Raw genomic sequence first — 56710 nt, 5'->3', positions numbered from 1 at the left:
CGATCTCCTTGCCGACGTACGGCTGGAGGTCGCGCACCCGGCGCATCTCGACGAGCGACGCCGGCAGGAAGCCACGCAGGCCGATGTCGAGGATCAGGCCACCCTTGACCACCTCGATGACGGTGCCGGTGACGACGCCGTCCTCCTCCTTGATCTTCTCGATCGTGCCCCAGGCGCGCTCGTACTGTGCGCGCTTCTTGGACAGGATCAGACGACCCTCCTTGTCCTCCTTCTGGAGGACAAGGGCCTCGACCTCGTCGCCGACCTTGACGACCTCACCGGGGTCCACGTCGTGCTTGATGGACAGCTCGCGGGAGGGGATGACGCCCTCGGTCTTGTAGCCGATGTCGAGAAGGACCTCGTCACGGTCGACCTTGACGATCACGCCTTCGACGATGTCGCCGTCGTTGAAGTACTTGATGGTGGCGTCGATCGCCGCCATGAAGTCCTCGGCCGTGCCGATGTCGTTGACCGCGACCTGCTGCGAGGTGGGCTTCGCGGGGGTGGAGATGCTCATGTAGGGGTGGGCTCCGATGCGGACAGGGAGTAGTTCGGACAGAAGGATGGTGATGTGGTGGTAACCGCCGAACGCCACCGAACCTTCCCCCGCACCGGCTGAGCCGGTCGGAGGGCACGTGGGCGCGCGGCACCGCCGTCCACCTTATCGGTGCACGGCGGTGCGGGCCAAGTCGCGGTCGGTGCCGCGGGACGCCGCTCGGCCGTTCAGGCGAGCGCCCGCGCCACCGCCAGCATCTGGTCCGGCACGTACTTCACCTTGCCGGCGACGTCGGCGATCGGCACCAGGTCCACGCGCTCGCCGTGGATGGCCGTCATCACGTCGGACCGTCCCTCGGTTGCGGCGTCGATCGCCGCCACGCCGAAGCGGGACGCGAGGATCCGGTCGAACGCCGTCGGGATGCCCCCGCGCTGCACGTGCCCGAGCACCGTCACGCGCGTGTCGAAGCCCGTGCGCGTCTCGATCTCGGACTTCAGCCGCTCGCCGATGGCTCCCGCGACGATCTCGCCGAACTTCCCCACCTCGGTCTCGTAGTGCATCGCCGTGCCGGGTGCGGGGACCGCACCCTCGGCCGCGACGACGATGGAGAAGCTGGCGTGCGCCCGGTGCCGGTGCTTGAGGAAGCGGGTCACCTTCTCGATGTCGAACGGCTCCTCCGGCGCCAGCACCAGCTCGGCGCCGCCGGCGATGCCCGAGGTCACGGCGATCCACCCGGCGTGCCGACCCATCACCTCGACGATCATCACGCGGTTGTGGCTCTCGGCCGTGGTGTGGATCCGGTCGACCGCCTCGGTGGCGATCGTCACGGCGGTGTCGAAGCCGATCGAGTAGTCGGTCCCCCAGACGTCGTTGTCGATCGTCTTGGGGATGCCGATCACGTTGATGCCGGCCTCGGAGATCTTGCTCGCGGCGTCCAGCGTGCCGTCGCCACCGATGCAGATCAGCGCGTCGATGCGCTCCGCCTCGAGCGTCGTGAGCACTGCCTCGACGCCGCCCTCGTTGCGGTGCGGGTGGAAGCGCGCGGTGCCGAGGAGCGTGCCGCCCGTCGCCAGCACGTTCCTGATGTCCTGGCGACCGAGCGGCTGCACGTCGCCGTCCGCGACACCCTTCCAGCCGTTGCGGAAGCCCACGATCGTGTGGCCGTGCTCCCCCTCGCCGCGCTTGACGACCGCGCGGATCGCGGCGTTCAGGCCCGGGACGTCGCCGCCCCCGGTCAGCAGTCCGACTCGCACCTGACGTACTCCTTCGTTGTCCGGTCCACCCCAGCTGGTCTGCGGGGCACGCCGTCGGGCTCGCCGCGCGTCCAGCGTAGTCAGAGGTGGAACGGCACCCGCCGGACCGTCGTCCCAGACGCGCCCGGCAGGATGGGGCCATGGCGGAGACCGAGGACGACGAGCTCGCGGAGGCCGGGTACCGGGACGTCCCGGACGACGAGGGCGGCCGCGCGTCGCGCCGCTGGTGGGACGAGAACGCCGGCGACTACCTCCGGGAGCACGGCGACTTCTTGGGCGCCGCGGATTTCGTCTGGTGCCCGGAGGGCCTGCGAGAGGCCGACCGCCACCTGCTGGGCGAGCTCGAGCCGGCGTCGTCCCGCGTGCTCGAGGTCGGTGCCGGCGCGGCGCAGTGCTCCCGGTGGCTGGCGAGCCAGGGACTCGACGTGGTGGCGACCGACGTGTCGGCCGGGATGCTGCGGGCCGCAGCGGCGCTGGACCGCGCGTGCGGAATCCGCGTCCCCACCGCCCAGGCGGACGCCCGGGCGCTGCCCTTCCCCGACGCGAGCTTCGACGTCGTGTTCACCTCGTTCGGAGCGCTGCCGTTCCTCCCCGACCCGGGCAGGGTGCACGCCGAGGTGGCGCGCGTCCTGCGACCGGGCGGGCGGTGGGTGTTCAGCACGACCCACCCGCTGCGGTGGCCGTTCCCCGACGACCCCGGCGTCGGCGGGCTCACCGCCACGCGGTCCTACTTCGACCGGAGGCCCTACGTCGAGACGGCGTCCAGCGGCCGGGTGCTCTACGCCGAGTACCACCGGACGTTGGGCGAGCTGGTCGCCGACGTGCTGACCGCAGGGCTGGTGCTCGACGGATTGCTCGAACCGGAGTGGCCGGCCGGGCACACCCGCACGTGGGGCGGCTGGGGGCCGGTACGGGGCGCCCAGCTGCCCGGGACCCTGATCGTCAGCGCCCACCGACCGGACTGACCGGTCTCGACGCGTCCTGCGGCCGAGCGGCCCTGGCACCGCGCGCCCGCGCCGCGAGCTGCCGACGGGTCAGTGACCAGCCTCGTGCCAGCTGGAGCCCGTACCGACCGAGACGTCGAGCGGCACCTGGAGAGGCCCGCCCGGCACCCGGTCCCCCGCGGCGCCCATCTGCTCGCGGACCAGCGACTCCAGCTCCTGCTGCTCGCCGTCCGCCACCTCCAGCACCAGCTCGTCGTGCACCTGGAGCAGCAGACGGGACCCCAGGCCGCGTCGGGTGAGCTCACGGTCCACACCGAGCATCGCGATCTTGATCAGGTCGGCCGCGCTGCCCTGGATCGGCGCGTTCAGGGCCATCCGTTCCGCGGCGTCCCGCCGGGCTCGGTTGTCGCTCGACAGGTCGGGCAGGTACCGGCGTCGCCCGAGGATCGTGGCGGTGTACCCGGTCGCGCGAGCCTCGTCGACCACACCGGTCAGGTAGTCACGGACCCCGCCGAACCGGGAGAAGTAGTCGGCCATCAGCGCCGACGCCTCCGAGACGTCGATCGACAGCTGCTGCGAGAGGCCGTACGAGGAGAGGCCGTACGCCAGGCCGTAGCTCATCGCCTTGATCTTGGACCGCATCGCCGGCGTCACCTGGTCGGTAGGGACCGAGAACACGTGCGAGGCGACGTAGCTGTGCAGGTCCTCGCCGCTGCGGAACGCCTCGATGAGGCCGTCGTCGCCGGACAGGTGCGCCATGATGCGCATCTCGATCTGCGAGTAGTCCGCCGTCAGGAGCGTGGCGAACGGGTCCGTCACCACGAAGGCGCGGCGGATCTGCCGTCCGGCCTCGGTGCGGATGGGGATGTTCTGCAGGTTCGGGTCCGCGGAGGACAGCCGGCCGGTCGCGGCGATCGTCTGCTGGAACGTCGTGTGGATGCGCGAGTCGGGTGCGACCGAGCGCAGCAGGCCCTCGACCGTCTGGCGCAGCCGGATGGCGTCCCGGTGCGCCAGCAGGTGCTCGAGGAACGGGTGCTGCGTGCGCGCGAACAGATCCGTCAGAGCCGCCGCGTCGGTGGTGTAGCCGGTCTTGATCTTCTTGGTCCGGGGCATGCCGAGCTGGTCGAACAGCACCTCCTGCAGCTGCTTCGGCGAGCCGAGGTTCACCTCGCGGCCGATCACCGCGTAGGCGTCCGCAGCCGCAGCCTGCACCTGGCGGTCGAACTCGCGCTCGAGGCCGGACAGGTACTCGCCGTCCACTCCGATGCCGGTCCGTTCCATCCGGCCGAGCACCACCTGAAGCGGCAGCTCCACGTCGTCGAGCAGCCGACGCGCACCGCGGTCCACCAGCTCGGCTCCGAGCACGTCGGTCAGGTCGCGGACGGCGGCGGCCCGCACGGCCGCCCGTCGGCCCTCGCCTGCGCCGTCGAGAGCCAGGTCCAGCGACCCCTGAGCGCCGGACGCGCCGTCGTCGGAACCCAGCTCGCGGCGCAGGTAGCCGATCGCGAGGTCGGGGAGGTCGTAGGCGCGCCGGTCCGGCTGGCACAGGTACGCCGCAAGCTCGGTGTCGAACACGACCCCCGCCAGGGGCAGACCCCGACCCATCAGCGCGTGCCACGACTCCTTGGCGCCGTGCAGGGACTTGGGCGCCTCCGGATCCGCCAGCCAGGTCGCCAGCGCGGCCTCGTCGGCGGGGTCGATCTCCGCGAGGTCGAACGCGACCGCCTCCCCCGCCGCGTCGGCCAGCGCGACGCCCCAGGCGTCCCCGCCGGACGGTGCACCGGAGCCGCGGACGTCGACCCCGAGCACCTGCCCGGCGCGGTCCGTCAGCCAGGTCCCCAGACCGCCCGCTCCGACCGAGACGAGGTCCAGCGCTCCACCGGCGACCGGCGCCTGCTCCGCGTGCTCGTCCGGGAGCATCGCGAACAGGCGGTCCCGCAGCGTCCGGAACTCGAGCTCGTCGAGGATGGTGTGGAGCGCCTGGCGGTCCCAGGGCCGTACGGCGAGGTCCTCGGGGCCGAGCGGGAGGTCGAGATCGTCCACCAGCCGGTTCAGGCGCCGGTTCAGCTGCACCTGCTCCAGGTTCGCGCGCAGCGACTCACCGGCCTTGCCCGGGATGGTGTCCGCGGCGGTCACGACACCGTCCAGACCGCCGTAGCCCAGCACCCACTTGGCGGCCGTCTTTGGGCCCACCCCCGGCACGCCGGGCAGGTTGTCGCTCGTCTCCCCCACCAGCGCCGCCAGGTCCGGGTACAGGTGCGGCGGCAGGCCGTACCGCTCCTCCACGGCCTCCGGCGTCATGCGGCTCAGCTCGGAGACGCCGCGCACCGGGTACAGCACCGTGACGTGCGGGCCGACCAGCTGGAAGGAGTCCCGGTCGCCGGAGCAGATCAGCACGTCCATGTCCTGGTCACGGCCCTGGGACGCCAGGGTCGCCAGCACGTCGTCCGCCTCGAAGCCGGCCTTCTCCAGCACCTGGATGTGCAGCGTGTCGAGCAGCCTGCGGATGATGTCCACCTGACCGCGGAACGGCTCGGGGCTGGCGTCCCGGTTCGCCTTGTACTGCTCGTACGTCTCGGAGCGGAACGTCGTCCGACCGACGTCGAACGCGACCGCCACGTGCGTGGGGACCTCGTCGCGCAGCAGGTTGGCCAGCATCGAGGTGAACCCGAACACCGCGTTGGTCGGCTGCCCGGTCGACGTGGCGAACTTGTCCACGGGGAGCGCGAAGAAGGCCCGGTAGGCCATCGAGTGACCGTCGATCAGCAGGAGCCGCGGACGAGGCCCGGAGCCGGGGGTGGTCACGGTCGGTGGCTGCGTCTGGCTCACGGGTGCCAACCTATCTGCCATGTCCGACACCGCCTCGACCGCCGGATCCCTGCTGGAGCGCATGGGGATCGAGCTGACCCTCGTGACCGCCGAGCGCGCCGAGGGCCGCATGCCGGTCGCCGGCAACACCCAGCCTCTCGGCCTCCTGCACGGGGGAGCATCGGCCACGCTCGCCGAGACGTTGGGGTCGTTCGCGGCGCAGCGTCACGCCGGGGAAGGTCGCGCAGCCGTCGGGATCGAGCTCAACGCCACGCACCATCGCTCGGCCCGTGAGGGCTGGGTGCACGCGGTGGCGACCGCCGTGCACCTGGGTCGTTCGCTGGCGACCTACGAGGTGACGGTGGACGACGACGGCGGCCGGCGGCTCTGCACCGCCCGGCTGACCTGCATGCTGATCGACATCCGCGCCTGACGGGCGCCGTGGGTGCCGGTCGCCGCGACCGGGGCGAGCGGGTCCTCCTCCCGCGCACGGGCCTGGCGGCGACGGGCGATCAGGTCCTCGAGACCGTGCCGCGAGGGGCGGCGTCCCGCGCCGGCCGAGGTCACCGGGTCCTGGGTCAGGCGCCGCGCGAGAGCGGCCGTCGTGACGACGCGATGGGCGGCGGCCGGCGCGAACCCCGCCTGCGCGAGGAACCTGTGCATGCCGCGCGCTCCTGGCAGCGGGGACGCGAACACCTCCAGCGCACCGGCCTGGTCGGCGATGTCGACGGCAGCCAGCAGCAGCGCGTGCCCCAGTCCGCGACGACGAGCGCTGTGGCGCACGTACAGGGACTCGAGGGTGAGGACGACGGCGTCGGTGAACGGTCCGGGGCCGACGATGCGCGCCAGCAGGAGGCCGTCGACCCGCTCGTCGAGCGTCGCGACGACGATGACGCCGCCAGGGGCGTTGAGCAGCATCAACAGCTGCTCGCGCAGCCGTACCGGGTCATCCGTGCAGAGCTGCGCGCCGACCATGAGCTCCGCCCGCGCCTCGAGGCACAGGCTGACGAGCTCGGTGACGTCCTCGACGCGGGCCGTTCTGGTCAGGACACCTGGACGCACGGCTGCTCGTACCTCCTCGCAGGGACCGGCTCTGGCCGCGGCTCACTGTGCCCCCGCGGTGCGCCTCGACGATCATGGACCACTGTCCACCTGGAGGGCCAGTCCCACTTCGGGGGGACGCGCGACGCAAGGCCGCACGAGCTCAGGAGGCGCTGCCCCCGCCGACCTGCTCGATGACCGCGTCGGCGACCTCGCGCATCGTCAGCCGCCGGTCCATCGACGTCTTCTGGATCCAGCGGAACGACTCCGGCTCCGTCAGGCCCATCTTGGTCATCAGCAGACCCTTGGCACGGTCCACCCGCTTGCGCGTCTCGAACCGCTCCGCCAGGTCCGCGACCTCCGACTCGAGCGCCGTGATCTGCGCGTAGCGGGAGATCGCGATCTCCACCGCCGGCAGCAGGTCCGCCGGGCTGAACGGCTTGACGACGTACGCCATCGCACCGGCGTCGCGCGCCCGCTCGACCAGATCCGTCTGGGAGAACGCCGTCAGCAGCACGACGGGCGCGAGGTGCGCCTTGCCGATCTTCTCGGCCGCGGAGATGCCGTCGAGGACGGGCATCTTCACGTCCATCACGACGACGTCCGGCTTGAGCTCCGAGGCGAGCTCGAAGGCCTCCTCGCCGTTACCCGCCTCGCCGACGACCTCGAAACCTGCGTCCCGCAGCGTCTCGACGACGTCCATGCGGATCAGCGCCTCGTCCTCGGCCACCACCGCGCGGCGCGCAGGCCGGGCCGCCGGCGCCGGGCGCTCGGCCTCGGTGCGGGTCGGGGTGGTCAGGTCGAGGTCGGCTGCCGCGCCGGGCGTGTCCTTCGGGCTCACGGGCACAGCCTAGTCGGCGTCGTGGCCAGGGCCCTCGCGCCCCTCGCTGCCGGCCCTGTGGTGCTCACCACGGGCACTATCCTTCCCAGCACGGCCCCGATAGCCCAACCGGCAGAGGCGTTCGGCTCAAACCCGATCCAGTGTGGGTTCGAATCCCACTCGGGGCACCACCTGACCTGCAGTTATACCTCCGCGTGGAAGATACGTGGAAGATCTGTCCGGCCCTTCGTTCAGCCGATGGTCGAGCCGGCTGCCGCGGTGTTGGACCGAACGCGGGAAGAGCCATCCCGGAACGGCGCGCTCCAGCAGCGACGCGCCGTGCTCAGGACGTCGACACGTGCGCCGCGCTCGTCCGGCTGAACGTCGATGGACCGGCGTCGTCCGCGCTCTGACGGGCCACGCTGACCTGCCGGCGTCGGGACCTCGGGAGGCCGCGACCTCCGTATGCCCCGAATCTTCATCAGGCCTCGACCGCACGTTGATCCGTGGTGGGTGAGATGCCCTGGGGCTTGTTGTCCTTCGGTGATGGAGGGAGGCCGCGCCGTTGTCGCGCACGGCAGGAAGCAACGGGGACTTGGCGCGCGCAGTCCAGTCGATTCGGTGGCCCCGTGCAGGTCCCCTGCTGGGTGCATCTCGCGACCCTTATGGAGGTCCATCTGATTACCGCCTCGGGCGCTGCCACATGACACCTCCGCGAGTCGGGCCCTTGCGGACGTCGCCGTGACCCGGACCGCCGTTGCGGCCGCGGAGCCATCGAAAGTGCGGGCAAGCGCGGCCGGAGGCTGGCCCGTTCGCGTCGGAGCGCGCGCGCTGTTGGTGCGGCTTGCGCTCGGTGCGGCCGGCGGGGCGCTGCTCGAGCCCGCCTTCCCGGACGTGTCGTGGTGGTGGGCTGCGCCTCTCGCCATCGCTGGGCTGCTCTTCGCGCTGCGACCCGACTCGGTACCGGCCGGTCTCGCCACAGGTGCCACGTTCGGACTGGCCTTCTTTCTTCCTCATGTGCGGTGGGCCGATGCGGCCGTCGGTAGTCCGGTCGGCTGGATCGCTCTGGCCACAAGCCAGGCGGCGTTCGTCTCGGCGTTCGGAGGCGGCTGGGTCTGGCTGCGGCGCGGCCAATGGCTGCGGCATCGACCCGGCCGTCAGGCCCTTGCCGCGGCGGCGACGTGGATCGCGGTCGAGCAGCTCCGGGGTCGGTGGCCGTTCGGTGGCTTTCCGTGGGGTGACCTGGCGTTCTCTCAGACGGACGGGCCCCTGTTGCGGCTCGCTTCGCTCGGGGGCAGCACCCTCGTCGGCGCCACCGTCGTGGTCGCCGGCGCACTGCTCGAGTCGCTGACCGCTGCGCATCAGCGGCGTCGGACTCCAGCACTGGCGCTCGTCGCTCTGACTGGCGGCGCCATTGCGGCCCAGTACCTCAGTCTCGGCGTGGACCCCCAGGTCGGAGCGATCGACGTGGGCGCGGTCCAGGGCAACGTGCCGTCGGGTCAGTCTGACTTCCGTAGCCGCGCCCTGCAGGTGACTGCGAACCATGCGACCGGGACAAGGGACCTGCTCGGCTCCAGATCCCGGGGAACGGTTGACCTCGTGCTGTGGCCGGAGAGCGCCGCCGACGTCGACCCACGGTCCGATCGGGAGGTCGCGGCGATCGTGGACGACGCTGCGCGAGAGGTGGGTGCGCCGATCCTGCTGGGAACCCAGCGCTTCGAGGGCCAGAAGAGATTCAACGACTACGTCCTGTGGGAGCCCGGCGTGGGCGCACGGGCGAGCTACACGAAGCAGCATCCAGTCCCGTTCGGTGAGTACATCCCCTATCGATCGTTCTTCCGCCGTCTGACGCGAACGGTCGACCAGGTCGGGACGGACATGGCACCCGGCCGTGGACCCGCGGTCATCGAGGTGCCCATCGCACGGCTTGGGCGCTCCGTGCCGCTGACGACTGTCATCTGCTTCGAGGTGGCTTACGACGACCTCGTCCGGCAGTCGGTCCTGGCCGGCAGCCAAGCGATCGTCGTGCCGACCAACAACGCCTCCTTCGGTCGCACGGCGGAGTCCACCCAGCAGCTCTCGATGTCCCGGTTCCGTGCAGCCGAGCACAACCGAGCCGTCGTGCAGATCTCGACGGTCGGCGTCAGCGCGATCGTCGCGCCCGACGGCTCCGTCCTCCAGCGAACCGGGCTGTTCACAGCCGAACAGATGGCCGGGCAGGTGCCACTTCGGACGTCGCTGACCCTCAGCGACCGGCTCGGACCCTGGCCGGGCCGCATGGTCGACCTGGCCACCGTGGTCCTCGCCTGCGGAGCGCTAGTCGGCGCGGTGCGGCGCCGCCGCTCAGGCCCACAGCAGGCGCACCAGAGCCACGGCGAGCACCAAGGAAGCGATCACCAGGGTCACCATCCGCCCGTGCCGGGTCACGCGGGCCATGGCGCGTAGAGGGAAGAGCAGCTGCCGACCTACGAGGTAGGCGGAGAAGCACACGACGAGCACCACGCCGGACCCTGAGGCCGCCGACGTCCGCAGAGCCACCAGGGAGAAGCCGACCAGGGAGGCGCACAGCGCCGACTCCATGAGCTGCACGGGGATTCGGCGCACGCCGAGATGCCGGTCGGAGGACCACAGCCCCCATCGGGACGCCGTCGGACGGCCGACGCAGCATCCGGCAAAGAGGCAACCGAGCCGCCCGACGCTCATCCCAAGGAACAACCCCGGCGCCGTAGCGTCCAGCACAGCGCCGACGGGCATCCCGAGAACGAGACCACTGACGGTCAGCGTCGCCAGCGCGACGATGACGAAGCCCTGGACCGACATCCCCGGTGTTCTCAACGAGCGGCGTCGCTCGATCGGATGGGTGAGCAGGTAGTAGGCCTTCGCACCGACCAGGCCCAGGGCGCCGGCGAGAACGGTGACCGCGGTGAGCCGCGGCCATGCCAGTCCCACGACGCTGGCGACGGTGGCCTGGAGGACGAGCCCTAGAACGAAGCCGAGCAGCACGAGTACGGACCACGAGCCGGCCCACACGCCGGGCGCGACGGCGTCCACCAACATCCCGAAGCCTGTGCGCCCGGAGGCAACGCCTCGCAGAAGCCCCGGCCGTTTCGGGGCCGAGCGCTTGACGCTGTCCTCGGGCAGACCGGCGAGCGGGGTCGCCGTGACGTCCCAACGGCCCGGTGCAGTGCCCGGGACGCGGGTCGTGACGCTCACCCAACCGGACCCGGGGATCACGTCGTGCACCGTGGTGACGACCTCGAACGCTGTTGATCCCTGGGGTTCACGCTGTTCCGGCTCGACGAGCCGGCCCTTCAGCAGGACCGATTGGGGCGCCCGAACGCCGTGCCGGGGCGCTTCGAACCAGTACGTGACCCCTAGTGCGGTCGGATCGAGGCCATCCAGGGCGGCACAGCTGGCAGAGGAGACCTCCGCAGCCCGCCGTGGCTTTCGGCCTGCAAGGCGCGGCGGACGGGCGCACGCGGGCGAGGCTGTGCCCGAAGCCGTGCTCGCCGGGTCCGGATGGGACACCGTCGCAGCGGAGTCCGTCTGCTTCACCACTGCCGAGTTCACCCGCCTGGGGGACGGCGGCCTGACTGCGCCAGCGGGACGGAAGAACGAGGCTCCCGCTGAGCCCTTCGCAGACTCGTTCACCGACCGAGCGGTTGCGGGCCGCGCCGGCCCCGAATGAGTCGTCATCGCGGAGAGCGCCCGAATGCGTTGAGATTCATGCCTCAACGACCCGACCTCCGTACGAAGGCCAACCGAAGAATCGATGAGCAATCGATCAAGGAAACACGGACGCCAGCCTCAAGAACGGCCTGCGACTAGAGGCGGGAGGTGACTTCCTTCAGCAGCTGGTCCGGGGCGAGGAACATTGACGGATACTCCGCCGACCACACTTCCTTGCCTGCCGCGTTCACGAGCACGAACCCGTGGCCCGGCAGGCCGGCGTGCATGCCCTTTCCGAGAACGTCGTACTCCTTCGACACCTTGCCGTCGTCCAGGTAGAACGCCGACTTCACGCCGATGCGCGTGCGATCGGCGTTGATCTCATCGGCGGTGTTCATCACGATCGGCAGAACGGTGATGCCCTTGTCGGCGAACCCGGAGTCCTGCTCGATCTTCTGCATCTGCACCAGGCAGGCGTCGCAGCCGGCGCCCTCAGAGAAGTAGAGGACGACCGGCTTGCCGCGCAGCTCGGAGAGGGTGACGGAGGTGCCGTCGCTGGCCTTGAGTGTGAAGTCGGGTGCTACCCGGGTCGCGACGCTCTGCGTCGGGCGGGCGGACAGCAGGCCCGCGGTCACGAGGCCCGCGACGACGAGGACGCCGACGACCCAGGCCCCCAGCCGGATCTGCCGGTGTCGGCGGTCAGCGGCGGCCTTCTTCTTCTTGGCAGCGGCGACGATCTCTTCGCGGCGCAACTCGCGCTTGACGGCGGATCCTGACGTCATCGGGTGGTCCTGTTCTGCTCGACGCGGTGCTCGTGCGAGGCGCCTTCGGGCGCGGTGGTGTCGTCGTGGCAAGAGCTGCCGTGCTCGGCCGCCCGCACCTCGTCCTCGGAGGTCACCGACGGTGGGCCCGGGCGCCTGCGCCGGTCGGCGAGGGTGAACCAGACGAAGCCCGCGGCGACGGCAAGCAGCCCGAGCCCGACGACGGCCTCAGGTACTGGCCCGAGCCAGCCTTCGATGGAGAGGAACAGCCTGGTCAGACCGCGCGCTGCCGCGTCCTGGGCCGCCGTCCCGCCGGTCATGTTGCGGCTGTTCGCTAGGGCGATCACGAAACCGCCCATCACGGCGAACGCGACAGCCACCCCGATGTTGAGGGTGGTGGTGGCGAAGCGCCGGCCGGCAACGGTGAACCGGACGGTGCGCGTCCGCATCCACTTGCGCTCGCCGAGCCGGGCGCGGTCCCACAGCAGCGCCATGACGAACAGCGGGAAGACCATGCCGAACACGTAGGCCAGGCCCAACGCGAAGCCTCCGGCGACGGACCCGGACAGGACGGACAGCGTCATCACACCGGCAAGCACCGGTGCGCAGCACGAGGACGCGATGCCGGAGAACACGCCGAGGGCGAAGAAGCTCGCGCTGTCCCCCCGAGTCGTGTCGGGCGCGCGCAGTGCGGACGGCAGCGACCACATCCGGCCGGACAAGGCCAGGACGGCCAGGCCGAGCATGAGCAGGCCCCCGGCGTAGTACAGGGGCTGGTGGTACCGGGCGATCGCACCGGACAGCAGACTCGCCCCGAGGGTGAGCGGCACCATCACCAGTGCGAGTCCAGCGGTGAAGACGAAGGTCAGCGGCAGAAGCCGCCACCGGGCACTCTTCACCGCACCCGCGAGGTAGCTGGGCGCCAGGAAGACGATGCAGCACGGGGCGAACAGCGCCACCCCGCCTGCGAAGAACGCAGCGATCACGCTGCCGGTGGTCAGCAGCTCGCTACCCACGGGCCACCGCCTGATCGACCCCGGCCACTGCGCCGCGTGCGCGCAGCAGCGCGTCGAGCTTGCGGCGGGGCAACCGGCCCGCGCTGAAGAACTGCCCGTCCACTAGAACCAGCGGGTTGAGTGCCGGCCGGTGCTCGGCGACGAGCCGGGCACCCTCGGGCGACGTGATCTCCACCTCGCGGATGTCCAGCGGGTACTGGGTGGCCACCTCGGCGAGGTGCTCGGTCGCTTCCTCGCAGAAGTGGCACGCCGGCGCGGTCACCACGACCACGGGCAGTGCTGGCAAGGCGGTCAACGCAGCCTCCACGCGCAGCGCCGCACGTTGTCGCGACGCAGGACAGACCCGGCCGGTCGACTGGGCGGGTCAAGGTTCGCCTGGCTGTCCTGCAGCGAGCGTCAGGGTCCGATCAAGTTTCGATGAAGACGGAGCCCACGCCCCGGTCGACGATCGCTCGGAGATCCGGGCACCGGACAGAATGACGATGTGAACTCCGCATCGCCCATTCGTCGCGCGCTCATCGTCGACGACGAGCGTCCCTTGGCCGAGCTGGTCGCCGGCTATCTGCGGCGTGAGGGCTACGAGGTGCACCTCGCCTTCGACGGTCCGACGGGGGTGGACTCCGCACGTGAGGTCGACCCGGACGTGATCGTGCTCGACCTGGGGCTGCCCGGGCTTGATGGCGTCGAGGTGTGCCGGCAGGTGCGCACGTTCTCCGACTGCTACATCGTGATGCTCACCGCCCGCACAGACGAGGTCGACACTCTCATCGGCCTGTCGGTCGGCGCCGACGACTACGTGACCAAGCCGTTCCGCCCGCGCGAGCTCATCGCCCGGATCACGGCGATGCAGCGCCGGCCGCGCCGCACTGCCGGACCCGCATCCACCGCCGACGTGCGCCCGGCGGATGAGGCGGTACCTCCGATCATGGTGGGGCCGCTGCGGATGGACCTGGTCGGGCGCGAGGTCGAGCTCGAGGGAGAACCCGTCGGCCTGACGCGAACGGAGTTCGACGTGCTGGCTGCGCTGGCGCGACGGCCCTCGGCCGTGCTGACCCGACGCCAGCTGATCGAGGCCGTCTGGGGTGAGCGCTGGGTCGGCGACGAGCACCTCGTCGACGTGCACGTGCTGCACGTCCGCCAGAAGCTCGGCGACACCGCCGACGCCCAGCGCTTCGTGCGCACCGTGCGCGGAGTCGGCTACCGGATGGGCACCGGAGAGTGACCGACCGCCCGGCTCGAGACGTCAGCTCCCGGTCCGGGTTGGCGGCTCGTCTGCTGCTGGCGTTCGTCCTCGTGGTCGCCGTCGCCGGGATCACAGCCTGGCTGGTGGCCGGCCTCGCAGGCCCCGTGCTGTTCCACCAGCACCTCGTGGGCACCGGCGTCGCCGACCCGGCGGCCGTCACGCACGCCGAGGAGGCGTTCCGCTCCGCCAGCGCGCTCGCCCTGAGTCTCGCGCTCGCGGCGGGCCTCGCGACCTCGCTCGGCGTCGCCGCCCTGCTCGCCCGCCGGGTCGGCGCGTCCCTGCACGCCGTTTCCTCTGCGGCCGCACTGCTGGCCTCCGGACGGTTCGACGCGCGTGTCCCCGAACCGCGACTCGGTTCGGAGTTCGACGCCCTCGCGTCCTCGTTCAACTCCATGGCCGGTCGCCTCGCGGACAGCGAAGCGCTACGGCAACGCCTGCTGGGCGACGTCGCGCACGAGCTCCGCACTCCCGTGGCCACTCTCGGCGCCTACCTCGACGGCCTCGAGGACGGCGTGGTCGACCTCGACCCGCAGACCATCACCGTGCTCCGGGCGCAGGGCGCCCGGCTCACCAGGCTCGCCGACGACCTCGCCGCCGTCAGCCGCGCCGAAGCCCCCACGACCTCCCTGGCTCTGACGCCCACCCGCCCGTGCGACCTGCTGCAGCTGGCAGCGGACGCCGCGGCCGACCGCGCCGCAACAGCGGGAATCGCTCTCCGCGTGGAGTGCGGTCCGGACCTGCCGTCGGTGGCCGTCGACCATGAGCGCATGGGCCAGGTGCTGGGAAACCTGCTGGACAACGCCCTCCGGCACACCCCAGCCGGCGGCTACGTGACGCTCAGCGGACAGCAGCGACCTCACGGCGTGGTCCTCGCGGTCAGCGACACCGGGGCCGGTATCCCGGCCGAGCACCTTCCCCGCGTCTTCGAGCGGTTCTACCGCGTGGACACCGCGCGGTCGCGCACCGACGGCGGATCAGGGATCGGGCTCGCGATCGTGCGGGCACTGGTCGAGGCACACGGTGGACAGGTCGCCGCCTTCAGCGACGGGCCAGGACGGGGGACCCGGATGGAGATCAGCCTGCCCGCTGGCGAACGGACTCGCTGAGCGGACAACCCGTCGACCGCCGTATGGCGACGACATCACGACCGGCCGCGGCCGGTGCCGGCACGGCCGGCTCCCGGTTCGGCCCTGCGCGGCAACGACGGTTCGACTGGCGGGCGAACTCTCGTTGGCTGCTCCACGACCCTTTCCCTAGCGCGCCGAAGCGCCCGGGCGGCAGCGGCCCGCCCGGGCGCTTCGGCTGTCTGCGTGCCCGGGTCAGTGCGACCCGTGGTCGTGCGGGGCTGGGCTGGACGGGTCGTCGATCCGCTCACGGTCGGGACCGATCTGGTCGCGGCCGGTACCGTCCGTGGTCCCACCAGCAGCGTCACCGTGGCCACCATGACCGCCGTGCCCGTGGCCGCCGGCCATCATGAACACCATCATCAACGGGCATGCCAGGAGCACCGCGTACTGCGCGGCCTGGCGCCAGCTGACGCCAAACGCCATCAGGGCGACGAGGATGACCGCTCCCCCGATGATCATGTGCTTCGCGTGCGACTTCACGGTGTGCCCTTCGCTGCTGACCGGTCGTCGAGGGTGTCCCGCAGCTCCCGGTACTGCTCGGCGTCGAGCTCGCCGGCCGCGAGGCGCTGCTCCAGCACGGTCCGCGCGTCAAGGCGAGCCTGGCCGGGGAACAGTCGGCAGACCGCCCACACCGCAAGCCCGACCACGAGAACCCAGCCGGTCACCATCGCGACCCAGCTCCACCCCGACAAGGTGGTGCACCACGGAGCCATGCCCGACCTCCAGCCGTGCGAGCCGCTCGACGGGACGCCGGATGACGTCCCTGATCCCAGGGTCGCGGTCGTGCATCAACGCTGCCCTCAGGCCGGATCAAGAGTTGGTGAAGGCGAACCGATCGTGCCCTGCAGCGATCGCGATCAGGCCCCGAGCCGACCGAGCATCGCGCGCATCTCGTCCATCTCGGCCGTCTGCGACGTGGCGATGGTGCCCGACAGCTCCACGGCGTCGGCGTTCAGGCCTTCGGCTTGCTCGACCTTGGCCATCTCCAGCGCGCTCTGGTGGTGGGCGATCATCATGGTGAGGAACTGCCGGTCGAAGTCCTTGCCGTTGCGGCCCTTCAGGTCGGCCGTCACGGCGGTCTGGTCCATCCCCTCGACCTGCATGCCCGAGTGGGCCATCCCCGTCCCGTTCGCCCCATCCTGGCCGGAGGACGGTGCCTCGCCCCAGGCGGTCAACCACGCGGACATGCGCTCGATCTCCTGCCCCTGGGCGGCGACGATCCGCTTTCCGAACGCGCGCACCTCGTAGGTGACGGCGCGATCAGCCGCAAGCTGGGCCATCTGCACCGCACCCTGGTGGTGGACGATCATCATCTGCGCGAACTGGGTATCCGTGACGTTATGCGTCGTCGTGCTGGACGGGCTCGGCCCAGCAACCATCGTGGCTGCGGCCTCGCCTGACAGCTGGACTGTTGAGCTGCCGCTCGTGGACCCGCAGGCGGTGAGTGCAGCGACGACACCGAGGGCGGAGGCGAGCGCGGCCACCGCGCGAGGAAGGCGCCGGGGACGGCCGGTCGTCAGCTGAGACATCGGTGCCACGAGGCAACTCCTTGACGTAGGACTTAGGTCCTGTTCAGTCTCGGCGACCGCCGAGTCGACAAGCGGGCGCGAACGATGAAGATCCGCTCAAGGTTTGACCGCACGCTGGCTACTTGCCGAGGGCCTTCACGCCCGGCACGTACTCCCAGTGCCACGGTTCGAAGGCACCGGAGCCCCCTGGCCGCGCCCAGGACGGGTTGTCCCAGCCGAACTTCGGACCGTTGGCTCGAAGCCAGGCACCGGCCGCCCCTCCATAGGTGTTCGCACAGAAGTCGATCGCCAAGCCCCAGCCGTGGTTGCTGGTCCCCGCTGCCGCCGCGATCCCGGGCTCTGCCGCCCGAAGCCGGGCCTGCTCCTCGTAGGTCCGGTAACCGGACGTGAGGCACATCGGCCGACCGAACTTCGCTGTGAAGGCGTCGTTCATCGCGAACGCGGTCACCACCGCGTCGGCCCTGTCCTTGTACGGCTTCTGCCACAGATCGCACAGGTTGGCCGCGGTCAGCTGCCCGTTCGCCATAGGTCCCGACACGACACCGGAGCACTCTGCAGCGGCCTGTGCCTCGGCGGAGGTCGTGGCCATCGGCGTCGGTGCCGCCTGACTGTCCCGCAGGGCGCTGCGCGAGGCGTGCTCAAGGGAGCCGGCCGCCGGGGCCGTCAGGGCCGCCGGAGGTGTCAGGTCGACCGGGCCGGCGAGTGCTTCGACCGTTGTCGGTAGGTCGGAGGCGTGCCGCAGTCCCGCCGACGCCGAGGTAGCCACCCAGGCGGGTGCGACGACCATGGCGACGATCAGGAACCCTCGCGCGATCGTGCGCACCACACCGCCAGTCCGCGGCTTCGCCTTGGCGCGTGCCCTGAGCTGGCGGCGACTCACCGTCGAAGCAGAAGCAGCCTCGACACCCGCACGGCTGCCTTCTGACCGGCGGCGGCTGGCGAGCGAGACCGGCAACGAGGCCGCGCTCACGATGCGACTGCCGGCCGCCGATCGGCACGGCCCCGGCCCCCGCCCGGAGCGCGTCGTCGGGGGCGCGGGCGCTCGGAGGGGCAGGCGGGGGTCGGGGCACGCATCCCGCCATGGTGGTGGGGCTTGTCCGAAGTTCTTCTGGACGTTTGATCAAGACGTGATGAAGTCGACCCGAGCTCGTGACCTCAGCTGGTGCCGCATCGCAAGCGCGGAGAGCGCGCCGAGGCCCAGGACCCACGCGAGCGCGAGCAAGAGTGCGCCACCCCCGTCGAAGGACCGGGTCAGGCCCGCATCGACGGCAAGACGGACCGGTCCGTACCCCGGCAGCAGGCGCGCCCACGCCGCGGGTTCGGCACGCAGCATCGGGCTCTGCGCCAGACCGACGTCGAGGAAGGGCCCGAGGAAGGCGATGAACACTCCCGTCACACGCCCCAGCAGTGGCGCGGCCAGAGCACCGAGTGCGGCGTAGACCAGGGCCAGCAGTGTGTTCGCCAGGACGTAGGCGGGCCACTGCTGCGCGTCGAAGACGGTGGCGGTCACGGCGACGGTCACCGCTGTGACCCCAACCGAGGCAGCCGCCGCAACGAGCCCACGGGCACCGGCCAGCACACCGGGACGCAGGCCCGCCAGCACCAGTCGGCGGTCAGCGGGTCCGGAGTCGACCGACAGGAACACTCCCACGAGCGCTGCCAGCGAAGCGACGGCGATCGGCGCCATCGTGCCCGCGTGGATGTCCGCCGGGTCGAACACCCGAGTCAGGTGCACGCCCCGCTCCACGACGGCGACCGGCGTCGCACCCGGCGGCGTGATGGCGTCCGAGAGCAGCACGAAGACTGCTGGGACTACGACGAGCAGCACCCAGAGCACCGGGTTACGACGTAGCTCGCGCCACCCGATCCCGAGGGCTGCGCCGATCTGGTTGCTCGCGGAACCGGGGCGAGACACGGCCGTACGGCGACGGTGCGCACGTGTTCCGAGGGCGACGACCAGGCCTGTCACCAGCACGGAGCCGACCGCCCATCCGAGGGCCAGGCCAAGGTCCCCCGGTCGGCCTGAATGCCCAGAGGCGACCTTTGTTGTCCACAGGGACACGTAGTGCAAGGGCATAGCCCGTAGCGCCGGCGTCGCCGTGCCGCTGAGGTTGGGCCCGAAGAACACGTCCACGATCCAGATGAAGAGGATGAGAACGGTGCCGTTCACCGGGACTCGCACGAGCGTCCCGACCACCGCACCCACAACCAGATACGCCAACCCCGCCAAGAACGCGCCCAGCGCGACGCGAACGGGCTGGTCGACCCGTACCCGCAGGATCAGCGCCCCGAACGCGGCCGCGCTGCACACAGCGGCCAGCACGATCCCGACGAGCACTCGAGCGAGCGCCAGCTGCGCCGAAGACGCCCCGGCCAGCACCACCCGCCGGTCCGCGTCACGCGAGTCGTTGACCTGGAGGTACATCGCCATGCCGGTGATGAACGCGGCGGCCCAGCCCGCCGTCGCCACCTCGACCGCGGGTCCACCACCACGGCCACCCAGGAGCCGCGCCGCGTCGGCGAGGGTTGGCGCGGCCACGAGGACGAAGGTGACGGGCACGAGGACGAGGACGACGGCGGTGGTGCTGTTCCGGACGTGGTCGAGCACGAACCGGCGCAGCAGGACGCGGGTCATCTCGACACCGCGATCCCGTCGCGCACCTCGAGGATGCGATCGAACCGGTCCTCGTCCGACACGAAGTGGCTGATCAGCAAGGTTGTCCGGCCAGCGCTGCGGCGTTGCTCCACGATCTGCCAGAACTTCAGGTACGTGTCCCAGTCGAATCCCGCGTACGGCTCGTCGAGGAGCAGCACCGGCGGGTCGGCGAGCAGGGCGAGAGCGAGGTTGAGCTTGGCCGCGGTTCCGCCGGAGAGTCCCGCTGCCTGCATCGACGCGTAGCGCTGGAAGCCGAGCGTGTCGTAGAGAGACGCGCGGGCAGCCTCCATCTGTGGTGGCGTCATGCCGTAGGCGCGGCCGTAGACCTCGAAGTGCTCATCACAAGTCAACCGCTCGTACAGCTGCGGCTGCTGCGGGCAGTAGCCGAACCGCCCCGCCCACGTCACCGACCCGGCATCAGGTGCGAGTGCGCCCACGAGCACGCGCATCAGCGTGGACTTGCCCGACCCGTTCTCCCCGACCAGGCCCACGACCTCCCCGGCGGAGAGCGCCAGATCGACACCTCGCAGCACGTGGACCGACCGTCGTACAGGCCACATCCCTGCCCTATACGACTTCTGCACTCCCCAGGCCGCGAGCACCGGGCCGTCGCGCGACCCGCTGTGGGTACCCATCTCGATCGCCACTCCTTCCCTTCTCTCGAGTTCCTGTCCCTCGAGCGGGTCGCTCGGCTCAGCTGCGCACCAGCCGGGCGATCGCCGCCGACGCCTCCCGCAGCCGGGTGTCCTGCAGCTCGCCGCCGTGTCTCGCGGCTTCGACCAGGCAATGACTCATGTGGTCATCGAGGAGGCCGAGGGCGACCGCCTGCAACGCACGGGAGGCGGCCGACACCTGCGTGAGGATGTCGATGCAGTAGGCGTCGGCCTCCACCATCCCGGCGATCCCGCGCACCTGGCCCTCGATGCGCCGCAGCCGGCGCAGCTGCTCCTGTGCGACCTCGGCGTTCATGTCAGTCCCCCTTCGCCACCGGCGCGGCCACCTGCGTGGAGACAGCACGGAACCGGCGCAGCCGCAGGCTGTTGGTGACGACGAAGACCGAGGAGAACGCCATCGCCGCGCCCGCGATGAGCGGGTTCAGCACAGCGCCGATCGCGAGCGGGATCGCGGCGACGTTGTAGGCGAAGGCCCAGAACATGTTCCCCTTGATCGTCGCGAGAGTCCGGCGGGCCAGCCGCACCGCGTCGACGGCGGCGCGCAGGTCGCCGCGGACGGCAGTCAGGTCGCTCGCCTCGATTGCCACATCGGTCCCGGTACCCATCGCGATCCCGAGGTCTGACTGCGCGAGCGCTGCGGCGTCGTTGACACCGTCGCCGACCATCGCGACCACACGCCCCTGGGCCTGCAGGTCGCGGATGACCGCGACCTTGTCCTGCGGGAGCACCTGGGCGATGACGTCGACGATGCCCACCTCGGCCGCGATAGCCCGAGCTGCCCGCTCGTTGTCCCCGGTGAGCAGCACCGGGTGCAACCCGAGTCCCTTGAGCTCAGCGACCGCCTCGGCGCTCGTGGGCTTGACCGTGTCGGTCACCACCAGCAAGCCGCACACCCGTCCGTCCCAGGCGACAGCCACCACCGTCCGCCCGGCTTCCTCCGCCAGGTCCAGCTGGGCACGAAGCGCGTCGTCCATCGCCACCGACCACTCCGACGCAAGCCAGGCCGGCCGGCCGGCCGCCACCGCGTGGCCCGACACGATCCCGGAGACACCGAGGCCCTGCGTGCTGACGAAGTCCGTCACCGCAGGCAGGACGGTGTTGCGCGCACGCGCACCGGCGGCGATCGCGGCGCCGATCGGGTGCTCGGACGCATCCTCGAGCGCACCGGCGAGCGACACCAGCTCGTCCTCCTCGACCCCGGCCGCCGGCACCGCCGCGACCAGGACCATCCGGCCGGTGGTGATCGTCCCGGTCTTGTCCAGGACGACCGTGTCGACCCGTCGGGTCGACTCCAGCACCTGCGGGCCCTTGATCAGGATGCCGAGCTGGGCGCCGCGACCCGTCCCGACCATGAGGGCGGTGGGGGTGGCCAGACCGAGCGCGCACGGGCAGGCGATGATCAGCACGGCCACCGCCGCGGTGAACGCCAGCTCCACGCCGCCGCCGACCCCGATCCAGAACCCCAGCGTGGCGACCGCGAGGGTGATGACCACCGGGACGAACACCCCGGAGATGCGGTCCGCCAGCCGTTGCACCGGTGCCTTGCCGCTCTGCGCCTCTTCCACCAGTCGTGCCATCTGCGCGAGCTGGGTGTCGGCACCGATCCGGGTCGCGCGGACCACGAGCCGGCCGCCGGCGTTGACGGTGGCACCGACCACCTCATCACCGGGCCCGACCTCGACCGGGACCGGTTCACCAGTCAGCATCGACGCGTCCACCGCCGAGGCGCCGTCGGTCACGATCCCGTCGGTCGCCACCTTCTCCCCCGGTCGCACCACGAACAGATCACCGACCACCAGCTGCTCGACCGGGATCCGCTCCTCGACCCCGTCGCGGAGCACGGCCACGTCACGGGCACCCATCGCCAGCAGGGCACGAAGTGCCGCGCCCGACTGCCGCTTGGCTCGGGCCTCGAAGTACCGGCCGAGAAGGATGAAGACGGTCACCACCGAGGCGACCTCGAGGTAGATCTCGTTCGAGCCGCCCCCGCGTCGGGGGATCAGGCTGAAGCCCATCCGCATGCCCGGGTCGCCCGCCGAACCGAAGAACAGCGCGTACAACGACCACAGGAGCGCAGCCAGCACACCGACGCTGATCAGGGTGTCCATCGTGGCGGCGCCGTGACGCAGGTTCTTCCACGCCCCGCGGTGGAACGGCCACCCGCCCCACACCACCACCGGTGCGGCCAGCGTCAGGGAGAGCCACTGCCAGTGGTCGAACTGCAACGGCTCGACCGTGGCGAGGACCAGCACCGGTGCGGCCAGCACGGCGCTGATGACGAGCCGGCGGAACAGGGGATCGGGCTCGCGCTGCGCCGACGCATCCGTGTCTTCCGCTGCCGTGGGCGCCTCGGGGACCGGCGCGGGATCGTGGAGTCGCGCCGAGTAGCCAGTCTCCTCGACCGCGGCGATGGCCTGCTCCACGCTCGTGCCCTCGGGCAGCTCGACGGTTGCTCGCTCCGTGGCGAAGTTCACGCTCGCCTGTACCCCGTCGAGGCGGTTGAGCCGCTTCTCGATCCGGGCCGCGCACGAGGTGCACGTCATGCCCTCGATCTCCAGCTGAACCGCCGTGCTCACAGCGCCACCTCCACGTTCGTCGTCTGCCTTGCCGCGGCGCTGGTGGTCGAGCCGGCTGCGTGCACATCGGGAGCGGAGCGCAGCGGGCCGACCGCAGCGCCGATCCCGAGGCCGGCGAGCAGCGCGAGCACCAGCACCAGGGCGAAGACCGCCAGTCGGCCCGCGTCGCTCATGACAGCGCGCCGGTCAGCTCGTAGCCGGCCTCCGCGACCGCGGCGGCGACCCGGGTCGTCTCCAGCGGTGCCGCCGAGCTCACCGTGAGGGTCGAGACGCCGTCCGGCACCAGCTCGATCTCCACCGCGGTGACGCCCTCCAACCGGCCCACCTCGCGGGACACCGACCCGACGCAGTGCCCGCACGTCATCCCCTGCACCTGGTACGTCGTCGTGCTCATCGCTTCGCCCTTCGCCCTTCTTCTCCAGTCCGACCGGCAGTCGGACCTGCACGTCTTCCGGTATACCCCTCCCCCGTATCGGTATCTAGGCGGTGTACCGGATCTTCATCGAACGTTGATCGGACGGCAGCCGGACCGGAGGGGATCGGCCGTCACCGTGGTCGTCGGGCGCCTCAGCGCGCCATCAGCCGACGCCGCGGCGTCGGGTCCAGGAGGGAGATACCCGTGCTACCGGTGCTGTTCTCGATCGGCAGCTTCCACGTGCAGAGCTACGGCGTCAGCAAGGCGGCCGCCGCACTCGTGGCGATGTGGCTGCTCGGGCGCGCGTTCATCCGGCGCGGACTGCCCAAGGACTCCGCTACCTCGCTCGTCCTGTGGGCCACGATCTGGGGGTTCGTCGGCGCGAAGATCTACTACGTCTTCGAGCACCTGTCCGACTTCAGCCTGCACCACCTGGGGGGCATGGGCTTCACCTGGTACGGCGGTCTCATCGGCGGCATCATCGCCGGGCTGGTGATCATCCGGCGGCACGGGCTCCCCATGGCAGAGGTGGTCGGAGCTGCGGCCGCACCGCTCGCCCTGGCCTACGGGATCGGCCGAATCGGCTGCTTCCTGTCCGGCGACGGCACCTACGGCACGCCCACCACCCTGCCCTGGGGTGTGACCTTCACCAACGGCATCGTGCCGACCACGGTCCCGGTGCACCCGACGCCGCTGTACGAGTCGGTGGCGGCCGTTCTCATCACCGTCCTCCTCTGGCGGCTCGAGCGGCGCCTGGCGCCCGTCGGGGTCTTCGGTGCCTACCTGGTCCTCTCGGGGATCTCCCGGTTCCTCGTGGAGTTCCTGCGGATCAACACGCCGGTGCTCGGCGGTCTGACCCAGCCCCAGCTGTGGGCGCTCGTCGGCGTCGGCGTCGGCGGTGTGCTCATCGCACGGGCAGGTCGTCGCCAGGACGCGGGGCCGATGCAGACGTCGGCGCCGGCGGACGCAGACCCCGACCGAACGGTCGCGATCCGATGACCACCACGGGCACCGCCCCGAGGGACAGAGCAGCTAGACCTACCACCCTGCGCGGGCGGCTCGCCACAGCCGCGACCGGCACCGTCGGCGCCGTCGTCGGCCTGGCTCCGCACGTCCTGCACCACATCGGACCGCTCCTGGGGGTGGCGCTCGTCGCGGGCACAGGAGGGACCATCCTGTTCGGCCTGCTCGGCCTGGCCGCCTCGGTCCCGATGCTGCTACGCCTGCATCGTCGGTTCCACACCTGGCGCGCACCGGCGCTGGCACTGGCCCTGTTCGGGGCGGCTTTCGCCGTCTCGACGTTGGTGATCGGCCCGATGATCAGCGGATCACGGTCCCCCGGGGTCGGCCCGGCCCCAGCACCTGCCGTTTCTGAGCCGGCCGGTCACGCCTCGCACCACGGCTGAGCCCGGGCGCGACAGACGCCCCCTAGCGTCGGCGACCAGTCTTGGACGGGCCGCGCGGAGTCCCTTCGCGCTCGTCGTCCTGGTCCCCGCTCTCAAGCGGGCCGTCCGACAGGCCGCCGCTGCCACCGACGATCTTGATCGGAACTTCATCGACCCACCGGGAAGTACGCGCCGGACGTCCGAGAGACTCGATGGGACCAAAGTCCCAATCGAAGGGGTCGTCACGTGCGTCCACCATCCCGGTTCCGTCGCCGCGCCACCGCAGTCCTCGGAGCTGTCGCACTCGCCGCGTCCATCGCCGCCTGCAGTCAGGATGTGAGCACCCCACGGGCCGGTACGACGACGAGTGCGTCGGCTACCTCCCCCACGCAGCACAACGACGCTGACACCCAGTTCGCGCAGATGATGATCGTCCACCATCAGGGCGCCATCGAGATGGGCAAGCTGGCCACTTCGAAGGGTTCGACACCCGACGTGCGAGCCCTGGGACAGCGGATCGTGGCAGCGCAGGGCCCGGAGATCGAGCTGATGTCCGGCTGGCTGGCCCAGTGGGGCGCGCCGATGCCCGCGGTCTCGGACCACAGTGCGATGCCCGGGATGGAGGTCGGCGGGATGTCCCAGTCGAGCGCGACCGACCAGCTCGCGGGGAGCAGCGGGACGGCCTTCGACCGGCAGTTCCTGACCCTGATGATCAGCCACCACGAGGGTGCGTTGCAGATGGCCGCCAGCGAGCAGGCACAAGGTCAGAACGCAGACGCCCGCAAGCTCGCGGCAGTGATCACCACGTCACAGACCGCCGAGATCGAGCAGATGCGCGCCATGCTCGCCACGCTCGGGACGGCCTGAGGGTGCCCTGTCCGCGCACAGGCCGCCGCGCCAGCCGGCGCAGCCCCGTGCGCGGTACGGCGTGGGCCTCGCGGTACCCGACGGCGGTGCGACCACAGCGGGCCTACGGCTGTGGCCTCGTCCGCGGAGTCGCTCGGGCGCCGTGGCCCGTGGCGATCGTGGCGGCCAGTAGGTGCGCCGGACCGACGTGCGGTGCCCTCAGGCTGGTGCCGACCGTCAACGCGAAGCCGGCGCTCTCGACCGCCGACCGAACGGCGACGGCATCGACTCCCCTCTCGCTGACGAGGACCAGCCGGGTCGCCCCTCCGACCGTGAGGTCGGCTGCCGCCTGCTCGACGGCGTCGAGCGATCGGACCTGTTCGAGCAGCTCGGCCAGGCACGTCGCGCATGTCAGGCCCGTTACTGCGAAGTGCGTGACCACCATCAGGACCTCCCTGTCCCGCACGGTGTGCCGGACACGCTTCCACGCTACGGCGGTAGGGCGCTGGCTCCGTTGCGGGCGGATCAAGGTTCGATGCAGGTCACAGCCCGAGGTACGGCGCCGGATCGGTGGTCGCACCGTTGAGGTACACCTGGAAGTCCAGGTGGCATCCGGTCGAGACACCGCCCGTCATACCGGCGTAGCCGAGCAGCTGGCCCGCCTTCACGGCCTGACCGGCGGACACCGCGAAGGTGTTGAGGTGGTTGTACGCCGTCATCAACGATGCGCCGTTGACCCAGCCGTGGTCCACCACGACCCGGTTGCCGTCGCCGTAGATGGTCTGCAGCTTCAGCACCGTGCCATCCCGGCCGGCGTACACCGGCTGGTTGCAGCGGTCCTCGAGGTCGATGCCCGCGTGCAATCGCCAGATCTTCAAGACCGGCTGCAGACGCATCCCGTAGGGCGAGGTGACCACGATCGGGCTGTTCGCGGTCGGGTTGACGAACCACGCTCCCGCGCTCGCAGGGGCAGGCGGCCGCGGGCTCGTCGGACGGCTCGACGCCGCCAGCGCCGCCTGCTGCGCGACGATGCTGGCGAGCTCCTTGCCCAGCTGCGCCTGGGCAGCGTCGACCTGCGCCTGCTCCGCCTTCGCCTGCTCGATCCGGCCCTCGACGGCCGACTGCTGAGCGGCCTGCACCGCGACGAGCCGGTCCAGCTCGGCCTTCGCGGATCCGGCCTCAGTGGCGGCCTGGTCCGCCACGAGCACGGTCTGGTCGGCGTCTGCCTTCAGCCCGTCGATCCGGGTGCGCACGGCTGCCAGCCGCACCTGCGCGTTGCGGTCCTCAGCAGACGCAGACTGCAGCTGGTCGAGTACCTGTTGCTGCGTTCGCTGCGCCGCAGAGGCGAGGGCGAAGCGGTTCACGAAGTCCTGGGAGTCATTTGCGTCCAGGACCGCAGAGAGCGCGGACGCATCGGCGGCCGCACCGGTCTGGTAGGCCCGCCGAGCCATCGTGCCGATAGCCGCCCGAACCTCCGACGCGCGCGCGGTCGTGGAGGCGGCGTCGACGGAGAGCGTTCGTTCCTGGGCGCGTGCGTCGGCCAGCTCCGCACCGACTCGTTCGGACTCGCGCTGGGCGGCCGCCAGGGCCGCATTCGCGTCGTCCACCTTCTGCTGGGCCGCAGGAAGCTGCGCCTGCGTCGTCTGCACGGCCGCCACGGCGTCGGCCAGGTCCGCCGACAGATCTTCCAGCGACGCGTCCAGCTGAGCCCGTGTCGCCTTGTTCGCCTCGATCTGGGCCTGCGTCTGCTTCCGCCGGTTCGACAGATCGTCCGCGGTGGCCGGAGTCGTCTGTCCCGCGATCAGCACGAAGGCGACGGACAGCGTTGCCGCCAGGCCGGAGCGAGTCCACCCGATGGCACGACGCCGACGCGAGCGACTGACGTCGCTGAGGGGACCGACTGCGACGGGGCTGACGGCCATGGTCACCGCACCCGGCTACACAGCCGCGGCGTAGGCCGCAGGGTCGGCATCGAACAGGTCGACGCAGTGCGGGCAGCAGAAGTAGTACCGCCGTCCGTCGACATCGCGGACGCGACCGTCGCGCTCCGCTTCCGAGCGGACCGTCAGGTTGCCCCGAACCGCGCAGACAACAAGCTCCTCGCCGGGGCCCGCGACCGCATCGCGACGGTGAGCGTGCCCATGCCCTTGACCGCACCCACCGTGCCCTGCCGCGTGATGGTCACACATGCTCTCTCCTTCGCCCCGGTTTGCTCGTGTGGCTCACCGTTCGCACCGACCGCTGTTTGACCCCGAATGGCTCTCGCGTGCGGGCGGACGCGACGCCGCCGCTCGCATCGCCAAAATAGGGCGATCAGATCGCCCGGAACGCTCGCCGAGCACGACGCAAGTGAATATGAACTGAACATTCATGTGATCTTGACCGAGGGGCGAGGCACGGCAGTGCCCACTGGTAGGGGGCGACGTCCGGACGCTCAACGGCAGCGGGCGCTCGTCGCCTGCCGAGGCCTCGCAGCCTGGGACGGACGAGCAGAGGAAATCGCCTTCCAGTCAGCAGGAATACAGTGACCAATACCCCGGGCCGGCGACGTGCGCGCAATTCACGCACGAGCACGGGGCGGTGCGAGGAGGTCGACGTGGCCAGGCGTGTGCTGGTGGTGGACGACGAGGCGGGCATCCGCCGGGTGCTGCGCGCCTACCTCGAGGCGGACGGGTTCACCGTGGTCGAGGCCGGGACGGGGTCCGACGCGCTCGCCGAGCTGCGCCGGGACCGGCCCGACGTGGTGCTGCTGGACGTGATGCTGCCCGACGTCGACGGACTCGAGGTGCTGCGGCGCATCCGTGCCACCTCGGGCGTCGGCGTGGTGCTGGTGACCGCCCGCGCCGAGGAGGCGGACACGCTGGTCGGGCTGGCGGTCGGTGCCGACGACTACGTCACCAAGCCGTTCAGCCCCCGCGAGGTGGTGGCCCGAGTCAAGGCCGTCCTGCGGCGGGCGCGGGACGACGAGCCGGACGCGGAGCGCCTCCGCTTCGACCGCCTCACCGTGGACCTCGCGGCCCGCGAGGTGACCGTGGACGACCGTCCCGTGACGCCGTCGGCCCTCGAGTTCGACCTGCTCGGCGCGCTGGCCCGCTCCCCCGGCCGCGTCTTCTCCCGTCGGCAGCTGCTCGAACGGGTGTGGGGTGACGACTTCTACGGCGACGAGAGGGTGGTCGACGTGCACGTGCGCAGCCTGCGGCGACTGCTGGCCGACGACGCCAGCGCACCACGGTTCATCGCCACCGTGCGTGGCGTCGGGTACAAGTTCGTCGGGAGGCCGTCATGAGCCGTCTGTCCACCCGCGCCCTCGTCAGCCACACGCTCGTGGCGATCACGGGGGCCGCGACCGCCTACCTGGTCACCCGGACCCTGACGCCGCACTTCTACGACTCGCGCATGGCCGCGATGATGGCCGGCCAGATGATGCCCTTCGGGGAACAGCTGACCCGCACCTACGCCGTCAGCGCCGCCAACCGCGGCCTGGCGATCGGCGTGCTCGTCGCGCTCGCGGTGGCGATCGCCGCGGGTGCCTGGTCGTCGTGGCGGCTGCTGCGCCCGCTCGGGGACCTGTCCGCGGCCGCGCACCGCATCGCCGCCGGTCGTTACGACCAACCGGTCCCACCGCCCCGCGAGGCCGAGCTGGCACGCGTCGCCAACGACGTCAACGCCCTGGCGGCACGGCTGGCCGAGACGGAGGCCCGCCGCATGCGGCTGCTCGGTGAGGTCGCGCACGAGATGCGCACGCCGCTGACGGTGCTGGACGGGTACGTCGAGGGACTGCAGGACGGCGTGTTCAGCCCCGAACCGGAGCTGTACGCCGAGCTGTCCGGCGAGCTGCAGCGACTACGCCGGCTCTCGGAGGACCTCGGGGCACTGTCCCGCGCCGAGGAAGGACGGCTCGGACTACGCCTCGACCGCGTGGACGCGGCGGCGATCGCCATCACGGCAGCCGAACGGCTGCGCCCGCAGCTGCACGACGCCGGCCTGGAACTGAAGATCGAGGACGTCAACGGCCCAATGCTGGTCGAAGGAGACCCCGACCGCATCGCCCAGGTGGTCACCAACCTGGTCGGCAACGCCCTCGCGGCGACAGAGCCCGGAGGACACGTCAGCGTGATGTGCCGGCGGACCGCCACCAACGCCGTCATCGAGGTCACGGACACCGGCATCGGCCTCAGCCCGGCGGACGCCGAGAGGGTCTTCGAGCGGTTCTACCGCGTCCCCCGTGCCGCGAGCGGCCCGACGGCCGCCGGCAGCGGCATCGGGCTCACCATCGCACGGGGCATCGCCCACGCCCACGGCGGGACGCTCGACGCGACATCTCCCGGTCCGGGCGCCGGCTCCACCTTCTGCTTGCAGATCCCGCTCGCCGAGCCCTGACCGCCGACATCAAGACTCCGGCAAGCAACGGCCCGGAGCGCGACGGGTCCGACGACGAGACCGCTGCCGTCGGCCGAGCGGGCGACGAAGGTGCCCAGTCGCGTCTGCCATCCTGGGACCGTTGTCGACCCACGCGGGTCCGACTCGGTGCGAGCACCACATTCCGGCACGGTCGTATCGACGTGCCAAGGCCCGTCGCGAGAGGCGTCCTCACCCGTGAACAGCAAGCGCAAGTCCGAGCTGACCGAACGTCAGGCCCGCCTGGCAGAGATCAAGGCGGCCCAGAAGCGGGCTGAACGCCGGCGGACCATCCTGATCGCCACGATCATCGGGGTGGTCGTCCTCGCGCTGGTCGGGACGACCACGACCGTGCTCGTCCGCCAGGCCCGGCACCAGGCCAGCGTCCAGGCCGCTGCAAAGGCGCCGATCTCCGGCGTTCAGACGTTCACCAACTTGTCGCGAAACCACGTCACGGGGACGGTCGCGTACGCCCAGAACCCGCCTGTCGGCGGCGACCACTCCGAGATCGATCAGAACTGCGGCTACTACTCCGCGCCGGTCGCCGACGAGAACGCCGTGCACTCCATGGAGCACGGCGCGGTATGGATCACCCACCAGGCAGACCTGCCCGCAGCCCAGCTGACGACGCTGCGCAGCTTCGCAGCCAAGAGCGCCTATGTCCTGGTCACGCCCCGTACCGGCCTCCCGGCCCCCGTGGTCGCGTCCGCCTGGGGCGTCCAGCTGCAGCTGGCCTCCGCTGACGACCCGCGACTGGCAGCGTTCGTCACCAAGTACGCCAACGGCCCCCAGACACCCGAACCGGGCGCATCGTGCTCCGGGGGCACCGGGACGCCCGAGGCGCAGTAGCCCGAACCGAGCAAGCCGGAAGGGCTCAGCACCGACCGGACCACGCCGGGCCCACCCCTCTTCATCGGATCTCAATCATCGCGACGCTGGTCCCTTCGCATGGCGGGCGCACGCTGGATGTCAGCGGTAGGCCTTGAGGTGCCGGCCGACGAGACAGTGGAGGTCACGATGATGGGTTGGTACGGCGGCGGCATGGGTGTCGGCGCCTGGATCATGATGGGCCTGTTCTGGGTGCTGCTGATCGGCGCGATCGTGTGGCTGGTGGTGGCGCTCACGGGCCAGAGCCGCCGATCCGGACCTGTGTCGGGAGGCTATGGGCCTTGGGACGCCGGCCAGGGCCGCACCGAGAGCGCACCGCGGACCCCGTCGCCGCTCGAGCTGCTCGACCGCCGGCTTGCGGCCGGTGAGATCGACGTGGCCACCTACCAGCAGACGCGTGCTGCGCTGCTGGACAGCCGGGGTGGCCAGCCGTGACCACCGACGTGCTGGCACCGGGCACCGGTGCCAGCCCGCCGCCGTTCTCGACGGAGGGAGGACGACGGCCACGCACCCGGAGATGGCTGGTCGCGGCCCTCGTGACCGCCGTGGTGCTGCTCGTGGGATCGGTCGTCGGGACCATTACATGGACCCGTGGCGGTGCGGGCACATCGACCGGCACCTCGTGGTCCGGGTCGTACGGCGGAATGATGGGCGGCCGCGTGTCGACCCGAGTGCCGGCTCTGCCGGGAACCACCGTGCGCGTCAGCGCGGTGGACATGGGCGCCATGATGGGCGGCCGCTCCGGGATGCGGCTGACGGTCAGCCGGGGTTCCGTCCCGGCAGGCACTGTCTCGCTCGTCCTAGCGAACCTGGGCTTCCGGACTCACGAGCTGGTCGTGCTGCCGCTCGCGTCCGATCAGCAGGTAGGCGAGCGGGCCGTCGGGTCCGACGGGACGGTCGACGAGACCGGCAGCCTCGGGGAGGCGTCGCAGACGGCCGGCTCGGGCACCGGCGAAGGCATCCAGCCCGGAACGGCTGGCTGGACCACGCTCGACCTCCCCGCCGGACGGTACGAGCTGATCTGCAACCTGCCGGGCCACTACGCCGCCGGCATGTTCGCCGAGCTCACCGTCTCCTGAGCCGCTCGCGACGGCCTGCCCACTCTCGGGCGATCCGGGAGTGGGCAGGCCGTCGCAGTCCCAGTCGTCTGCCCAGCTACCGCACGGGCAACGCGAGGGTGACGCTGGTCCCGCGTCCGACCTGGGACCGAACCGTGACGGCACCCCCCGCCAGGGTCGCGCGCTCGCGCATGCCGGCCAGTCCAAAGCCGGCCGTGCGTCGTCCGGGTGCGAAGCCGCGCCCGTCATCCGCGACGGTCAGCACCAGCTGATCCTCGACGGCGAGCTCGACGGTCACGCGTGTTGCACGGGCATGCCGGGCGACGTTGCTCAGCGCCTCCTGAGCGATGCGGTACGCGGCGAGCTCGATCTCTGGCGCCGGCCGGACTTCAGGTCCGACGGCGTTCAGCTCGACCGTCACGCCGGTGCGTTCCTGGACCTCCGAGACCAGCTGCCGCAAAGCTGGTAGCAGGCCGAGATCGTCGAGCACCGGCGGTCGCAAACCGCGGATCAGACGTCGGAGTCCGACCGCGGCACCGTTGGCAATGCGTCGAGCCTCCCGGACCGCCTCTCGGGTACCTCCGGCGAGCCCGGAGTCGTCCAGCACGCGCGTCAGGTACGTGAGCTGCTGGAGCGGGTCGTCGTGCAGCTCACGCGCCAGGTGAAGACGCTCCTCCTCCTGAGCTCGCAGCACCCCGGCAGTCAGCGCACGCTGGAGCTCGAGCCTGCGACTCTGCTCGGTCACGTCGACGAGGACCACCTGCGTCAGCGCCCGCCGAGCCGGCGCACCCACCCGGTGCGCGGACACCAGGAACAAGCGTTCCTCACCGTCGGTGGCCCGGATGGTCCACACCCGTCCCGTCGTGAGTTCGTCCGAACCCGCACCCAGGACGCTGTGAAGGGGCGCCCCGAGCGCCCCCTCCCCGAGCAAGCTCTGCCCGGCCGCGTTCAGCTCGACGACCACCCCGGACGCGTCGGTGACGACGACCGGCGACGGTTGATGGTCGAACAGGTCGCGGTACCTGGTCTCGGTCAGCGCCAGCCGCTCCAGAGCGCTTTCCAGCCCGCCACGGCTGTCGCGCTCTCTGTCCACGTGCCGCCCCACGACGACGCTGCTGGCCGCCAGCACGACCATCCCGACCAGCTCGATCGAGACGTGCTCGTTCGAAGCGGTCTGCACGTAGAACAACGCCCAGTGCAGGCCGAAGAGGCCGGTCGCCCACACCGACGTCGCCACCGCGCCCCTGGTGCCGAACCCGACCGCCGCATACAGGAGAGGAATGAGCATCAAGTTGGAGGTCAGCGGTGTGGGAACCCCCGCCAGGTCGCGGCCGTCGAGCGAGCGCAGGGTGAGCACGTGAAGCGCCATGATCGCCAGGATCGCGATCTGGATCACCCAGAACCTCCCCGACCGCCACGGCACCCACGGCGACGCGTTCGCCTGCAGACCACGCAGCCGTTGCCGCAAGCCCCTGTCCGGTAGCTCAGCCCCGCTCACCGGCACCTCGCAGCAGGCCGGAGGCGAACGCCGTGACCACGGCCTCCGTCCGAGAGTGCACGGCGAGCTTGGCGTAGAGGGCGGCGCAGTGGCGCTCCACCGTGCGCGTGCTGATGTGCAGAGCGGCTGCGACCTGGTGGTTCGACATCCCCCGCGCGAGGCAGTCGAGCACGGTCTGCTCCCGTTCGGTCAGCCCAGGGCCGGACTGCACGCCGGGCAGCGTACTGAGCAGACGGACCAAGACGTCCGGCCGCACCACCGTGTGACCCGCCGCCACGGAACGGATCGCCTCGACCAGCTCCTCCCCCGGTGCGGTCTTGCTGAGGTGGCCCGAGGCGCCCGCTTCCAGAGCACCACGCACGTACTCGTCGTCGTCGTACGCGCTGACCATCAGCACGCGCACCTCCGGGTGGGCGGCGCGGATCCGGCGGGTCGCATCGATGCCACTGATCCCCGGCAACCGGATGTCCATCAGCACGACGTCGGGGACCAAGCGGTCGACCAGAGCCAGCGCCATCTCCCCCGAATCGGCATCCGCCACGACCTCGAAGTCGTCATGCTGCGCCAGGATGCTGCGGGCACCGTCACGGTGCAGCGCATGGTCGTCGACGACCAGCACCCGGATCACCGGCGTCACGAGCCGACCCTACGACCTGGGAGGTCACGGGTCGACGGGCCGTTTCTCGCCACCGATGGCGGCAATCACCCATAGGCCGTGACGGCACCTGGCCACCCAACAGCCGGTCGCGTCCCTGTCGACACCGACGGCCCGAATCGAGACTTGAGAGCGGAACGGTGCGCGACGGTGGGCACCGACGTTCGAGGGAGAACGGCCATGAGGTCAGTGACCGCGCAGCGGCGCCGCAACCGGCCACGAGTGCGCCTCGTGATGGTCCTTGCAGTCGGTGCACTGCTGGGATTCCCGTCCGCGGCATCTGCCCACGGCGGCGAGGGCGAACCCCAAGAGGGCTACCTCCTGGTCCAGCAGGCACTCGGCTACCTCGCGCACGAGGGCATGGACGGGATCGACCCAGCGATGGAGAAGGTCGACGACGCCCTTGCCACAAGCGACCAGGAAGGCGTCGACGTCGCCTTGGTCACGCAGGCCCGTGCCTCCCTCGAGGCGGGAGACGTGCTCACCGCGGAGAACACGTTGCAGCAGTCGATCACTGCCGCGGTCAGCCAGCTGATGCCGGCCGTCGGCGCGGAGACCGGTACCACGGTGGTCACACCCGACCTGCCCGGTCGGGCCGCGCTGTCCGGGCTGGACTGGATGTTCCTCGCGGTCTCGGCGGTGCTGGTGCTCGTCGGAGTCGCGCTCGCCGCAGTGTTCCGGCCGGAGGAGCCCCTGCGGGTGATCCGCGCCCACCTCGGCGATCCCCGGCCCGCTCACATCAACGCGCACTGACGGGAGTCGAACGATGGCCACGAGCATCGACCAGCAGGCCCGGGCAAGCCAGCCCGCCGACGGCAGCACCGGCCGCGAGCCCACCGGTGGTGCGCCCCGCGGGCGAGGTCGGCTGATCCTCGACGCGATCGACGAACGCCTCGGCATCGGCGCCCTGGAGTACCCCGTGCCCGATCACGCCAACAACCTGGCGTGGAGCCTCGGCGGAATCACGGCGGCGTCACTCGGCATCCTCATCGTGACCGGGATCCTGCTCGTGCAGTTCTACAACCCGGTCCCCGAAGCGGCGAACGCCTCCGTCCGTCACATCGTGACCGGCGTCTGGGGAGGACGGTTCGTCCGCGGACTGCACTTCTGGGCGGCGCAGGCGATGTACGTCACCGCGGCGCTGCACATGGCGCGGGTGTTCGTCACCGGGTCGTACAAGCGCCCTCGGGAGGCGAACTACCTCATCGGGGTAGCCATGTTCGGCCTCGTCACCCTCGCCATCTTCACCGGCACGGTCCTGAAGTGGGACCAAGAGGGCTTCGAGGCACTCAGCCACAACATCGAGATCGGCAAGCTCGTGGCCGGGGTGGGCCTGTGGTTCTCCCCGACCTTCGCCGACCAGGTGCCGATGCTCGTGCGCCTCTACGGCGCGCACGTCGTGATCCTGCCCGGGCTGATCCTCGTCCTTGCCGTGCTGCACGGCCTGCTGGTGAAGAAGCACAAGATCTCGCCGCATCCCTCGCTGCCGGCCGACGACACCGGCACGCAGGCGCCTGCGGACGAGCCGACCGAGCCCTTCACGCACCACCTGCGTCGGATCGCCGCGTTCGGCGTGGTGGTCCTGGGCATCGCGGGAATCCTGGCGGTCCTCGCCCCGCCGCCGGTGGGCGCACCTCCCGTCGCGGGGATCGAGATCACCCGACCGCCGTGGATGTTCTGGTGGGTGTTCACCCTGGAGAACTGGGTGGGGCTCTCCGGGATCCTCTGGGGCGAGCTGGCGTTCTTCGCGCTCCTCGTCGCCGTTCCCTTCATCGACCGCAACCCGAGACGATCCTGGCGGCAGCGGCCGGTGGCGATGTCGATCGCGGGGTCCGTCGTTGTCCTGCTGGTGGTCCTCACCGTCCTCATGGCGGCGACCCCGGCCAAGCAGCACCTCGGGATGTGAGGGCGTGGTGACCACCGTGCGCCGTCGTCCGCACCCTCGAGTTCCGCGCCGGCTCGCGCGGGTCTTCTGGTCCCTGGTCCTCGTCGCCATCGCGGCGAGCGGTTCGGTCAGCGCAGCCCTCACCGCGCGTCCGGGGCCGCTGACCGCGCTGTGGTTTGCAGCCAGCCTCGTCGTCGCGGTCTGTGCTCTGGCGCTCGCGGGGCGCGTGATGTTCGCTCTGGGACGCGGTCGCCGTGCGGAATGAAGCCGCGGGCTAGACAGCTGCCGTCACTGAGCGGGTGTCGCGCTGCTCCGCGGGTCCGGGATCTGCCGCCCCGACGAGACGGATGTCGGCGTGGTCGCCAGGCGTAGCGCGAGCAGGACGACCAGCAGTCCGATCAGCGTCCAGGAGCGGGGTCGTTCCCCCAGTAGCATGAAGGACAGCACGATGCCGAACACCGGGGTCAGGAACGTCCACGCGGTGAGCGCATCCATCCGCGAGCGACGTGCCTCCGCGAACCAGACCACGGTCGTCGCTGCCGTGCCGAGCAGTGCCAGGAAGCTCAGCGAGCCGACGAAGCGGGGCGTCCAGGCGATGGCGGGAGAACCGTCGACAGCCGTCGCGAGCCCGACGAGCACGATGCCGCCGATGGCGAGGTGCCAACCGCTGGCCACCACCAGGTCCACGTCGCCGAGGCGACGGGCAAGCAGGGTGCCGACCGTCACGCCCGCCGCCGCGAGGAGCGACACCAGGGCGCCTCTGCCACCACCGCCCGGCAGTGCCACGAGCAAGAGACCACTGAAGCCGACGGCCAGTGCCGTCGTCGTCCGTGCCGACAACCGCTCCCCGAAGAGCCACCAGGCCGGCAGAAGGATCAGCAGGGGCTGGGCGTTGGCCAGCACCGCGGCGGACCCCGTGGCGCCGCTGGCCGCGCCGTAGAACATCGCCGCGAACGCCACCGTGACGTTGACCAGGCCTAGGACGGCGATCTTCGTCCATGCCCGGACGCCGACGGGGACCGGGCGGTGCTGAACGGCGCCGACGGCGAGCAGCACCACCCCGGCCAGCACCGCCCGCAGCGCGGCGAACCACAGCACCGGTGCATCGCGAAGCCCCCACCGGATCGCGACGAAGCAACCACCCAGCACTGCAGTGACCCACAGCATGCGTGCCGGCCTGGGACGGTGCCGGACCACGTCCGACCCGTCCCAGGCGCCGGTGTCCCCGTGCACGTCCTGAACCGATCAGTGGCTGATGACCGGTTCGGGGTCGAGCGGCCGCCGGTCAGCAGCCGGATGCGGCGAGGCAGCCGGGGGCAGCTGGGCCGGCAGACGCAGCCGCTTCAGCATCAAGGCGTTGACAGCGACGATCACCGACGAGCCGGACATGGACAGCGCGGCGATCTCGGGGCTGAGCGTCAGGCCGATCGAGGCGAACACCCCGGCCGCGATGGGCAGGGCGATGGTGTTGTACCCGATGGCCCAGCCGAGGTTCTGCCGCATCTTGCGCAGAGTCCCCCGGCCCACGCGCAGCGCGACCGGGACGTCGAGCGGGTCCGATCGCATGAGCACGATGTCGGCGGTCTCGATGGCCACATCCGTGCCGGCGCCGATCGCGATCCCGATGTCCGCCGTCGCCAGCGCCGGAGCGTCGTTCACCCCGTCACCCACCATCGCGACCTTCTTGCCCGCCTGCTGCAGCTGGGTGACCTTGTCCGCCTTGTCACCCGGCAGCACCTCGGCGATCACCGTGTCGATGCCCAGCTGAGCGGCGATCCGTCGAGCGGTCGCCTCGTTGTCCCCGGTCAGCATGACCACCTCGATGCCCAGCTGGTGCAACGAGGCGACGGCGCCCGGCGCGCTCTCGCGTGCGGCATCCGCGAGGCCGACGACGGCGACCGCCCGTCCGTCGACCGCACCGATCACCGCGGTGCGACCGGTGTCGGCCAGCTCGTCGCGCACGGAGGCGAGGTCACCCAGCTGGACGCCCTCGGCATCCATCAACCTGCGGTTGCCGACCACGACGCGGCGCCCCTGGACGGTCGCCGTCGCCCCATGCCCGGCGACGTTGCGGAACTCCAACGCGGCCAACGCCGGTACGCCCTGCTCCTCGGCGTGCTTCACAACGGCGCGAGCCAGCGGATGCTCCGACTCCCGCTCGACGGCGGCGACGAGCGCCAGCGCCTCGTCCTGCGCCATGCCCCGGACGACGAGGTCGGTGACCTCCGGCTCACCCTTGGTGAGCGTGCCGGTCTTGTCCATCACGACGGTGTCGATGCGGGCCGAGGTCTCCAGCGCAGTGGCGTTCTTGAACAGCACGCCGCGCTTGGCGCCGAGACCCGTGCCCACCATGATCGCGGTCGGCGTGGCCAGGCCCAGCGCGTCCGGGCAGGTGATCACCACGACAGTGATCGCGAACAGCACCGCGGTGGCGACCGGAGCGCCGATCAGCCACCAGGCCAGGAAGGTCGCGCTGCCGCCCAGCAGAGCGACGAAGACCAGCCAGAACGCGGCCCGGTCCGCCAGCCGCTGGCCGGGTGCCTTGGAGTTCTGCGCCTCCTGGACCAGCTTGACGATCTGGGCCAGGGCGGTGTCCTCGCCGACCTTGCTCGCCCGCGCCCGCAGCGTGCCCGACACGTTGATCGAGGCACCGATGATCGCGTCTCCGGGAGCCTTGCTGACCGGCAGCGACTCCCCCGTGACCATCGACTCGTCGACCTCGGACTCGCCCTCCTCGACGACGGCGTCCACCGGGATCTTCGACCCAGGCCGCACCAGCAGCAGGTCCCCGACCACCACCTCCGCGGTCGGCACCTCCGTCTCGACCCCGCCGCGCAGGACGACCGCCTTCGGCGGCGCCAGCTCCAGGAGCGTGCGCACCGCCTCGTTCGCCCCACCGCGGGCGCGCATCTCGAACCAGTGACCCAGCAGGACGAAGGTCGCCAGCACGGTGGCCGCCTCGTAGAAGGCGTCGCCCCCGCCCGTCAGCGTCACGCCCAGGCTGTAGAGCCAGCCGGTCCCGACGGCGACCGCCACCAGCACCATCATGTCGAGCGTCTTTGCCCGCAGGGCGCGGTAGGCGCCGTCGAAGAAGATCCAGGCGGCGTAGAACACCACCGGCAGCGACAGCAGCAGCATGAACACGTCGTCACGCAGCCCGAACGGTGCCGGCGCGGTGAACCCGAGGAACTTGCGTCCGATCGGGGACCACAAGGTGATCGGGATCGAGAACACCAGCGCCACCAGGAACCGGTTGCGCATGTCGCGGACCATGTCCGCCATCGACCCGCCACCGTGGTGACCGCCGTGGCCCATGAGCTCGTGCGCCGACGGCGCGGCCGCCTCGCCATGGCCAGCGTGCGGCTGCGGGAGGTGGACGTCAGGCGCGCCATGCGCGTGCGTCACCTCGTGAGGCATGTCGGCGTGCACGTCGTGCTCAGCGTGAGGGGTACCGAGGTGAGGCCCGTGCTCCGCGGGAGGTGCGGGCGCCCTGTGCACATCGTGCGGGCCTTGCCGCTCCTCGACGCCAGGCTCGTGGTGCCCGTCGGGGCCCCCCGTTGATGCCACGCCTGGTTCCGCCATCGGCAGGCACACATGCCCCGGCACCGCACGGCCCTCGCAGTGGTACCCGCACGCGTTGACCCATCCGACCAGCTGCGCCAGCGACGTGACCGCGGGATCGAAGGTGACCGTCGCCGTCTGCGACAGGGCGTGGGCCTCCACCGCCAGCACGCCGGCCTGCTGCATCAGAGTCTTCTCGACGATCGGCTCCGACGTGGCCCAGTGCAAGCCCTCGAGGGCCAGCACCGTCGTCCGAGGATTGGTCATGGCAATGAACCTCCCGTGAGGCGGATACGTCCGTTCCTACTCGCACCGGGTGAACGCGCTGGTGCGTTGGTGACCCGGCGACCGGGCCCTGCGGCGGGGCGGCCGACTCGAGATCGCCGGTCGGGCAGGCCGCTCGACATAGGGCGGCCTGCCCCACTGCTCACTTGCCGGCGTACTTCACCGGGTCTGCCTCGAAGCTCTTGGCGCAGTGCGGAGAGCAGAAGTAGTACTGCACCCCCTCGTGCTCCACGCTGCTTGCCGTCGCAGGGTCGACGCTCATGCCACACACGGGGTCGATGGCCTTCGAAGACTTCCCGAACATCGGTTCCTCCTTGCCGTCACTTGCTGCCGACGTCCGACTCGACGACCGGAGGCGGTACCCAACCTGGCCACGCCCGCGCTCGCGGGAACCGAACGTCGATCCGAGGACCGGGGTGGGCCTCGCCTCTATAGGTATACCCCGTATGGGTATCGCACCAGCGACGCCCTATGAAGATCTGACGAAGATCCGCCCCTCGACGACCGGGCGGAGCCCTACGGTCGTCCCTCGAACTCGGCGGGTCGAAAGAGCGCCGGCGGGTCGTAGTGCTGCGCTGGCCCCGTCGGCGCGACGGGTGCCTCTGGGTGCGCGGCGCCGATGCTCTGGTAGCACTGCACTGTGCTCCGAACTCGGGCGGCCGGCGCGACAAGGCGGCGAGCGCCGCTCAGCTTGGCGGCAGCCGCGACCGGGTCCTCGCTGAGGAGCTCGCCGTCAAGAAGCCTGGCCGGCACGTGAAGCAGCTCGGAGCGCGCAAGGGTCGCGAAGGTCGTCTGGTTCATGCGCGTGATCTGCGTGAGGACCTCACACGAGCCGTGGAGAGCCTCGAGCGTGTCGCGGGTTCGCGGATCCCAGATCGTCGTGATGCGCGCCGGGCGGTCCAGGGGCACAAGCTCGGTCAGGAGCTCGCGGGCGGCGAGGATGTCGACACGGATTGCCGGATCTGGTGGGCCGGGAGCAAGGTAGTCATCGAGGTCGACCATGAGGCGTTGGAATGCATGCGCGGTCTTGACGAGGCCACTCGACGATGAGGCCGGTACGCGGTAGTCCATGCCGTGGGCGTGGGCGGCGTGAACATGCGCTGCCATGCCGAGCCCGGCGAGGTCGCGCAATGTCACGACGGAGTAGTCCGGCACCGTGTCCGCGAGCTGCCACGCTGCGTGCCGGAGGCGCAGCATCCGATCTCCGAGCTCGATGAGCGAATCGCCCTCGCGGACTGGGTAGATGTTCGTCGTCACGTCGCGCAGTCCGCGCCCGTGGTCGTGGTCGGACGCCAGCTCGTGCAGCCGGTGGGTCAGCGACTTGCTGGTCGACCGGTCCGGAAGCCACCGGTTGACCTGCTCCCAGGGGATGTCGCGATGCCTGCATGCGGCTCCGATGGCCGAGTCGGCGTTCAGCGTCAGGTCCGTCAGTGCTGCGATGAACGCGAGAGCGCCATGGCGTTGCTCCGGGTCCAGCACCAGGGATGCCTGCTCGGAGCGCGGTTCGTAGCGGGGGCCCACGTGCGTGGCGAGCAGGTCGATGGCCGCGCCGAGCTTGTCGGCCGCGTCGCGCCACGGATGGTCGAACGTCGGTTCGGGGTACGGCACCTGCACGGGTCGCTGCGTGAGAGGACCCAGGCTGGCGAAGAGGTTCGCCGCGACGCGGTCCAGGTCATCGTGGTCGGGCCGGCCCCGGCCCTGGGGCAGCCGGTCCGCCGCGCGAGTCTTGGCCGGGTCGAGCAGCCACCAGGCGTGGTTGCGCAGGGCCGCCAGCAGGTCATAGTACGTGCCGACGGTGTTCTGGACCTGCGTGAGGTCGCGGAAACCCCGCCGCATCACGTGCAGGAGGCCGGTGTGGATGTCGACCCCCGCGCGCCCGACGAGGTCACCGTAGGTCGCCCTCATGACCGCAGGTCCATCAGCACGTCGCGAGCCGCCACGACCTTCGAACCGACACTTCGCGCGAGCTGCCGGTCGCTCGGCGCACAGTCGACGGCCCCGAGCGGGGTCAGCCGGCGCAGTGCGCCGTCCAGCAGGCCGACGATCACCGCGCGGGTCTCCGCAACGTCGAGACTCTGGCTCGCAGGCCCCAGATCGACAGCGAGGGCCGCCAGCGGCACCTCGGGGTGCGCCCAGCCGACCTCGTCGCGCGCCTCACCGGAGTCCATCGCGGCGTAGGCCAGCTCGGCGCCCAGGTCGAGCGGCACCTGCAGCGACAAGCGGAAGGTGGCCTTGGTCGCGGCGAACAGCAGCCACCACACCCCCGCCCAGTCGTTCCCGACGTGTTCGAGCGCCGCCGCGGCGCCCGTCGACCACGTGTCGCTCATGGTGACCTCCGATCCCCCTCGGCCCCAGGGTCACGCGGCGCCAGCGTCCACGTGGCCAGCAGCCGATGCTCTGTGGACGACTTGGCCCCTCATAAGCGGGTGTGCGGAATCGGCGAAACACGCGACGCCGACATCCGCTGCAGCGCGTGAGCACCGGCGCCAAGGACCGCTCCCATCGATCCGACCGTCAGGGGCCGATCACTCCTGGCGCACCATCTCCCTCGCCCTCCGCCGGCCATCCACCCGACCCCTCCGCACCCGACCTTCCGCCCCGACCCCTCCCACTCCCCCCCGCAGCACCTGCCGGCCCTCCCCGCCGCCATCGACCTACCCGGCCCCTGCCATCAACCCGCTAGACACCTCTGGCACCCGGGCTCTGGTTCGGGCCGTCGCCGTCGCGTGTTTCGGCGGATCCGCGCTCCCGCTGATGTGGGGACACGCGCGCAGGGTCGGCCGAGGTGGGGTGGTCGGCGGTGGTGATGACGATGCACCGGCTATCCGCTGGGGCCGGGTATCGGTACCTGCTGCGGCAGGTCGCCACGGGTGACTGCCAACGCACCGGGCCGGCACCGGTGACGGCGTACTACCTGGAGTCGGGCAACCCGCCGGGCCGTTGGCTCGGTCGAGGCCTAGCCGGTCTGGCGGACCCCTCCACCGACCAGCCCGCTCTGCCCGCGGGCGCCGTGGTCGAGGAGGTGGGGATGTCGCGGCTGTTCGCGCACGGGCTCAACCCGCTCACTGGTGTCCCGCTGGGGCGCGCGTACCCCGCTGTGATCTCGCCCGCCGACCGCGTCGCCGCCCAGGTCAAGACCCTACCCGCGGACATGCCACCGCCGGCCCGGCAGGCGGCGGTCGAGGCGATCACCCGGGTGGAGCTGGGCCGGGACACCTCGCCGGTGGTCGCCGGGTTCGACCTGACGTTCACCGCGATGAAGTCCGTCTCGACGCTGTGGGCGGTGGCCGACGAGTCCACCCGGCAGGCTGTCACCGACGCGCACGCCGCGGCGGTCGAGCAGGCGATGGACGTCCTGCAGGACCGCGCCCTGTACACCCGGACCGGGCACGCGGGGTGCCGGCAGGAGCCGACGCTGGGGGCGGTCGCGGTGGCGTTCGACCACTGGGACTCCCGGGCGGGCGACCCGAACCTGCACACCCACCTGGTGCTGGCCAACAAGGTCCAGGGCCGCGACGGTGCGTGGCGGTCGGTGGACTCCCGGGCCCTGCACCACGCGGTCGTCGCGGTCTCCGAGGCCTACAACGGCTTCCTCGTCGATGAGCTGTCCCGGCGACTGCCCGTGGGGTGGAGGTGGCGGTCCCGGGGTGCGCACCGGTCGTTGGCGTTCGAGCTCGACGGGATCAGCGATGAACTGATGACGGCGTTCTCCCAGCGCACCAGCCAGATCGACGAGGCCATGACTACCGCGGTCGCTGGGTTCGCCGCCGGGCACGGGCGGGCGCCGAACCGGATCGAGATCACCCGCCTGCGTCAGCAGGTCACCCGCGCCACCCGACCCGCCAAACGGGTCTCACCGCTGCGCGAGCTGCTCACCAGGTGGCGGCGGCGGGCCACCGATGTCACCGGAATGTCACCGCGCGACCAGACCGCGGCGGTCCTCCGCCACTCGCAGGTCCGACCCGTCCAGATAGGGGCAGTTCCGGGCCTTGTCATCGCCGACCTGGCCGATCAGGTGCTGGCCGGGGTGCGCGAACGACGCTCGACCTGGACCAGGTGGAACGTGTTCTCCGAGGCCGCACGCGTCACACGCGCCCTGATCACCGCGTCCCCGGCCGACCGGCTCGAGCTCCTGGACGCGGTCACCGATGCGGCGTTGGGGCGGTGCATCAGTCTGGAGGCCCCGGCCGTGCTTCAAGCGACCGGCCGGTACGCCCGTCCCGACGGGGGCACGGTGTTCGACCGACCCGACGAGCACACGTTCACCGACACGGTCATCCTCGAAGCCGAGACCCGCCTCCTGGACGCCGCAACCGACCTCACCGCCCCCACTGCTCCCGTGTTCGACCACGCCCTCACGCTCCCCGGCGACGCGGACGGCCGACTGGCGCACGACCAGGTGGAGGCGGTGCGTGCGATCGCTGGGTCGGGCCGGGTGGTCGACCTGCTGGTCGGACCGGCCGGGTCGGGCAAGACCACCACGCTGGCCGCCGTGCGCACGGTCTGGGAGCGGACCTATGGGCACGGGTCCGTGATCGGGCTCGCACCGTCCTCGACCGCTGCAGCCAACCTCGCCGGAGCGTTGGGCATCAGCTGCGAGAACACAGCCAAGTGGCTGCACGAGTCCACCGGCCCGGGCGCCGCCACCCGGGCCGCCGTCATCGACCAGCTGACCACGCTGCGCGAACACACCAACGGGACGAACCTGACCCGGGTGCGGACCATCGACACTGCCCTGGCCGATTACCGCCGCCAGCAGCAGCACTGGAGCCTGCAACCGGACCAGCTGCTCATCGTGGACGAGGCGTCCCTGGCCGGGACCCTCGCCCTGGACGAGCTGACCCGCCAAGCCGCCAGCATGGGGGCCAAGGTGCTGCTCGTCGGCGACCACGCCCAGCTGTCCGCCGTCGACGCCGGCGGCGCGTTCGGACTGCTCGCCACCCGCACCGGCGGGGCCAGGCTGCGCAGCCTGTGGCGCTTCACCCACCCCTGGGAAGCGGCCGCCACCACCGCCTTCCGTGACGGCAACCCCCGCGTCCTCGACACCTACCAGGAGGCGGGGCGGATCCACGCCGGGCCAGGGGAATCGATGCTCGAGGAGGCCTACACCGCCTGGTCCGCCGACGTCACCGCCGGCTGCACCACCGTCCTACTCGCCCCGGACACCGCGACCGTCACCGCCCTAAACACCCGCGCCCACAACGATCGCGTCCAAGACGGACTCGTCGCCCCCGGCGGCCTGACCACCCGCGCTGGGACCACCATCGGGGTCGGCGACCGGATCGTCACCCGCCTCAACGACCGACACCTGAACACCGCCCGCGGGTACGTGCGCAACGGGGACCTGTGGGACGTGCAGCACATCGACCCCGACGGGTCCCTCACCGTCGCCCCCGCACGAACCCGCCTGGCCCGCCGTGGCGTCGTCGGCACCGCCGGCTCGCAGGACAGCGACCCCGTCGTGCTCCCGGCCCAGTACGTCGCCGACCACGTCGAGCTGGCCTACGCCACCACCACGCACCGCGCCCAAGGCATCACCGTCGACCGGGCCCACGTGCTCACCCACGCCGGCATGACCCGAGAGAACCTCTACGTCGCCATGACCCGCGGCCGCGAGGCCAACCACCTCTACGTCGCCACCGACACCCTCGACACCGACTGCGACGCCCTCCCCGACCCGCACGCCGCCCTCGACGCCCACGACATCCTCACTCGCGTCCTGGCCACCACCGGCGCCGAACAGTCCGCCACCGCCACCATCGCCGCCCGGCAAGACCAGGCCGCATCCCTGAGGCGTCTCGAACCGATCGGCCGCACCCTGTACGCGGACGCCGCCCAAGCCCGATGGACCCAGGCCCTCGCCGACCTCGGGATGACGCAACCGACCATCGACCGGCTCACGCGCTCCCCCGATGCCGGACGAGTGTTCACGACGCTCGACGTCCTCGCGAGGCTTGCGCCGGATGCGGACGCGGTCCTCGGCAGCCTCATCACGGCCTTCGAGCCGCGCGCGGATCCGGCGTCCACGCTCCTGTCTGGGGCGCGGGCGTACCTGGACCGGCACCGCGACGAAGCCCAAGACATCTGCGCCGTCCCGGACGCCACCGGGCTCGACCCTGCCGGCAGTGACCTGCTCGCCCAGGTCAACCAGCTCATCGACGAACGGCTACAGGCGCTGACCTCCGCAGCCCTCCAGACCAACCCGCACTGGCTGGACAGGCTCGGGCCCGAACCCGTGAGCCCAGCCGCGCACGCCGCGTGGCTCGCCGAGATCACCACCACCACCGCCCACCACGACCGGCAGCCCGCCGAGACCGCAACCCGCGGTGCGGGCTTCAGCTCAAGAACGCCCGTCTCGCGCTAGGAGGGAATCGTCATGACCCAACCCGACGGCTTCTACCCGCCGCCACGACTGAAGCAGCCACGACAACCACCCGTCGTCTTCGCCTGGTCAGCCCAGACACCAGACGACGAACACCTCTTCCTTGAAAGCCTCGACCTTTGGGTGCTCTGGCTCGTCGACCGCTACCAGCTCGACCACCGCACCGTCCCCGAGTGCTGGCACGAACACCCCGAACTCATCGAGGAGCTCTCCGCGCTGCACCTGTCCTGGAAGGGCTCCTTCGCGACTACCGCCTCGCACGACGCCCCCCTGCTGTGGCACGAGCGGTTCGCTGCCGCCCGAAGTCGCATCGGCGACTGGGTCGCGCGGCTCGGATGCAGACCAGACAGCCACCGGGCACCGCGTGGGTCTGCTGCACGAATAGGTGACACATGATCTGTAGTCCCGGTGGCGCCGCTGGAAGGATGTGCCTGGTGCCAACTCCCTATCCGAAGGAGTTCCGCCGGGACGTCGTGGCGGTCACCCTGCGCGGGCAGGCTCCGCCGAAGGTGATCGCGGCCGACTTCGGGATCGCCGAGTCGTGCCTGCGCAGCTGGTTGCACGCCGCTGCTGTCGAGGACGACAACCGTCCAGGTGTGACGGCCAGTAACTCAGCCGAGGTGCGTGAAGCGCTCCGGCGGATCCGGCTGCCGGAGCAGGAGCATAGCCAACGGTCGGATCGTCACCTGTTCGGCGATGCGCTGATGTCGAGCACGGTCTCCCACGTGGCGAACCAACTGAGTGCGATCACCCACGCAGCGTTCTGCTCGGGGCCGGCATGCGGCCCGTCCCCGGTCATGGACTGGACCAGTCCGGACATCTGCTCGGAAAGCTCTGCGAGCCGTCGGCCGACTTGCGCGGCCTGAGCGGCGTGCAGCGGCGCGCCGACCATGTGGTGGCGACACAACAGCGGGTGCTCGTCGGAGTGGTACGACCGGGGTTGGGCGCACACCGGGCACACCTGTGTGCGCCACAGGGGTTCGGTCTCGCGGATCCACCCGGCGGTCCACTGCAGGCGATTCGAGACATCGGTAAGGGCCGGGATGTTCATTCCCGCGTAGCCGACGGGCGGGTGAGCCTGGTCCGTTCCATGCAAGTCGCTGCAGATGCGACAGCCTTGCGTCGGGGTGATCACGTCCCGGAGGTCCGTGTGCCAGGGGGCATGATGAGCTGTGAGCTTCTCGGCGAGCTCGGCGGCGAGGTCCTTGTACAGGATGGTCAGGTCGAAGGGCTGGTGACCCCCGCGCGCGCCAGCGCCGTGCTCCCAGAGCTCGATCTCCACCGCCGCGTAGCCCCACGCGTGCCTCGGGCACAGGCCGAGGGAGCGTCGCAGGATCGACCGGATGCCGCCGACCATGATGTCGCCATGAACGAACGCCCATAGCTCTCGAACCTCGCCGGGCGTCATCGGCGCTCGACTGATGGGCGCCAGCTGAGGTGCCGGTCCACTCACCTCGGCGAGGGTTCGCGGGTCCACAGACACCATGACTTCCTCCCTTGTTCGGAAGGAGCCATCAGCCGTCGGCAGTTCAGGTGTCGAGGGCACCTCGGCGGGATCCATCGCCGCGGTAACGATAACTCCGCGGCTCCGCCGTGGCGCGTCATGACGAGAGGCCTCAGTCCCCTAGCGGCCTGCTCGCGGGCCGCCCCGTCTCACGCGTCGTGGGCTTGGTCCAGGTCCTCGACGTAGCGACCAGGACCGACGATGCGCCCGTCGGTTCGGCACCCGTAGACCAAGGGCTGAGCGGGGGTGATGCTGCTGTCACCCAGCCGGTCGCTCGCCACATCCTCGAGCACGGCCCGCAAGGCTCGCAGCGAGTCCCCGTGTGCGACGAGGAGCACGTTGCGCCCGGCCCGCAGCGCAGGCTGCACTGCGTCGGTCCAGACCGGACGCACCCTGGCAATGACGTCGCGAAGCGACTCTCCTGCGCGCAACGTCTCCGCGTCGACGAGGTCCGCCGGGGGACTCCACTGCCACGTCGTCGCCTGTTCAGGAGTGGCAGGCGGTGGGCACCCGTCCAGTGCGTAACGCCATTCGAGGTACGAGTCGCGGCCGAACTTCTCCAGGGCGCGGCGCTTGGCCAGACCGGTCAAGCGGCCGAGGCCGCGCGCCCGCAGCCGGGCGTCGATCACCCGGTCGTCCTGTGGCACACCTAGTCCGTCAGCGACCACGCCGGCCGTCTGCAGCGCACGCGCCAACGGCGAGGAGAGCACGAGGTCGATGCCGATGCGGTGTGCGCGGAGCATCTCCCCCGCGTTGCGTGCTTCGGCGAGGCCGACATCGGTCAGGTGCGGGTCGAGCAGGCCTGCGAACACCTGCCCGCCATCGGCCTGGCTCTGCCCGTTGCGCAGCAGCACGAGGGTGCCGGACGGGCGGCGGGTCTGCTCACCCGCCACCCGTCCGGGGTTCGGCCGGCTCGCGGCCGGTCGGTCCGTTCCCGGCGTCACCTGGCCGCCGGAGTGGTCAGCCCGTAACCCATGGCCGCTTCCGCCGCGGCGATCTCCAGCAGCCGGTTGTACTTGGCGACGCGCTCCCCGCGGGCCGGTGCGCCCGTCTTCAGCTGGCCGGTTCCGGTGGCCACTGCCAGGTCGGCGATGAAGGAGTCCGCGGTCTCGCCGGATCGGTGGGAGATCATCTGCGTGTAGCCGGCCTCGCGGCAGATCCGCTGGGCCTCGAGAGTCTCGGTGACGGTGCCGATCTGGTTGAGCTTGATCAGAGCCGAGTTGCCGACCTTGCGGTCGATCGCCTCGCTGATGATCGCCGGGTTCGTGACGAAGATGTCGTCTCCCACCAGCTGCAGCCGGCCACCGAGTCGGGCCGTCAGCTGGTGCCACCCGTCCCAGTCGCCCTCGGCGAGCCCGTCCTCGAGGGACCACACCGGGAAATCGGCGGCGATCTGCTCGTACCGCGCGATCATGTCTGCGCTGCTCAGGGTCTCGCCGGCCACGTGGTAAGCGCCGTCGCGGTAGAACTCGCTCGCGGCGGGGTCCAGCGCGATCGCCACACCGTCCATCCCGGCGGAGTACCCGGCGTCGCGGATGGCCTGCACGATCACGCTCAGCACGTTCTCCGGGCGAGCGATGTTGGGAGCGAACCCGCCCTCGTCTCCCAGCCCCGTGTTCTCGCCGCGGTCGCGCAGCAGCGCCCGCAGCCGCCCGTAGACCGCGGCGCCAGCACGGACCGCCTCGGGGAATGACGGTGCGCCGACCGGCGCGATCATGAACTCCTGGAAGTCCAGGTCGTTCGGCGCGTGCACGCCCCCGTTGAGCACGTTGAAGTGCGGCACGGGCAGCCGTGGCGTGACCCCGCCCGGCTGCAGCGACTGCCACAACGGCTGCTCACCCGCGAACGCCCGCGCGGCCGCCATCGACACGCCCACCAGGGCGTTTGCACCGAGCCGAGCCTTCGTGGGCGTGCCGTCCAGCTCGATCGTCGCCGCATCCAGGTCGGCCAGGCTGTCCCAGCTGCGGCCCACCAGCAGGTCCGCGATCTCCCCGTTCACGTTCGCGACCGCGCGGGTCACGCCCTTGCCGCCGTACCGGGCGGCGTCGCCGTCGCGCAGCTCGACGGCCTCGCGCGTCCCGGTCGAGGCGCCGGACGGCACGCCCGCTACCCAGGATCGTCCGTCGTCGGTTACGAGGGTGACCTGCACCGTCGGGTTGCCCCGCGAGTCAAGGATCTCCAAAGCCGACACTGCCGTGAGCACAACACCCTGACGGGTCATCGTCTGTCCTTCCGCTTCGCGCCGTCGAGACGGACACCGGTGCGGGCTGCCGGAGGACATGAGTCACGGCACGCCCGAAGGGGCATCCCAGGGACCGTTGGCGGCCATGACGACCGCGGTTGAAGGTGAGCCCCACCACCGTGACATCGCCGACACTAACAGTGGTCCTGTGGTCGCATGGCGCCCATGGTCCCTGGTCAGCGTTCGAGGCCACGTCGCGCGCCCCCTAGAATCCGACTACCGGCGATGGATCCCGCCGAGGCCCCCGGGCCTGACCCGCCGACCCCGGCTGATGGTTCCTGTCCTCATGAGACAGGAGCGCCGTGCCCGCGTTCGAACGCCTGATCCTCGTCCGGCCCGGGCCATGCACGTCCGAGGCCGAAGGCGCGCTGCCGGGCCTGCTCAACACCGAGCTCAGCGTCGAGGGTCGCGCGGTAGCCGACGACGTCCGCCATGCGGTGGTCGAGCAGCCCGTGCCCGTGCACGAGGTGCTGTCCTCCCCTCTTGTGCGCGCTGCGGATACGGCTCGAACAATTGCCCGCGAGGCGCTCGGCCAACCGTCGGTGCGGATGGTGTGGGAGCTCTCGGACCAGAACTTGGGTGCCTGGTCTGGCCAACCCGCAACGTCGGTACCGTCGCAGACGGGACTCGACGAGGTGCCACCGCAGATGTCGCCGCACGACCCTCGCTGGGCAGCCATGCGTTATGCCCTGCAGCAGCGGCCCTATCGCCAACGCGCCGAGCCGGAGTCGCTGCGCGACGTTCTGACTCGGGTCCGCGGCTTCTGGTTGCACCACCTGTACCCGCGTCTCGGCGCCGGGGCTGTGGTGATCGTCTCCCACGACGCGGCGCTCAGGGCCCTGAGAGTCATCGTCGAAGGGCTCGACGACGACCGGATGCTCGACGAGTCCCTCGGCCACGGAGACGTCGTGGCCTACGACGTCGGGGGCCCCGGGCGCCCGCGAATCACGCGGCTTCGGTCCGGCGCGCCTGAGGGTGCTAGCGCGCCGGACCTGTGAAAGATCAGCTCACCGCGGCCACGGTGCGGCGGTCGTGCTGGTCGTCACCCACGCCGGATGAGCCGGACGCGCACTCCGGGCAAAGGAGCCGTCGACCGGGTAGCCGGCGGGGAGCCGGGTTCCCCGGAGTGCTCAGCCAGGTTGCCGCGTGCCCGACCACAGCGTGGTCGATGCAGAGGCCAGCACCGCAGGTGGTGCAAACCGCCACTGCGGGCGTGAACTGGCTCCCTCGTGTCATGCACTCGAAGCACTGCATGGTTCGCTCCTCGGTCGCTCGACTCCTCCAGGCGCCCCGTGGCACCTGTTCCTGGCCGATCGGGATCCCGCTCCCGACCAGAGCGACCACCGCATGACGTCACGGCAGCCACCAACCAGGTGGTTGTCCAGGGACCGTTGGCAGCACCGTGCTGCAGTTGAGGCGAGCCCCTCCGCCGTGACGTCACCATGATGCGGTACCGACGCAAGTGCTGCGCCAGTCCGGAGCGCCGTGGTGTAGGTCGGACGTCAGGAGAGCCGACGCCGGACGCGGTCGGCATTGCGGGAGTGCCAGTCGGGAGCTAGCGTGCCGATCGGCGGAGGGGCTCGCCAGCACTTGCGCACCAGGCGCCAACGGTCCCTACCTGATCGACAGGTGGGGAGCCGTCATGACCGCGGTATGGGCTCAAGCAGGCGTGTGGTTGGCGCTAGCGCTGCTGGCTTCGGTGATCTCCGTGTGGCTGCGCCTGGCGACGGCCCTGTCCGAGATCGCCGTGGGCATGGTCGCGCAGCTGCTGATCGGCGCCGCGCTCGGAGCGAGCGCGCTTTCGCGAGACGCGTCTTGGGTCACCTTCTTGTCTGGTACCGGCGCGATCGTGCTGACCTTTCTCGCGGGCGCCGAGCTGGACCCGGCGAGCTTCCGGAGCAACTGGAGGCAGGCGGCTGGGATCGGCTTGGTCAGCTTCGCGGCGCCGTTCCTAGGATGTGCCGCCCTCGCCATCTGGGTGCTCGGTTGGTCACCCCGGGCGGGGTGGTTGGCCGGGATCTCGATGTCGACGACATCCGTCGCGGTGGTGTACGCCGTGATGCTCGAGTTCGGGCTGAACAAGACGTCGTACGGCAAGACCGTTCTGGCGGCCTGCTTCGTAACCGACCTGGCGACCGTGCTGGCGCTGGGGCTGATGTTCTCCCCGTTCACGTGGCGGACAGGAGTGTTCGCCGCGGTCGCCGCCCTCGTCGTCGTCGTGCTCCCTCGGGTGGTCCGGGCCGTGTTCGCGCGCTTCGGAGGGCGACCATCCGAGATCGAGGCCAAGTTCCTTCTGGCCGTCCTGTTCGGGCTGGCGGCCTTGGCAACCTGGGCCGGTAGCGAGTCGGTGCTGCCGGCATACCTCGTCGGGATGGTGTTGGCCGGTGTCGTCGGCCGTGATCACGAGCTGGTCCGACGGCTACGCACATTGACCTTCGGGCTTCTGACGCCGTTCTACTTCCTGCGGGCCGGCTCGCTCGTGTCTCTCCCGGCTCTCGCGGCGGCGCCGATCGCCTTCCTTGCTCTCCTCGGTGCGAAGGTCTTGCTCAAGGTCGTCGGGGTCTACCCGGTGACGCGGGCATTCCGTTCCCCCCGCCGCGAGGGCGCATACACCACTCTGCTGATGTCCACTGGCCTCACCTTCGGAACCATCGCCGCCCTCTTCGGTCTGAACCATCAGATCGTGTCCACGGCGCAATACTCCATCCTCGTTGCGGCGGTGGTGGGTAGTGCCGTGATCCCCACGGTGATCGCGAATGCGTTCTTCCTCCCCCGGCACCTGCTCCCCGACCGCACGGAGGTCACGCGCGACGTCGCCGGCGCGCCTGCCGACCCTGCGGCCTCACCGGAAGTTGACCTCGTCCAGGAGGAACGATGAAGAGGATCCTCGTCGGCTACGACGGCTCGGAAGCCGCCGACGCCGCTCTCGACCTCGCCGCAGACCTTGCACGTCGATACGGAGCCGAGCTCCATGTCCTCGGGGTGACGCACGTCCCGGAGATCGCCGACGACGTCGAGACCGAGGCCCTGCTCGACCGTGCGGAATCGCACACCTCAGCAGTGCTGGAGGGCATCGGCCAGCGATTCACCGACCTTGCACCTGTCGTCGTGACACAGGTCGGGCATCCCGCGGAGCAGATCCTGCGTTACGCCGAGACCAATGGCGTGGACCACATCGTCTTGGGCCACCGCGGCAGGTCACGCCTCGAGCGATGGATGCTGGGCTCGGTCTCCAGACGTGTGGCGACATATGCGCGCTGCACCGTGACCATCACCCGTCCGGACGCGAGCCGGCCGCGCGCTGTCCAGTGACGGAGACCTGAAGTCGGCCGGGCCCGCGTGCCGTCGACCGGTCGACCGGCGCCAGCACTAGAATTAGGGTGGCGATGGATCCCGCCACAGTGCCGAGGCATCGTCCTTGGTGCTACAACCGCCAACCGGCTGATGGTTCCTGCCCGTCCACGTGACGACGGCAGGTGACGCATGCCCGGCGAGTGCACGGTCGTGCTGCTGCGCCACGGGGAGAGCGTCTACAACGCGGCCCAACGCTTCACAGGGCTGGGCCCTGACCCTGGTTCTTGGACACGCTGTATCCAGCACGTGCTGGGGAAGCGAGATGATCCAGGACCATGGCCCGCAAGAACTACTCCGATGAGTTCCGTCGGCAGGCCGTCGACTTGTACGAGTCCACCCCGGGGGCGACGCTGCGTGGCATCGCCGCTGATCTGGGGATCGTGCGGGGCACCTTGAGCAACTGGGTGGACCTGTACGGCACGGGCAAGACGACGGCCCTGGACGGCACGACGACCACCCGCCCGGTCAGTCCCAGGAGCGGCTCGCTGCCGCCGTCGGGGCCCGAGACCTCGGAACAGAAGGTGGCCCGGCTCGAGGCCGAGAACGCCCAGCTGCGGGCGGAGCGGACCAAGCTCGCGACCGAGCGGGAGATCCTGCGCCAGGCGGCGAAGTATTTCGCCGGGGAGACGAACTGGTGAGCCGCTTCCAGTTCGTCGCCGACCACTCCGGCACCTTCGAGGTGAAGCGGCTGTGCGAGCTCGTCGAGATCGAGCGATCCTCCTACTACGCCTGACGGGCCGGGGCACCGGCCAGGGCCGCCCGGGTTGAGGCTGACGCCGAGCTCGCCGAGCGGATCCGCAAGGTCCACGACGAGGACAGAACGGTCGGCGCGCCGCGGGTGACCGCCGAGCTCAACGACGGCGTCGCGCCTGGTCAGCGGGTCAATCACAAGCGGGTCGCCCGGGTGATGCGCGAGCACGCCATCGCCGGGTACCGCCGTCGGCGCAAGGTCCGCACCACGATCCCCGAACCTGCGGACCTGCGGGTCCCTGACCTGCTCAAGCGGGACTTCACCGCCCCGGCCCCGAACCGCCGCTACGTCGGGGACATCACCTACCTGCCGCTCTCCGACGGCACCAACCTGTACCTGGCGACCGTGATCGACTGCTACTCGCGCCGCCTGGTCGGCTGGTCGATCGCGGACCACATGCGCACCGAGCTCGTCGCCGACGCGCTCAAGGCCGCCCACGCGACCCGCGGCAGGCTCGCCGGCGCGGTCTTCCACTCCGACCACGGGTCGGTCTACACCTCCAAGGACTACGCCCGACTCTGCGCCGAGCTGGGGGTGACCCAGTCCATGGGCGCCGTCGGGACCAGCGCAGACAACAGCCTCGCCGAGTCCTTCAACGCCACCCTGAAGAGAGAGGTCCTCCAAGACCACAACGCGTGGCCTGACGAGGCGACCTGCCGCCGCCAGTTGTTCCGATGGCTCGTGCGCTACAACACCCGCCGCCGGCACTCCTGGTGCCGCTACCAGTCGCCTGTCACCTACGAGACCACGTCAGCCGCTATCCTCCCGGCAGCGGCGTAATCCACCACCGTGTCCACGAACCGGGGGTAAGGCCCACTTCTCGATCCGCCGCTCACCCGGCACGGCGTCTGCGGGGCCGGTTCAGCTGCGCAGCAGCTGCGGCGCGCGGGTCTGGAACCAACCGTCATCATCAGCTCCCCGCTCGAACGTGCCATGCGGACCGCTGACCTCGTTCGCACGGCGCTCGGCATCGCCGACGTACCCGTCGTGGGCGCCTGGCAGCTCGCCGAGCGCGACTACGGGACCTTGACGGGGATGGCCAAGCGCCACGTTCTCGAGCGATTCGGTGCGGACGCCTTCACCACGTGGCGCCGGACCGTCGACGGGGCTCCGCCACCGGCGAGCCCACGGCAGATCGCGACCTGGGAGTGCATGCCGCCGCCGGCGGTCGCGGAGCACCTTGAGGTCGGGGCAGGCGAGTCGTCGCGCGAGGTGATCGGGCGGGTACGCCCCTGGTGGGATCAGACCCGCGACCGACTCCCGCCCGGTGCGTGCGCCCTGCTCGTCGCACACGGGAACTCCTTACGAGCGTTGCGGGCGATTCTCGAACGGCTCGACGACGCGACCCTGACGGGCGTGAACATCCCTCCGACGCAGCCGTGGGTCGCGACCCTCGACGGGGCAACACCGACGGCTCCGGTGCACGGCCGCTATCTCGACGTGCCCGCCGCGAAGGCTGGGATCCGCAGGATTGAAGCGGAGGGTGGGACATGAAGGCACGCGCGTGGCGCCGTGGCCGGTTCGCGGTGCGGCGCTTGCACAGTCGGTCGAGCACGTGGCACGAGGTGCTGGCTTCGCTCCTCGGCCTCGGCCTTGTCACGTACGTGGTCGCCGTGGGTGGCCGCTCGTGCCCGTTCGTCGCCAGTGCCGTGTCGCTGGTACTGCTGCCGATCGTGGTCAGCCCTCGTCGGGCGGTCCAACGGCTTCACCGTCGGCTCCAGCAGCTACGACCGCCGGACGTGGACGTTCCCCGATCCGTGGCCGAACCACGATGAGCACCCCGGGCGAGCGGCAAGCTCCACTGGACGATCGGCTCGGCGTGATCGAGCACGTCGCGCACAGGTTCGGCCTCACGGACCTGTCGAACCGCGTCGCTGCCGTGGGGACTCAGACCTCCGACAGCCGCCTCGCGGTTGTCGTCCTCGGAGCCTTCAAGGCAGGCAAGAGCTCACTGCTGAACAGCATCATCGGTGACGATGTGCTGCCCGTACGCGCCATCCCTTCCACCTGCGTCCCCACCGTCCTCCAGTTCGGTGAGCACCTCAGCGCCACGGTTCGGTCGACGTCAGGAGCCGTCTCCTCCGTCTCGCCCTGGGCACTCGCCGACTTCGTGACCGAGGGTGCTAATCCGGACAACATCAAGGGCATCGAAAGAGTCGAGGTCAACGCCCCCGGCCTCGCCGCGTTCCCCAACCTCGTCTTCGTCGACACCCCCGGTCTCAGCTCGGTGCATGAGACCAGCGCAGCCTTGTCGACGCGGTGGCTTCCGCGGGTTGCCGTGGCGGTTGTGGTCGTCAGCGCGGTGCAGCCGCTGTCCGCGGCGGACCGCGATCTCCTGCAGCAGGTTGCGGTCCACACGCCGCACGTTCTGGTGGTTGTCTCCAAGATCGATCTCGTCGCAGAGCCTGAGCGGGCCGACTTGTGTGCCTACGTGCGTCGCGAGGCGCAGGCCGGGGCCGGGTACACCGGGCCGGTGCTCGCCTACTCCACCGCGCCGCCGTACGGCCACCTCAGAGCACGACTCCGTGCCCAGCTTGCGCGGCTGCAGGCGCACGAACGCGAGGTGGCCGCCGCGCTCCTGGCCCACCGGACCGAGCGTCTCGTCCAGGACACCCGCACCTACCTGGCGCTTGCCATCGCGGCCGCTGAGGCAGACGCCGAGTCGGCGACACGCCTGCGAACGGCCCTGGCAGCCGAGCGGGCTCGGCTGCCCGCCACCCGCACACAGGCGCACAGGCTGGTGCGACCGGCTGCACAGCAGCTGCAGGCGGTCCTGGTCGACCAGCTCCAGACCGAGCTCGCCACACTGAGTGCGGAGGTGCTCTGCCGCCTTCCGGACCAGGCTCGCCTCTGGCGCGGCTCTTGTCGACGACGCGTTGAGACTGACCCTCTGACGACGGATTGGGGCTGACCCCTCCGGGACTCTGGAGGGGTGATCGCACTGGAGGATTGGGCGGAGATCCGTCGGCTGCATCGGGCCGAGGGGATGC

54 protein-coding genes, 1 tRNA gene, 2 pseudogenes and 2 riboswitches (1 of these 59 cut by a window edge) are annotated in these 56710 nt (G+C 70.8%); of the genes and pseudogenes, 25 read left to right on the top strand and 32 right to left on the bottom strand.

Translation table 11 applies throughout. The features are described from left to right. Together rpsA and N0B34_RS06685 are read right to left on the bottom strand one after the other, a co-directional pair. Positions 1-517: the 5' end (the start) of a 30S ribosomal protein S1 gene (gene rpsA, locus N0B34_RS06690; RefSeq protein WP_263730561.1), read on the bottom strand. It extends 956 nt beyond the left edge of the window; 517 of the gene's 1473 nt are visible here — the first part of the coding sequence; the start codon lies at positions 515-517; its stop codon lies off the left edge, out of view. 206 nt (positions 518-723) lie between these two features. Continuing rightward, positions 724-1749: a 6-phosphofructokinase gene (locus tag N0B34_RS06685; protein ID WP_263730560.1), complete on the bottom strand. Its 1026-nt coding sequence runs from the start codon at positions 1747-1749 to the stop codon at positions 724-726. 140 nt (positions 1750-1889) lie between these two features. On the opposite strand from N0B34_RS06685, the gene N0B34_RS06680 reads away from it, so the two are divergent. Then, positions 1890-2714 (top strand): class I SAM-dependent methyltransferase, encoded by an 825-nt coding sequence (locus N0B34_RS06680; protein WP_263730559.1) that lies wholly within the window; start codon positions 1890-1892, stop codon positions 2712-2714. Positions 2715-2783: 69 nt separating this feature from the next. Here N0B34_RS06680 and polA read toward each other — a convergent pair whose 3' ends face one another. Next, complete coding sequence (gene polA / locus N0B34_RS06675; RefSeq protein ID WP_263730558.1) at positions 2784-5543, bottom strand: DNA polymerase I; 2760 nt, start codon at positions 5541-5543, stop codon at positions 2784-2786. On the opposite strand from polA, the gene N0B34_RS06670 reads away from it, so the two are divergent. Then, the gene (locus N0B34_RS06670) at positions 5542-5934 is read left to right on the top strand and encodes a PaaI family thioesterase (RefSeq protein ID WP_263730557.1); all 393 of its coding nucleotides are present in this window, start codon (positions 5542-5544) and stop codon (positions 5932-5934) included. The genes polA and N0B34_RS06670 overlap by 2 nt on opposite strands. On the opposite strand, the gene N0B34_RS06665 is transcribed toward N0B34_RS06670, so the two are convergent. Together N0B34_RS06665 and N0B34_RS06660 are read right to left on the bottom strand one after the other, a co-directional pair. Further along, entirely contained in the window at positions 5850-6563 is a 714-nt protein-coding gene (locus tag N0B34_RS06665) for a GNAT family N-acetyltransferase (protein ID WP_263730556.1), read from the bottom strand. The genes N0B34_RS06670 and N0B34_RS06665 overlap by 85 nt on opposite strands. Before the next feature lie 142 nt (positions 6564-6705). After that, on the bottom strand, positions 6706-7341 hold the full coding sequence (locus N0B34_RS06660) for an ANTAR domain-containing response regulator (RefSeq protein WP_263730953.1): 636 nt from the start codon (positions 7339-7341) through the stop codon (positions 6706-6708). Positions 7342-7476: 135 nt separating this feature from the next. Between N0B34_RS06660 and N0B34_RS06655 the strand changes: the two genes are divergently transcribed. Continuing rightward, positions 7477-7553 (top strand) — tRNA-Leu (locus tag N0B34_RS06655). 550 nt (positions 7554-8103) lie between these two features. Beyond that, positions 8104-9807 carry an apolipoprotein N-acyltransferase gene (lnt, locus tag N0B34_RS06650; protein WP_263730555.1) on the top strand — a complete coding sequence of 568 codons (1704 nt, stop codon included), beginning with the start codon at positions 8104-8106 and terminating at the stop codon, positions 9805-9807. On the opposite strand, the gene N0B34_RS06645 is transcribed toward lnt, so the two are convergent. The 4 genes from N0B34_RS06645 to N0B34_RS06630 form a co-directional block, all read right to left on the bottom strand. Further along, positions 9706-10890: a prolipoprotein diacylglyceryl transferase gene (locus N0B34_RS06645; protein WP_263730554.1), complete on the bottom strand. Its 1185-nt coding sequence runs from the start codon at positions 10888-10890 to the stop codon at positions 9706-9708. The two genes, lnt and N0B34_RS06645, sit on opposite strands and share 102 nt — an antisense overlap. A gap of 296 nt (positions 10891-11186) precedes the next feature. Further along, positions 11187-11813 (bottom strand): peroxiredoxin family protein, encoded by a 627-nt coding sequence (locus N0B34_RS06640; protein ID WP_263730553.1) that lies wholly within the window; start codon positions 11811-11813, stop codon positions 11187-11189. After that, positions 11810-12808: a cytochrome c biogenesis CcdA family protein gene (locus N0B34_RS06635; RefSeq protein WP_263730552.1), complete on the bottom strand. Its 999-nt coding sequence runs from the start codon at positions 12806-12808 to the stop codon at positions 11810-11812. Before N0B34_RS06635 ends, N0B34_RS06640 begins: the two co-directional genes overlap by 4 nt. Next, positions 12801-13103 carry a glutaredoxin family protein gene (locus tag N0B34_RS06630; RefSeq protein WP_263730551.1) on the bottom strand — a complete coding sequence of 101 codons (303 nt, stop codon included), beginning with the start codon at positions 13101-13103 and terminating at the stop codon, positions 12801-12803. The genes N0B34_RS06635 and N0B34_RS06630 overlap by 8 nt, the downstream gene beginning before the upstream one ends. Positions 13104-13292: 189 nt before the next feature. Between N0B34_RS06630 and N0B34_RS06625 the strand changes: the two genes are divergently transcribed. After that, positions 13293-14030 carry a response regulator transcription factor gene (locus tag N0B34_RS06625; RefSeq protein WP_263730550.1) on the top strand — a complete coding sequence of 246 codons (738 nt, stop codon included), beginning with the start codon at positions 13293-13295 and terminating at the stop codon, positions 14028-14030. Next, positions 14027-15157 carry a sensor histidine kinase gene (locus N0B34_RS06620; RefSeq protein WP_263730549.1) on the top strand — a complete coding sequence of 377 codons (1131 nt, stop codon included), beginning with the start codon at positions 14027-14029 and terminating at the stop codon, positions 15155-15157. Before N0B34_RS06625 ends, N0B34_RS06620 begins: the two co-directional genes overlap by 4 nt. Positions 15158-15370: 213 nt before the next feature. Here N0B34_RS06620 and N0B34_RS06615 read toward each other — a convergent pair whose 3' ends face one another. The 10 genes from N0B34_RS06615 to N0B34_RS06570 form a co-directional block, all read right to left on the bottom strand. After that, entirely contained in the window at positions 15371-15658 is a 288-nt protein-coding gene (locus N0B34_RS06615; protein WP_263730548.1) for a DUF2933 domain-containing protein, read from the bottom strand. Then, complete coding sequence (locus N0B34_RS06610; RefSeq protein WP_263730547.1) at positions 15655-15891, bottom strand: SHOCT domain-containing protein; 237 nt, start codon at positions 15889-15891, stop codon at positions 15655-15657. Before N0B34_RS06610 ends, N0B34_RS06615 begins: the two co-directional genes overlap by 4 nt. 144 nt (positions 15892-16035) lie before the next feature. Further along, positions 16036-16662 (bottom strand): DUF305 domain-containing protein, encoded by a 627-nt coding sequence (locus N0B34_RS06605; protein WP_263730546.1) that lies wholly within the window; start codon positions 16660-16662, stop codon positions 16036-16038. Positions 16663-16825: 163 nt separating this feature from the next. Further along, on the bottom strand, positions 16826-17587 hold the full coding sequence (locus N0B34_RS06600) for a D-alanyl-D-alanine carboxypeptidase family protein (RefSeq protein WP_263730545.1): 762 nt from the start codon (positions 17585-17587) through the stop codon (positions 16826-16828). 240 nt (positions 17588-17827) lie between these two features. Beyond that, positions 17828-19342: an ABC transporter permease gene (locus N0B34_RS06595; RefSeq protein WP_263730544.1), complete on the bottom strand. Its 1515-nt coding sequence runs from the start codon at positions 19340-19342 to the stop codon at positions 17828-17830. Then, positions 19339-19896, bottom strand: coding sequence for an ATP-binding cassette domain-containing protein (locus N0B34_RS06590; protein WP_263730543.1), 558 nt, complete (start codon positions 19894-19896; stop codon positions 19339-19341). Before N0B34_RS06590 ends, N0B34_RS06595 begins: the two co-directional genes overlap by 4 nt. 160 nt (positions 19897-20056) lie before the next feature. Next, a complete protein-coding gene (locus N0B34_RS06585; protein ID WP_263730542.1) occupies positions 20057-20332 on the bottom strand; it encodes a metal-sensitive transcriptional regulator in 276 nt (91 codons plus the stop codon). Position 20333: 1 nt separating this feature from the next. Then, complete coding sequence (locus N0B34_RS06580; protein ID WP_412175706.1) at positions 20334-22613, bottom strand: heavy metal translocating P-type ATPase; 2280 nt, start codon at positions 22611-22613, stop codon at positions 20334-20336. Beyond that, positions 22610-22786: a hypothetical protein gene (locus tag N0B34_RS06575; RefSeq protein ID WP_263730541.1), complete on the bottom strand. Its 177-nt coding sequence runs from the start codon at positions 22784-22786 to the stop codon at positions 22610-22612. Before N0B34_RS06575 ends, N0B34_RS06580 begins: the two co-directional genes overlap by 4 nt. Continuing rightward, on the bottom strand, positions 22783-23007 hold the full coding sequence (locus N0B34_RS06570; protein WP_263730540.1) for a heavy-metal-associated domain-containing protein: 225 nt from the start codon (positions 23005-23007) through the stop codon (positions 22783-22785). The genes N0B34_RS06575 and N0B34_RS06570 overlap by 4 nt, the downstream gene beginning before the upstream one ends. Positions 23008-23232: 225 nt before the next feature. Here N0B34_RS06570 and N0B34_RS06565 point away from each other — a divergent pair, with 225 nt between their 5' ends. The 3 genes from N0B34_RS06565 (at position 23233) to N0B34_RS06555 (ending at position 25280) form a co-directional block, all read left to right on the top strand. Continuing rightward, positions 23233-24027, top strand: coding sequence for a prolipoprotein diacylglyceryl transferase (locus tag N0B34_RS06565; protein WP_263730539.1), 795 nt, complete (start codon positions 23233-23235; stop codon positions 24025-24027). Beyond that, positions 24024-24434, top strand: a complete 411-nt coding sequence (locus tag N0B34_RS06560) for a hypothetical protein (RefSeq protein ID WP_263730538.1) — start codon at positions 24024-24026, stop codon at positions 24432-24434. Before N0B34_RS06565 ends, N0B34_RS06560 begins: the two co-directional genes overlap by 4 nt. A 315-nt stretch (positions 24435-24749) precedes the next feature. Next, positions 24750-25280 carry a DUF305 domain-containing protein gene (locus N0B34_RS06555; protein ID WP_263730537.1) on the top strand — a complete coding sequence of 177 codons (531 nt, stop codon included), beginning with the start codon at positions 24750-24752 and terminating at the stop codon, positions 25278-25280. Positions 25281-25801: 521 nt separating this feature from the next. On the opposite strand, the gene N0B34_RS06550 is transcribed toward N0B34_RS06555, so the two are convergent. Both N0B34_RS06550 and N0B34_RS18095 read right to left on the bottom strand, forming a co-directional pair. Further along, positions 25802-27067, bottom strand: coding sequence for a M23 family metallopeptidase (locus N0B34_RS06550; RefSeq protein ID WP_263730536.1), 1266 nt, complete (start codon positions 27065-27067; stop codon positions 25802-25804). 129 nt (positions 27068-27196) lie between these two features. Then, positions 27197-27448: a YHS domain-containing protein gene (locus N0B34_RS18095; protein WP_412175705.1), complete on the bottom strand. Its 252-nt coding sequence runs from the start codon at positions 27446-27448 to the stop codon at positions 27197-27199. A gap of 407 nt (positions 27449-27855) precedes the next feature. Between N0B34_RS18095 and N0B34_RS06545 the strand changes: the two genes are divergently transcribed. The 5 genes from N0B34_RS06545 (at position 27856) to N0B34_RS06525 (ending at position 31624) form a co-directional block, all read left to right on the top strand. Continuing rightward, on the top strand, positions 27856-28545 hold the full coding sequence (locus N0B34_RS06545; RefSeq protein ID WP_263730535.1) for a response regulator transcription factor: 690 nt from the start codon (positions 27856-27858) through the stop codon (positions 28543-28545). After that, on the top strand, positions 28542-29639 hold the full coding sequence (locus N0B34_RS06540) for a sensor histidine kinase (RefSeq protein WP_263730534.1): 1098 nt from the start codon (positions 28542-28544) through the stop codon (positions 29637-29639). The genes N0B34_RS06545 and N0B34_RS06540 overlap by 4 nt, the downstream gene beginning before the upstream one ends. Before the next feature lie 216 nt (positions 29640-29855). Continuing rightward, a complete protein-coding gene (locus tag N0B34_RS06535) occupies positions 29856-30506 on the top strand; it encodes a DUF3105 domain-containing protein (RefSeq protein WP_263730533.1) in 651 nt (216 codons plus the stop codon). 168 nt (positions 30507-30674) lie between these two features. Continuing rightward, a complete protein-coding gene (locus N0B34_RS06530) occupies positions 30675-30980 on the top strand; it encodes an SHOCT domain-containing protein (RefSeq protein WP_263730532.1) in 306 nt (101 codons plus the stop codon). Further along, the gene (locus N0B34_RS06525) at positions 30977-31624 is read left to right on the top strand and encodes a sulfocyanin-like copper-binding protein (RefSeq protein WP_263730531.1); all 648 of its coding nucleotides are present in this window, start codon (positions 30977-30979) and stop codon (positions 31622-31624) included. Before N0B34_RS06530 ends, N0B34_RS06525 begins: the two co-directional genes overlap by 4 nt. A gap of 76 nt (positions 31625-31700) precedes the next feature. Here the strand turns inward: N0B34_RS06525 and N0B34_RS06520 are convergent, their stop codons facing one another. Together N0B34_RS06520 and N0B34_RS06515 are read right to left on the bottom strand one after the other, a co-directional pair. Next, a complete protein-coding gene (locus N0B34_RS06520; protein WP_263730530.1) occupies positions 31701-32738 on the bottom strand; it encodes an ATP-binding protein in 1038 nt (345 codons plus the stop codon). A 349-nt stretch (positions 32739-33087) separates the two neighbouring features. Further along, positions 33088-33738 carry a response regulator transcription factor gene (locus tag N0B34_RS06515; RefSeq protein ID WP_263730529.1) on the bottom strand — a complete coding sequence of 217 codons (651 nt, stop codon included), beginning with the start codon at positions 33736-33738 and terminating at the stop codon, positions 33088-33090. A 198-nt stretch (positions 33739-33936) separates the two neighbouring features. On the opposite strand from N0B34_RS06515, the gene N0B34_RS06510 reads away from it, so the two are divergent. Genes N0B34_RS06510 through N0B34_RS06500 form a run of 3 tightly spaced genes read left to right on the top strand, consistent with a single transcriptional unit; the run spans position 33937 to position 35906 of the window. After that, on the top strand, positions 33937-34509 hold the full coding sequence (locus N0B34_RS06510; RefSeq protein ID WP_263730528.1) for a hypothetical protein: 573 nt from the start codon (positions 33937-33939) through the stop codon (positions 34507-34509). Positions 34510-34522: 13 nt separating this feature from the next. Continuing rightward, positions 34523-35662 carry a cytochrome b gene (locus N0B34_RS06505; protein WP_263730527.1) on the top strand — a complete coding sequence of 380 codons (1140 nt, stop codon included), beginning with the start codon at positions 34523-34525 and terminating at the stop codon, positions 35660-35662. Positions 35663-35666: 4 nt separating this feature from the next. Beyond that, entirely contained in the window at positions 35667-35906 is a 240-nt protein-coding gene (locus tag N0B34_RS06500; protein WP_263730526.1) for a hypothetical protein, read from the top strand. 23 nt (positions 35907-35929) lie between these two features. Here N0B34_RS06500 and N0B34_RS06495 read toward each other — a convergent pair whose 3' ends face one another. From N0B34_RS06495 to N0B34_RS06475, 5 genes are all read right to left on the bottom strand, one after another. Beyond that, entirely contained in the window at positions 35930-36874 is a 945-nt protein-coding gene (locus N0B34_RS06495; protein ID WP_263730525.1) for a DMT family transporter, read from the bottom strand. A 12-nt stretch (positions 36875-36886) separates the two neighbouring features. Next, complete coding sequence (locus N0B34_RS06490) at positions 36887-39469, bottom strand: heavy metal translocating P-type ATPase (protein WP_263730524.1); 2583 nt, start codon at positions 39467-39469, stop codon at positions 36887-36889. 160 nt (positions 39470-39629) lie between these two features. Further along, complete coding sequence (locus N0B34_RS06485; RefSeq protein ID WP_263730523.1) at positions 39630-39791, bottom strand: YHS domain-containing protein; 162 nt, start codon at positions 39789-39791, stop codon at positions 39630-39632. Between the two features lie 212 nt (positions 39792-40003). Then, positions 40004-41392, bottom strand: a complete 1389-nt coding sequence (locus N0B34_RS06480; RefSeq protein WP_263730522.1) for a hypothetical protein — start codon at positions 41390-41392, stop codon at positions 40004-40006. Continuing rightward, positions 41389-41814 carry a hypothetical protein gene (locus N0B34_RS06475; protein WP_263730521.1) on the bottom strand — a complete coding sequence of 142 codons (426 nt, stop codon included), beginning with the start codon at positions 41812-41814 and terminating at the stop codon, positions 41389-41391. The genes N0B34_RS06480 and N0B34_RS06475 overlap by 4 nt, the downstream gene beginning before the upstream one ends. Positions 41815-42299: 485 nt before the next feature. Between N0B34_RS06475 and mobF the strand changes: the two genes are divergently transcribed. Next, complete coding sequence (gene mobF / locus N0B34_RS06470; RefSeq protein ID WP_263730520.1) at positions 42300-45851, top strand: MobF family relaxase; 3552 nt, start codon at positions 42300-42302, stop codon at positions 45849-45851. Between the two features lie 12 nt (positions 45852-45863). Continuing rightward, positions 45864-46265 (top strand): hypothetical protein, encoded by a 402-nt coding sequence (locus tag N0B34_RS06465; protein WP_263730519.1) that lies wholly within the window; start codon positions 45864-45866, stop codon positions 46263-46265. Positions 46266-46551: 286 nt separating this feature from the next. On the opposite strand, the gene N0B34_RS06460 is transcribed toward N0B34_RS06465, so the two are convergent. From N0B34_RS06460 to eno, 3 genes are all read right to left on the bottom strand, one after another. Further along, positions 46552-47430 carry a hypothetical protein gene (locus tag N0B34_RS06460; RefSeq protein WP_263730518.1) on the bottom strand — a complete coding sequence of 293 codons (879 nt, stop codon included), beginning with the start codon at positions 47428-47430 and terminating at the stop codon, positions 46552-46554. Positions 47431-47522: 92 nt separating this feature from the next. Continuing rightward, positions 47523-48266 carry a 2,3-bisphosphoglycerate-dependent phosphoglycerate mutase gene (locus N0B34_RS06455; protein ID WP_263730517.1) on the bottom strand — a complete coding sequence of 248 codons (744 nt, stop codon included), beginning with the start codon at positions 48264-48266 and terminating at the stop codon, positions 47523-47525. A gap of 47 nt (positions 48267-48313) precedes the next feature. Continuing rightward, on the bottom strand, positions 48314-49594 hold the full coding sequence (eno, locus tag N0B34_RS06450) for a phosphopyruvate hydratase (protein WP_263730516.1): 1281 nt from the start codon (positions 49592-49594) through the stop codon (positions 48314-48316). A 233-nt stretch (positions 49595-49827) separates the two neighbouring features. Further along, a riboswitch (Fluoride riboswitch) is annotated at positions 49828-49903 on the top strand. 14 nt (positions 49904-49917) lie between these two features. On the opposite strand from eno, the gene N0B34_RS06445 reads away from it, so the two are divergent. Further along, entirely contained in the window at positions 49918-50613 is a 696-nt protein-coding gene (locus tag N0B34_RS06445) for a histidine phosphatase family protein (protein ID WP_263730515.1), read from the top strand. A 4-nt stretch (positions 50614-50617) separates the two neighbouring features. Here N0B34_RS06445 and N0B34_RS06440 read toward each other — a convergent pair whose 3' ends face one another. After that, entirely contained in the window at positions 50618-50869 is a 252-nt protein-coding gene (locus N0B34_RS06440; RefSeq protein ID WP_263730514.1) for a DUF2180 family protein, read from the bottom strand. 388 nt (positions 50870-51257) lie between these two features. Here N0B34_RS06440 and N0B34_RS06435 point away from each other — a divergent pair, with 388 nt between their 5' ends. The 5 genes and pseudogenes from N0B34_RS06435 (at position 51258) to N0B34_RS06415 (ending at position 56631) form a co-directional block, all read left to right on the top strand. Then, complete coding sequence (locus tag N0B34_RS06435) at positions 51258-52493, top strand: cation:proton antiporter (protein ID WP_263730513.1); 1236 nt, start codon at positions 51258-51260, stop codon at positions 52491-52493. Beyond that, a complete protein-coding gene (locus N0B34_RS06430; protein ID WP_263730512.1) occupies positions 52490-52927 on the top strand; it encodes a universal stress protein in 438 nt (145 codons plus the stop codon). The genes N0B34_RS06435 and N0B34_RS06430 overlap by 4 nt, the downstream gene beginning before the upstream one ends. 61 nt (positions 52928-52988) lie before the next feature. After that, positions 52989-53076, top strand: a riboswitch (Fluoride riboswitch). A gap of 168 nt (positions 53077-53244) precedes the next feature. After that, positions 53245-54500: pseudogene (locus tag N0B34_RS06425) on the top strand (IS3 family transposase). 51 nt (positions 54501-54551) lie between these two features. After that, positions 54552-55214 (top strand): annotated as a pseudogene (locus N0B34_RS06420) (2,3-bisphosphoglycerate-dependent phosphoglycerate mutase); the annotation flags it as partial. A gap of 277 nt (positions 55215-55491) precedes the next feature. Continuing rightward, positions 55492-56631: a dynamin family protein gene (locus N0B34_RS06415; RefSeq protein ID WP_263730511.1), complete on the top strand. Its 1140-nt coding sequence runs from the start codon at positions 55492-55494 to the stop codon at positions 56629-56631. Positions 56632-56710 lie beyond the last annotated feature (79 nt).

Source organism: Cellulomonas sp. SG140, assembly GCF_025770785.1.
GTDB lineage: Bacteria > Actinomycetota > Actinomycetes > Actinomycetales > Cellulomonadaceae > Cellulomonas.
This window is presented reverse-complemented; position numbering and strand designations above follow the sequence as displayed.

Coding starts and splice junctions, on each gene's coding strand:
- N0B34_RS06680 (WP_263730559.1), top strand. CDS start 1,890: ATGGCGGAGACCGAGGACGACGAGCTCGCGGAGGCCGGGTACCGGGAC.
- N0B34_RS06670 (WP_263730557.1), top strand. CDS start 5,542: ATGTCCGACACCGCCTCGACCGCCGGATCCCTGCTGGAGCGCATGGGG.
- polA (WP_263730558.1), bottom strand. CDS start 5,543: ATGGCAGATAGGTTGGCACCCGTGAGCCAGACGCAGCCACCGACCGTG.
- N0B34_RS06640 (WP_263730553.1), bottom strand. CDS start 11,813: ATGACGTCAGGATCCGCCGTCAAGCGCGAGTTGCGCCGCGAAGAGATC.
- N0B34_RS06610 (WP_263730547.1), bottom strand. CDS start 15,891: ATGGCTCCGTGGTGCACCACCTTGTCGGGGTGGAGCTGGGTCGCGATG.
- N0B34_RS06595 (WP_263730544.1), bottom strand. CDS start 19,342: ATGACCCGCGTCCTGCTGCGCCGGTTCGTGCTCGACCACGTCCGGAAC.
- N0B34_RS06585 (WP_263730542.1), bottom strand. CDS start 20,332: ATGAACGCCGAGGTCGCACAGGAGCAGCTGCGCCGGCTGCGGCGCATC.
- N0B34_RS06575 (WP_263730541.1), bottom strand. CDS start 22,786: ATGAGCGACGCGGGCCGACTGGCGGTCTTCGCCCTGGTGCTGGTGCTC.
- N0B34_RS06570 (WP_263730540.1), bottom strand. CDS start 23,007: ATGAGCACGACGACGTACCAGGTGCAGGGGATGACGTGCGGGCACTGC.
- N0B34_RS06560 (WP_263730538.1), top strand. CDS start 24,024: ATGACCACCACGGGCACCGCCCCGAGGGACAGAGCAGCTAGACCTACC.
- N0B34_RS18095 (WP_412175705.1), bottom strand. CDS start 27,448: ATGTGTGACCATCACGCGGCAGGGCACGGTGGGTGCGGTCAAGGGCAT.
- N0B34_RS06540 (WP_263730534.1), top strand. CDS start 28,542: ATGAGCCGTCTGTCCACCCGCGCCCTCGTCAGCCACACGCTCGTGGCG.
- N0B34_RS06530 (WP_263730532.1), top strand. CDS start 30,675: ATGATGGGTTGGTACGGCGGCGGCATGGGTGTCGGCGCCTGGATCATG.
- N0B34_RS06520 (WP_263730530.1), bottom strand. CDS start 32,738: ATGGTCGTGCTGGCGGCCAGCAGCGTCGTCGTGGGGCGGCACGTGGAC.
- N0B34_RS06510 (WP_263730528.1), top strand. CDS start 33,937: ATGAGGTCAGTGACCGCGCAGCGGCGCCGCAACCGGCCACGAGTGCGC.
- N0B34_RS06505 (WP_263730527.1), top strand. CDS start 34,523: ATGGCCACGAGCATCGACCAGCAGGCCCGGGCAAGCCAGCCCGCCGAC.
- N0B34_RS06490 (WP_263730524.1), bottom strand. CDS start 39,469: ATGACCAATCCTCGGACGACGGTGCTGGCCCTCGAGGGCTTGCACTGG.
- N0B34_RS06485 (WP_263730523.1), bottom strand. CDS start 39,791: ATGTTCGGGAAGTCTTCGAAGGCCATCGACCCCGTGTGTGGCATGAGC.
- N0B34_RS06480 (WP_263730522.1), bottom strand. CDS start 41,392: ATGAGGGCGACCTACGGTGACCTCGTCGGGCGCGCGGGGGTCGACATC.
- N0B34_RS06475 (WP_263730521.1), bottom strand. CDS start 41,814: ATGAGCGACACGTGGTCGACGGGCGCCGCGGCGGCGCTCGAACACGTC.
- mobF (WP_263730520.1), top strand. CDS start 42,300: ATGCACCGGCTATCCGCTGGGGCCGGGTATCGGTACCTGCTGCGGCAG.
- N0B34_RS06465 (WP_263730519.1), top strand. CDS start 45,864: ATGACCCAACCCGACGGCTTCTACCCGCCGCCACGACTGAAGCAGCCA.
- N0B34_RS06460 (WP_263730518.1), bottom strand. CDS start 47,430: ATGGATCCCGCCGAGGTGCCCTCGACACCTGAACTGCCGACGGCTGAT.
- eno (WP_263730516.1), bottom strand. CDS start 49,594: ATGACCCGTCAGGGTGTTGTGCTCACGGCAGTGTCGGCTTTGGAGATC.
- N0B34_RS06440 (WP_263730514.1), bottom strand. CDS start 50,869: ATGCAGTGCTTCGAGTGCATGACACGAGGGAGCCAGTTCACGCCCGCA.
- N0B34_RS06435 (WP_263730513.1), top strand. CDS start 51,258: ATGACCGCGGTATGGGCTCAAGCAGGCGTGTGGTTGGCGCTAGCGCTG.
- N0B34_RS06430 (WP_263730512.1), top strand. CDS start 52,490: ATGAAGAGGATCCTCGTCGGCTACGACGGCTCGGAAGCCGCCGACGCC.
- N0B34_RS06415 (WP_263730511.1), top strand. CDS start 55,492: ATGAGCACCCCGGGCGAGCGGCAAGCTCCACTGGACGATCGGCTCGGC.